The sequence below is a fragment of the Actinotalea alkalitolerans genome (genome assembly GCF_023369855.1).
GTDB lineage: Bacteria > Actinomycetota > Actinomycetes > Actinomycetales > Cellulomonadaceae > Actinotalea.
Genome location: NZ_JAMBPP010000015.1, coordinates 1 through 56006, shown reverse-complemented (window position 1 = coordinate 56006; position 56006 = coordinate 1). Strand labels below are relative to the sequence as shown.

Sequence of the window (56006 nt, the reverse complement as noted above, 5' to 3'; positions counted from 1 at the left end):
CGCGACGCAGCTCGAGCGTCTGGCGCACCACCAGTCCGACCCGGATCGCGGCCCGCACGGGCCACAGGTACCAGCCGTCGTACCGTCGGGAGAGGTAGAGGTACGCGCTCGCGTGGTGCGCCCGGATCATGGGTGCAGGGCGCTCGCGCCAGGACGTGCCCCCGACGTGGGTCACCACTGCGGACGGCACGTAGACGTTGGTCCACCCGGCACGGCTCAGCCGTTCGCCCAGGTCGAGGTCCTCGAAGAACATGAAGTAGGCCTCGTCGAAGCCGCCGACCTGCTCGAAGGCCGTGCGACGCACCAGCAGGCACGCCCCGGACAGCCACCCCGCGGCCCGCTGCTCGAGGGAGGTGTCCTCCTGCCGGCGCTGGTAGGCGATCGTCCACGGGTTGGTCGGCCACACCCGACCCAGCACGGCGTGCCCGACGCCCTGGGTCAGCGACGGCAGCGCGCGGGCCGAGGGGTAGCGGGTGCCGTCGACGTTGAGCAGCGCAGGTCCTGCCGCACCGACCGTGGGGTCAGCGGTGGCGACCTCCAGGAGACGGTCGAGCGCGCCGGTGTGCCACACGATGTCGGGGTTGGCGATGACGAGCCAGGGTTCGTCGCCCTCCGCGGCACCGACGTTGGCCGCGCGCCCGTAACCGAGGTTCCCGCCGGGGTCGCGGACCTGGGCGCCGTAGGTGGTCGCGACCTCGTCGACCACGCGGCGGTCCGAGCCGTTGTCCACCAGCACCAGGTGGGTGGGGGAGTCGGTCGCTCCCCGCAGGGAGCGCGCGAAGTCCGCGAGCTCGGGCCCTGGGTGGTAGGTCACGCAGACCACGCGGACGGCAGGACGGTCGGCAGCGGTCATGGAGGAACCCTAGGTCAGGGGCGATGACGGCGGTGCCGCCGATGGCAGCAGGGCACGCTCGCCGTCACGGGGCGGTCAGGCGCGGTAGCGGGGGTCGATGTCCTCGGGAGGGCGGGACAGCAGGTGCGCCACCTGCTCGACGAGCACGTCACGGATGAGGTCGACGAGGTCGGCCTCGTCGACCGCGCGGGTCTCGACCGGCCGTCGGTAGACGACGATCCGCGCGGGCATCCCGGCGTCCGCAGGGAAGTACCTGCCCAGGGGCACACCGCCCCGCTCCCAGGGAGCCGGGTGCGAGGGAGGGACCTCCTCGACCGCGAACTCGGTGCCCTCGAGCTCACGGCCCCAACGGCGCTCGAGGCGTTCGACGGCCGTGAGCACGTGGTCGTCGAACCGCTCGGCGCGCGTGTGGTGCGCGGGAAGGGCTGGTGGCAGCAGCGGCCCACGCAGACCGCGCCCGCGCCGGTCGCGCCGGCGGGCACCCAGCGCCCGGCCGCCCGGTTGACCGGTCTGCACGGCGTGGTCGGGGACGCGCCAGGAGCTCACGGTCCCACTCTAGGGCGGCGTGGTGCTCGCCCGCCCGGACCACGCGCGGGTAGTGTCGGGCGTTGTGAGATCAGGTCGGCAGTGTTCACGCAGCGCCTGCGGGCGGCCTGCCGTCGCGACGCTCACCTACGTCTACTCCGACTCGACCGCCGTGCTCGGCCCGCTGGCCCACCTCGCCGAACCGCACTCCTACGACCTGTGCAGCGAGCACGCCGAGCGGCTGACCGCGCCGCGTGGCTGGGAGGTCGTGCGGGTCACGCCGGAGTTCGTGCCCACGGGCCCCACCCCCGACGACCTCCTCGCGCTCGCGGACGCCGTGCGCGAGGCGGGCCGCCCGCGAGCGGTGGCACCCGTGCCGGAGCCCGTGGTCGCCGAGGTCGCCCGCCGCGGTCACCTGCGGGTCCTGAGGGGCGAAGGGCTCTGACGGTGGGCGCCGAGCCAGGGTCCACGTCGTCGGGTCGCAAGCGTGCGTCGCCGAGGTCCGCGCCGACGCCTGAGCCGGCAACCCCTGCGGCCCCACCGCCCCAGCAGTGCTCGAGCTGCAGGTCGCCCGACATGACCCGGCTCCCGATGGTGCTCACCGACGGCACCGCGGTCACCTTCGTCTCGTGCCACCGGTGCGAGCGGCGCGAGTGGCTCGTCCCGGCGTCGGACAGCACCTGGGAGCCGATGCCGATCGAGTCGGTGCTCGCCCGGTCGGCCCGCAAGGCTCGCTGAGCCTCACGACCACCCGGTCCGGGCGTCTAGGCTGCCGGGGTGACCTCCACGACTCCTCCCGCACCCGATCTCCGTGCCCTCATCAAGGCCTACGACGTCCGCGGTGTCGTCCCCGACCTGTTCAGCCCGGAGGTCGCCCGCGCGATCGGCGCCGCCTTCGCCGACGTGGTCGTCCTGCCGGCGGCGCAGCCCTCCGGGACCACGCCGCCCCGCGCGGTGATCGGGCAGGACATGCGCGACTCGGGTCCCGCCCTGGTCGCCGCCTTCGCCGAGGGGGCACGGGCGCGCGGGGTCGACGTCGTGCTGATCGGGCTGTGCTCGACCGACGGGCTCTACCACGCCTCCGGGTCGCTCGGGCTGCCCGGTGCGATGTTCACCGCGAGCCACAACCCCGCCGAGTACAACGGGATCAAGATGTGCCACGCGGGCGCCAGGCCGGTCGGCCAGGACTCGGGGCTCACCGCGATCCGCGACCTCGCCGAGCGCTACCTCGCCGACGGCGTGCCCCCGGACGCGGAGCGTCGTGGTGAGGTCAGCGACCGCGAGATGCTCGCCGAGTACGCCTCGTTCCTGAGGTCCCTGGTCGACCTGGGCGGTATCCGCCCGCTCAAGGTCGTCATCGACGCGGGCAACGGCATGGGTGGCCTGACCGTCCCTGCCGTGCTGGGCACCGGAGCAGGCCTGCCCGAGCTGCCGCTGGACATCGTGCCGCTGTACTTCGAGCTCGACGGCACCTTCCCCAACCACGAGGCGAACCCGCTGGAGCCCGAGAACCTGCGTGACCTCCAGGCGGCCGTCGTGCAGCACGGGGCCGACCTGGGCCTGGCCTTCGACGGCGACGCGGACCGGTGCTTCGTCATCGACGAGCGCGGTGAGCCGGTCAGCCCCTCGGCGATCACCGCGCTGGTCGGGCTGCGCGAGGTGGCCCGCGAGCGGGCGGCAGGGCGCACCCCGACGGTCATCCACAACCTCATCACCTCGCGTGTCGTCCCGGACCTGCTGCAGGCGGCCGGCGCGCGCACCGTGCGCACGCGGGTGGGCCACTCCTTCATCAAGGAGCAGATGGCGGCCAGCGACGCGGTCTTCGGTGGTGAGCACAGTGCGCACTACTACTTCCGGGACTTCTACTTCGCGGACACGGGCATGCTCGCGGCGATGCACGTGCTCGCGGCGCTCGGGCAGGCCCGGAGCGCTGACGGCTCACCCGTCGCCCTGTCCGACCTGTCCGAGGCCTACGAGCCGTACGTCGCCAGCGGAGAGGTCAACTCCCGCGTCGAGGACGTCGCGGCGGCCCGCGCCAGGGTCGTCGAGGCCTACGTGACGCAGCAGGGCGCCGGGCCCGTCGAGGTCGACGAGCTCGACGGCCTGACGGTCTCGCACTGGGAGGACCACCCGCGCTGGTGGTTCAACCTGCGTGCCTCCAACACCGAGCCGCTGCTGCGCCTGAACGTCGAGGCAGCCGACGAGGACATCATGGTCAAGGTGCGCGACGACGTCCTGGCGCTCGTGCGTGCGGGGCAGGGATGAGCGCGGACCCCGGGCAGCCCAGCGGCCCCGCGGCGATCGAGCCGTGGGTCCGCGAGATCCTGCGGTGCCCGGCCTGCGGTGGTGAGCTGCTCGACGGGACCCGGCCCGACGGCATGCCTGAGCTGACCTGCACCGGCGAGACCTGCGCGCTGGCGTACCCGGTACGTGACGGCATCCCGGTGCTGCTCGTGGACGAGGCCTACCCCGCGTCCGGCACGGTCTGAGACAGCACGACGCAGGGCCCCGTCCGGTGGACGGGGCCCTGCGTCGTGCTGCGCTGCCACCACGCGGTGGCAGCGACCGGGACGGGGTCTTTCAGACCTCGCCTGCGGCATCCTTGATGTCGTCGAAGAAGGTCGGGTTCTCGTCGAGCCACTGCGAGACGGAGACCTCGTTCTGCGTGCCACCGTTCTCGTTGAACATGATGTTCTCGAGGGAGAACAGCTGCTCGTCGGTCAGCGTGAACTCGGCCAGCCAGGCGGCGAACTGCGGGAAGTCGGCGGTGAAGCCGGTGCGTCCGACCATCTCGATGCGCTCCGCGTCACCCAGGGCACCCTCGGGGTCCTCGAGGTCACGGATCGGGAAGGCCTCGTAGGCCCAGTGCGGACGCCACAGGGTCACCGCGATGTTGCGCTCGGCCGCGACCGCGCCGGTCAGCTCGGCGAGCATCGCCGGGGTCGAGGACTCGATGAAGTCGATGCCCTCCAGGCCGTAGGTCGGGATGACCTCGTCCTTGGTGATGCGGGTCAGGCCGGCGCCGGACTCGATGCCCACCAGGCGACCGTCGAAGTCGTCAGCGGCCTCGGCCAGCTCGTCCAGCGAGGTGATCGGGGAGTCCTCGTTGACCGCGATGGTCAGCCGGGCGTCGTCGTACCAGGAGCCGAGCTGCTCCATGTCGTCGCCGAACTGCTCGAGGTAGTCCTCGTGGGTGATCGGCAGCCACATGTCGAAGTTCACGTCGAACTGGCCGCTCGCGATGCTCGTGTAGATCGGCCCGGGATCGGCCATCTCCATCTCCACGGTGTAGCCCTCCTGCTCGAGCAGGTTCTGCCACAGGTAGGAGACGGCGATGCCCTCGTCCCAGCCGTTGTGGATCGCGATGGTGACGTCCTGCTGGTCGCCCGTGGCGGTCTCTTCGGGGGCCTGCGCGGGCTCGTCGGTCGATCCGGCGCAGGCGGCGAGGCCCAGGCTCAGGGCCAGGCCGGTGGCCACGGCGGCCGTGGTACGGCGGGTGCGATGAGTCATTGCTTCCTTTCATGGCGGCGGGGTGCCGCCGGGGGTGGCCGGCCAGGGCAGGCCGGGGGTGGGTGGTCAGGCAGAGGTGGTGCGGAGGGCCTTCGCGACGGGTGAGCGGTCGGCGAGAGCCGAGGTGATGCGGTCCAGGTACATCGCCAGGATCACCACGGCCAGCCCCGCCTCGAAGCCCAGCGAGACGTTCACGCGGGAGAGGGCGGACACGACGTCCCGCCCGAGTCCCGCAGCCCCGACCAGGCCCGAGATCACGACCATCGACAGGGACAGCATGATCACCTGGTTGACGCCGGCCATGATGGTCGGCAGGGCGAGGGGGAGCTGGATCTGCCGCAGGATGCGTCGAGGTGTGGAGCCGAAGGCGTGACCCGCCTCGACCACCTCCTGGTCGACCTGTCGGATACCGAGCTCGGTGAACCGCACACCGGGCGCGAGGGCGAAGACGATCGTGGCGACCAGCCCGGGCACGGGGCCGACCGAGAAGATGATGACCACGGGGATCAGGTAGACGAAGGCGGGCATCGTCTGCATGAAGTCGAGCACCGGTCGGACGGCCGCCGAGACCCGGTCGCTGCTCGCGGCCCAGATCCCCATCGGGATCCCGATCGCCAGGGCGATGGCGCTCGCGACGAGCACCAGGGCCAGGCTCGCCATGGCGTTGCCCCACTGGTCGACCCCCTGGACCACGAGGAACCCGATCAGCGCCCCCAGGGCCAGCCGCCACCCCTTGGCGAGGTAGGCGAGGCCGGCCAGGACGAGGGCGACGATCCACATGGGAGGGGTGATCAGGACGGTCTCGACCGCCTCGAACCCTCCGATCAGGACGGTACGGATCAGGTCGAAGAGTCCGCCGAAGGTGGCGATCAGGCCGTCCACCCCGGCGTCGACCCAGTCCCCGAGGGGCAGCCGGAAGCCCGGGTCGGTCAGGACCGAGGTGATGCTCGTGACGCTCATGCCGAGACCTCCGTCGTGGTGCCGTCGAGGGCTGCGGGGTCGGCGTCCGCGCTGACGGTCGTGGGGTCGGCGAGGTTCCGGGACATCGCCTCGAGCAGGGTCACGCGGGGGATCACCCCGACCAGCCGGCCGCGGTCGTCGACCACCGGGACGGGCAGCGGGGTCTCGGCGGACGGCGCGAAGACATCCATCAGCAGGGTCTCGGTCGAGACCGCCGTCACCTCGTCACGGGTCAGGTCGACCAGCGAGTCCGAGCCGTCGCGCAGGGCCTGGACGACGTCGTCGTCCCGCAGCACGCCGCGCAGCGTCCGGTCGCGGTCCACGAGGTAGGCCGCCGAGGCCTGGGCCTCGCGCATCTCGCGCAGGGCGACCCGTGGCCCGGCGCCGGTGGTGACGACGGCGGCGGGCCGCACCATCACCGAGGCGGCGGTCAGCACCCGGGTCTTGTCGACGTCGGCCACGAACTGGGCCACGTAGTCGGTCGCAGGGTCGGACAGGATCTGCTCGGAGGTGCCGATCTGCACGATCCGGCCCTCCCGCATGACTGCGATGCGGTCGCCCAGGTGCATGGCCTCGTTGAGGTCGTGCGTGATGAAGACGATGGTCTTGCCAAGGGTCTGCTGGAGCTCGAGGAGCTGTTCCTGCATCTCCCGACGGATCAGCGGGTCCAGCGCGGAGAAGGCCTCGTCCATCAGCAGGATGTCGGTCCCGGCGGCGAGCGCCCGAGCCAGACCGACACGCTGGCGCATCCCACCCGAGAGCTGCGAGGGCAGGTGATCCTCCCAGCCGGCGAGCCCGACCATCTCGAGGGCCTCGCCCGCCCGCCGGCGCCGCTCGGTGCGGTCGACGTCCTGCAGGGCCAGCGGGTAGGCGGCGTTGTCGAGCACCGAGCGGTGGGGGAGCAGGGCGAAGTGCTGGAAGACCATGCTCACCCGTTGCTGGCGCAGCGCGCGCAGCTCCCGGCCGGAGATCCCCGAGATGTCGGTGTCGCCGATCATCACCCGCCCCGAGGTGGGTCGCCACAGACCGTTGAGCATCCTGATCAGGGTGGACTTGCCGGAGCCGGACAGGCCCATCACGACGAAGGTCTCGCCGTCGGCCACCTCGAAGCTCGCGTCGATCACGGCGGCGGTCCCGTGGGGCTTGACGTCCTCGACGCTCGCTCCGGCCTGCAGCCGGCGTACCGCCTCACCGGGTCGTCGTCCGAAGACCTTGTACACGCCCTCGGCGCGAAGTGCTGGCACTCGTTCCTCGTCTCGATGGTCGGGCGGCGCAGGTCGGCGGTCGGCGGAGCGGTGGTCGCTGGTCCTGCGGTACGGGCGCCAGGTCGGCGCCGGTCGATCTGTGGAGGACGGTCGTGGCCTGCTGACGCAGGGCGCCGTCACCGACCGGCGCCTGCGTCACGCGGCCGTGCCGATCGGGGTCCGACGGCTCGTGCAGCCCACGGGGGAGGGGCGCACCGACGGCGCGTGAGCACCGGTCAACCCGGTCGATGCACTGACCGGACGTCCCCCACCCTGTCCCCAATCGTCGGACGAGTAAAGCGAGGTACGGGTGGATCGGGGGGGTCAGAGCCGTGTCGAGCACTCGTCCGATGAGGTCTGACCTGCGCCTTTACCAAATCCTGAATCGTTACCTACCTGTAACACAGACGGGCCCTTCGCCAGCCTCTCGGTGGCCGACCGGGGCCGCCGAGGGCAGGGGCGCGGACGGCTGCCGTAGGATGGGACGGCTTGGCGCAGGCGACGCCATCGGCCCCGCGGGGCCGCGCCGGGCACGCATGGCGACGGCCCGTCGAGCTGCTCGGACCCGGACGCCGCGCCCACCCGTCCCGCCGCACCTGCGCAACCCGTGCCCACCCGAGAGGTGACCATGTCCACGTCCCCCCGCCCCCCGTCCGGCTTCGACGAGATCCCCGGCCGGTACAAGGTCCGTGACCTGGGCCTCGCCGAGTCAGGTCGTCACCAGATCCGCCTGGCCGAGCACGAGATGCCCGGGCTGATGTCGTTGCGCGCCGAGTACGGCCAGTCGCAGCCGCTCGCCGGTGCCCGGATCGCGGGTTCGCTGCACATGACCGTCCAGACCGCTGTGCTGATCGAGACCCTCACCGCGCTCGGCGCCGAGGTGCGGTGGGCCTCGTGCAACATCTTCTCGACCCAGGACGAGGCCGCCGCTGCCGTCGCCGTGGGGCCGAACGGCTCGCCCGAGGACCCTCAGGGCGTCCCGGTGTTCGCCTGGAAGGGCGAGAGCCTCACCGAGTACTGGGAGTGCACCGAGCAGATCCTGGTGTGGCCGGGGGGCCAGGGCCCCAACATGATCCTCGACGACGGTGGCGACGCGACGCTCCTGGTCCACCAGGGGCTCGAGCTCGAGGCCGTCGGCACCGTCCCGGCCGACACCATGCCGGGCGAGCCTGACCACTCCGAGGAGCACAACGTCGTCCTGGGGGTGCTGCGCCGCTCCCTCGAGAGCGACCCCCATCGCTGGACGACGATCGCCGGGCAGGTCCTCGGGGTGACCGAGGAGACGACCACCGGGGTGCACCGGCTCTACCAGCTCGCGGAGGTCGGACGCCTGCTCTTCCCGGCGATCAACGTCAACGACTCGGTCACCAAGTCGAAGTTCGACAACAAGTACGGGATCCGTCACTCCCTGCCCGACGGGATCAACCGGGCCACCGACGTGCTGATGGGCGGCAAGCTGGCCTTCGTGGCCGGCTACGGCGACGTCGGCAAGGGGGCCGCAGAGGCGTTCCGTGGCCAGGGTGCGCGGGTCGTGGTCTCCGAGGTCGACCCGATCTGCGCGCTGCAGGCCGCGATGGACGGCTACCAGGTCGTGCGGATCGAGGACGTCCTGGACCAGGCCGACTTCTTCATCACGACCACGGGGAACCGTGACGTGATCACCGCCGACCACATGGCCGGCATGAAGGACAAGGCCGTGGTCGGCAACATCGGGCACTTCGACAACGAGATCGACATCGTGGGGCTGGCTGCCGTGCCCGGGATCGTCCGGACGGAGATCAAGCCGCAGGTCCACGAGTGGGTCTTCGCCGAGGACGGCCGTCCCGGCCGTTCGATCATCGTGCTCTCCGAGGGTCGCCTGATGAACCTGGGCAACGCCACCGGCCACCCGTCCTTCGTGATGAGCAACTCCTTCTCCAACCAGGTGATCGCCCAGATCGAGCTCTTCACCAAGCGCGAGGAGTACCCCGTAGGCGTCTACCGGCTGCCCAAGGTCCTGGACGAGAAGGTCGCCCGGCTTCACCTGGACGCGTTGGGCGTCCGGCTCACCGAGCTGAGCAAGACCCAGGCCGAGTACCTCGGGATCGACGCCGCGGGCCCCTACAAGTCCGACCACTACCGCTACTGAGCCGTCGGGTCCGGCGGGTGACCGTCGGACCCGACTCCTCGGGGTGCGCCCGGCAGCCGCGCCGCCCGGTCCGTGCTCCTCAGTCGACCGGGTCGGGCACCGCGTGCGGGAGCCGGTGGACCAGCACGGCCTCGGCCCGTGCTCGCTGCGCGGCCCTCACGGCCTGGACGTACTCGCGGTCGCGACGCTCGGCCAGGACGGCTGCCAGGAACCGTTCGGGGTGGGTCCCCGGTGGCGGGCCCGGGGCGACGTACTGCTCGACCTCGCCGGCCAGCTCGAGCCCGAGCCGTTCACGGGACCCCGGGTGCAGGCCCGTCGCCCGCCCCAGGAACTGCCGTGACTGCAGCGCCAGCCCGTCTGGCAGCCGACGGATGTCAGCGCCGTGGGCCCAGCGGGAGAGCTCGTGGGGCATCACGACCGGCGGGAGGGCTCGCTGGCCACCCCTGACCCGCACCGCGTACGTGCCGGCGAGCAGGTCTCCCACCCGCTTGCCCTGACGGTTGACCAGCGAGCAGATCAGTGCGATCGACCCGATGCTCAGCCACAGCTCGCCCACGCCGGTCATCGCACGGATGAACGCGTGCCGGAAGCGGACCGGACCGCCGTCGTCGCGCACGATGCGCAGGCCCATCACGAGCTTGCCGAGCGATCGGCCGCGCGTGAGCGTCTCGACCGTCGTGGGGATGCCGACCATGACGGTCACCAGCAGCAGGATGACGATCGCTGCCCCCGCCGCGTCGTCGACCTCGGCGCCGATCGATGCCATCAGGACCAGCAGTGCCACCGCGACCACGGCCAGCACGGCCAGGTCGATCAGCGCGCCGACTGTCCTGGTCGCGAAGGAGGCCGGGCGGGCGTCGAGGACGACCCCCTCGCCGGTCAGGATCTCGTCCGACACGTACCCTCCTGCTGATCGTCGACGAGCAGCGCGGGGCCTGGTCAGCGGCTCCCGCGTCCGCTGTGGCAGGCTACCTCGCGTGGACCTCGACGCGTTCTCCGCCGTGCACGGAGCGACCTGGCAGCGGCTGGACGACCTGGCCCGCCGACGTCACCTGACCGGGGCCGAGGGCGACGAGCTCGTCCAGCTCTACCAGGAGGTCGCCACCCACCTGTCGACGGTGCGCTCCGCCGCACCGGACCCCGCGGTGGTCTCGCAGCTCTCGGACGTGCTGGGTCGCGCGCGGTCCGCGATCGCCGGGGCCCACGAGCCCGCGTGGCAGGACGTCACGTCCTTCCTCGTGCACGCACTGCCCGCAGCGCTCTACCGCATCCGTTGGTGGACGACGGCCGTGACGGTCGCCTTCTGCGCGATCGCGGTGGTCGCCGGCGTGTGGGTCTACACGACCCCCGAGGCGCAGGCAGCCATGGGGACCCCCAGCGAGCTCGAGCGGTACGCCGAGCAGGAGTTCGCGAACTACTACTCCAACTACCCCGGGCAGAGCTTCGCCGCACAGGTGTGGACCAACAACGCGTGGATCGCGGCACAGGCCATCGCGTTCGGCATCTCGGGGTTCTGGCCCGTGCTCGTGCTGGTGCAGAACGCCGTGGCCGTGGGGTCGGCGGGCGCGGTCATGGCCCTGCACGACGGGTTGGGGATCTTCTTCCAGCTGATCCTCCCGCACGGGCTGATGGAGCTCACCGCGATCTTCGTGGCGGGCGCCGCCGGGCTGCGGATCTTCTGGACCGTGGTCGACCCGGGCGGGCGGCCCCGTGCGCGTGCGCTGGCCGAGGAGGCCCGTTCGCTGTTCACGGTCGTGATCGGGCTCGCGATCGTCCTGGCGGTGTCGGGGCTCGTCGAGGGGTTCGTGACGCCCTCGGGCCTGCCGTGGTGGCTCAAGATCGCCATCGGAGCCCTCGTCCTGGCCGCGTTCTGGGCGTACGTCCTGGTGCTGGGTCGTCGGGCGGTGCGTGCGGGGGAGTCGGGGGACCTGCGGGCCGACCTCAGCTCCGACGTCGTGCCCGTGGCCGCCTGAGGACGGTCGGTCGCCCGAGGGCGGTCAGGCCAGCACACCCAGCAGGGGCAGGGTCACCAGCGAGACCATCGCCACGGCGACCACGATCGCGATCACCCGCGCCTGACGGCGGCGGCGCTCCAGGGCGGTGGGACGTCGGTTGCTCACCGATCCACGGTCTCACACCCAGGCCCGGTCCCGACAACCGTGCAGGAGCGCACGTGCGGGCGCATGCCGCCCGCGCACGTGCGTGCCGGGCGGTCGTGCGTCACAGACGCCCGGCGGCCTTGAGGGCGAGATAGGTGTCGGCCAGACGCGGTGCCAGGTCCTCGGGCAGCGCGTCGACCACCTCGACGCCGCGCTGGCGCAGCCGGACGGTGACCGCGGCACGCTCGAGCTCGGCCCGTTCGGCCGCAGCGGCGTCGTACACCTCCGAGGACGTCGCGCGACCGGCCCGCAGGGCGGCGACCTCGGGGTCGGCGACGGAGGCGAGCACCACCTGGTGGTCGCCGGCCAGAGGACCCACCACGGGCAGCACCCCCACCTCGACCGCGGCTGGTTCGAGAGTCGTCAGGAGCACCACGAGCGCTCGCTGCGAGAGTCGCTGCCTGACGGCCCCCACGACCCCTGGCCAGTCGGTCTCGACCAGCGCAGGCTCGATGGGGGCGAGGGCGTCGGCGAGCGTGGGCAGCAGGCGCGGCCCGCTGGCCCCGGCGACCTGGGCCCGCACCCGCCGGTCGAAGGCGATGACGTCCACCCGGTCACCGGCCTTGGCGGCCAGCGCGGCGAGCAGCAGCGTCGCCTCGATCGAGGCGTCGATGCGGGGCACGTCGCCGATGCGGCCGGCCGACAACCGAGCGGTGTCCAGCACGATCAGCACCCGCCGGTCGCGCTCGGGCCGCCAGGTGCGGACCACCACCTCCGAGCGGCGAGCGGTGGCCCGCCAGTCGATCGACCGGACGTCGTCGCCGATGACGTACTCGCGCAACGAGTCGAACTCGGTCCCGGCCCCGCGGACCTGCACCGCGGTGCGGCCGTCGAGCTCGCGCAGGCGGGCGAGCCGGCTGGGCAGGTGGCGGCGGGAGGCGAACTCGGGCAGCACCCTCAGCCGCCCGGGGACCTCGATCGAGGCCTGCCGTGCGGCCAGCCGCAGAGGACCCACCGACCGGATCGTCACCAGGTCCGCCCGCCGGTCACCACGCCGTGTCGGGAGCAGCCGGGTGACCAGTCGACGTGACTCCTGCGAGGGCAGGTCCACCGGGTGCCGGTTGGCGGTGGCACCGGCCGACGGCTGCCAGGCGTCGCGGACGACCGCCCGCAACCTGCGCGAGGAACGGTTGGTCACCGTCAGGGTCGAGGTCGTGGGCTCGGTGAGCCGCACCGTCCCGGGCACCGCCCGGGCCACCGCGACCTGCCGGGGCGAGGCCGCCAGTGCGATGTCCACCGCGCACAGCAGCACCACGAGCAGGGTCCAGGCCACCGCCACGGCGGTCGCCGGGACGAGCAGCACCGGGACCACACCGAACGCGGTGAGGGCCACCGCCCTCCAGGTGATCGCCATCGGCGGGGCCGGTCAGCGAGGGACCGCGACGGCGGCCAGCACGGTGTCCAGGACGCTCTCGGCGGTGACGCCCTCGAGCTCGGCCTCGGCGCGCAGCTGCACCCGGTGCCGCAGCGTCGGCTGCGCGAGCGCCTTGACGTCGTCGGGCGTGACGTATCCCCGGCCCGAGAGCCACGCCCATGCACGGGACGTGGCCAGCAGGGCCGTCGCCCCACGCGGGGACACGCCCAGCGACAAGGAGGGCGACTGCCGGGTCGCCCGGCACACGTCGACCGCGTAGCCGAGGATCTCCGGTGCCACGTGGACCCGGGCCACCTCGGCCCGCGCCCGGGCGAGCTGGTCGGCGTCGGTCACCGCACGCACGCCGGCTGCCGCCAGGTTGCGGGGGTCAAAGCCGCGAGCGTGCCGGGCGAGCACCTCGATCTCCTGGTCACGTTCGGGCAGCGGCAGGGTCAGCTTGAGCAGGAACCGGTCCAGCTGCGCCTCGGGCAGGGCGTAGGTGCCCTCGTACTCGACGGGGTTCTGCGTCGCGATCACCAGGAACGGGTCGGGCAGCGGGCGCGGCAGCCCGTCCACGGAGACCTGTCGTTCCTCCATCGCCTCGAGCAGCGAGGCCTGGGTCTTCGGGGGGGTCCGGTTGATCTCGTCGGCGAGCAGGAGGTTGGTGAAGACGGGCCCCTCTCGGAAGGAGAACTCGGCCGTGCGCGCGTCGTAGACCAGCGACCCCGTGACGTCGCCGGGCATCAGGTCCGGGGTGAACTGGACCCGCTTGGTGTCCAGTGCGAGGGCTGTGCTCAGGGTCCGGACCAGCAGGGTCTTGGCCACACCCGGCACCCCCTCGAGCAGCACGTGCCCTCGGCACAGCAGGGCGATGACCAGCCCGGTGACGGCGGCGTCCTGCCCGACGACCGCCTTGCCCACCTCGGTGCGCAACGTCCCGAGCGCCTGGCGGAGCTCGCCGGACGGCACGAACCCGTCCGGTCCGGCGCTCGTGTGCGCGGGCAGGGGTGTCGCGGGAGGTGGCGTCGGGATCTGCGGCGCGTGGTCGGGCGCCTGCTGGACGGTGTCCGGTGCCGGCGGGTGGGTCTGCCAGGTGGGTTCGGTCACGTGCGGTGAACCTCGCTCTCGAGCTCGTCCAGCAGCCGGGCGAGCTGGAGCAGCCCGGCGTCGTCGGTCGGTGGTGGTCCGTACAGCAGGTCGGCGACCTGCCCGGTCGTGCGCCCGGTCGCCCGGGCCAGCGCATCGATCACGGCGCCCGCATCGGCTGAGCGAGGCAGGCCGAGCCGGGCCGCGGTCCGGTGGGCGACCCCGGCTCGCAGCGCGGCCGCGGCGTGCCCGCGCGACCGGGACCGACGGTACAGGCGGCCCCGACCACGGGTCGCCTCGGCCGCGCGGACGACGACGGGCAGCGGCTCGCCGACCAGCCGACCCAGCGCGCGGCCACGCCACAGGGCGAGGGCCAGCGTCGCGGCGACCAGCTGGAGTGCGAGCGGTCCCGTCCACGGGGGCAGCAGCTCGCCGACCGACGGCTGCGGGTCCGCGCCGGTGTCGGTGAGGGACGGCAGGTACCAGGTCAGCCTGTCGTGCGCGCCGAGCGCACGCAGCATGAGCGCGGCGTTGCCGTCCTGCGCGAGCCGATCGTTGGTCAGCAGTCCAGAGTCGTTCACCACCACCACCCGGCGTGGTCCCTCGACGCTCGCGTAGGCACCGCCACCCTCGCCCGAGGGGAAGCACAGGGTCGCCGCGGGGGACAGGGCGATGAGGTCCTGGCCCTGGCTGCGCAGCCGCCCCGCCGCCTGCGCATCGGGGTCGGTGCAGGAGGCCTCACGCAGGGTCGAGGCGTCCGAGGTGAACCCCAGGTCGACCGCGTCGGTCAGCGCCGACAACCCGTTCCACTCAGGGGCGACCAGGACGAGGTCGGCACGGGTCGCTGCGAGCGCGTCGAGCTGGTCCGGCTCGAGCAGGAACGTGGTGACGACCAGCAGGGTCGTGCCCTCCTGGGCGAGGGCGGCCGCCTCGGCCGAGGTCTGCACGTAGCTCACCTCGACCCCCTGGCGCTCGAGGATCCGGGCCAGCGCACGGCCACCCTGGTCGGCGGGGTTGTCCGGCGCGAACGGCCGGGTCGAGGTGCGCGGCGTGAACAGGCTCGCCGCGAGCCCGAGCACGAGGACCGCCCCCAGCACGGCGAGTGGCCAGCGGGCCCGCACCCACCGGCTGCGGGCCCGGGATGCAGCGGTGGTCCCGTCGCCCACGACGGCAGGGCCGTGGGTCGTGATGACCGGCGCGGAGCTCATCGGACGGCGTCCGTGAGCAGCGGGGCGTCGTCGCCGGAGGCCGTGGCTGCCTGCGGACGGGTCTCGGTCACCCGTCGATCGAGCTCGCGCAGCCAGGCGTCGTCCTGCTCGGTGGCGGTCGCGTCCCCGTAGCAGACGTCGTCGAAGAGGGCCGCGGCCGCGCGCAGGTCGGTGCCGCACGAGGGCAGGCGCTCTGCGGCCTGCTCGGCACCCTCGTGCGCGGTCCGTCCGGGCCGGAGGTCCAGCAGCGCACGGTCCTCGAGGCTGCGCAGCACTGCCCGGAAGCGGTCGAGCACGGCCTCGCCCCACCGCCCCTGCGCGGCGAGCTCGTCGGCGCTGGACCGGAGCTCCTGCGCGGACCGGGTGTCGTCACCGAAGACCTCGGCCGAGCCGCTGCGTGCCCGCCGTGCACGGCGTACCGGGCCGGCGACGAGCAGGGCGACGGTCACCACGACACCCGCGACAACCAGCACGACGATCGCCGCGAGCCCGGCGTCCAGCGCACCCGCGGCGGCCTCGGCGTCGGCGATCCGGGCCATGACCCACTCGAGCAGGAGGTCGAGCAGGCTCGGCCGGTCGTCGTAGGCCGGGTTGGCGAGCTCGGCCTCGGCCCAGCGGCGTGCCGTCTCCGCGTCGGGCACGACCGGGACGTCGGTGCTGAGCCAGGACGGCACGCCCCCCCGGGCCATCACCGGCCCCACTACGACGGGGACCGCGGGGTCGTGCCCGAGGTCGCCTCGGCTGCTGCGGCCTCGGCGGCTCGGGTGAGCTCGACGTCGAGACCCTCGCGGCGGATCCGCAGGTCGATGTAGAGCAGGGCGACGACCGCAGCGGTGAAGACCGTCGTCAGCGTGTAGGCCAGCGCGTTGCCGATCGAGGTGAGCGCGATGCTCCAGAACCCGGTCATGAAGGGGTCCTGCAGCACGAACGAGGAGATCAGGGCGAAGGGTGTCACCACGATCTGCGCGACCAGGTACACGATGATCGAGGTGAGCAGGTAGATGCCCAGCAGACGCCAGAAGCTGCCACGGCTCAGCCGCCACCCGCGCTTGACGGCCTCCAGGAACGGCGCCCCCTCGAGCACGATCGTGGGCGGGACCAGCAGGACCCGGACGAAGAACCAGATCGAGGCGACGAACAGCCCGAGGCCACCGATGATGATCACCGCGGCCATGGCGCCCCACTGCTCGGCCGAGGCGAGCAGGACGACCGCCGCCACCAGCAGTCCCCAGGCGAGGGTGAACAGCAGCCCGGTGGCCAACGAGAACACCACCAGCAGCACTCCGCGCCGCCAGTACCGGGTCCAGAGGTCACCCACGGTGATGGTCTGGCCGATCACCGAGCGGCTCACGGACACGATCAGCAGACCGGTCAGGACCGTCGTCGCCAGGCTGATCAACGGAAGGGTCAGCATCTGGCCGATGACCGCGCCGAAGGACCCGGCGATCCCGAACTCGCCGGTCGGGTCGAGCTCGGACGTCGCACCGGTCATCGCCGCGGCGACCGACTCGGCGAGCACCCACATGACGACGGCCTGCACCAGGACGGTCGCGGAGATCACGATCGCGGTGAAGCCGAACATGACCCGGGGGTTGTCACGGATCGCCCGGAACGCGCCGTCGAAGATCTCTCCGAGCCCGAGCGGGCGCAGCGGCACGATCCCGCGCTGGACCGGTGGCGGGCGGTAGCCCGGTGCCGGTGCGCCGTACTGCTGCCCCTGGTACTGCCCGTACTGCTGCCCGTACTGCTGGCCGTACCCCTGTCCGGGAGGCGGAGGCTGGGGTGCGGCGCCGGGTGGAGCGGGCTGCTGGCCGTAGCCGCCGTAGCCAGGGGGCTGCCCGGGACCAGGGGGCTGCTGCCCGTAGCCCGTGGGGCTCGAGCCGTAGGCCGGACCCCAGCCGGTCGGCGGCGGGGGTGGGGGAGAGGGCGGCGTGTGGCCCGCAGGCGTGGCACCGGTCCCCTGAGGGGTTCCCGGCTCGCGGGTCGGCTCGGTCACTGCTGCTCCCTGCGTCGTCTGCCGTCGTTCGGTGCCTGCTCGGCGGTGCTCGCGATCGTGCCCTGCGGCACCGCTCATCGTGCCACGCCGAGGGGTGCCGGTGCGGCACGCAGCCCCAGGTGTCCGCGGGCAGGCCACCGGGATGACACCATGGGTGCATGAAGGGTCGAATCCTCGTGGTCGACGACGACGTCGCCCTGTCCGAGATGATCGGGATCGTGCTGCGCTCGGAGGGGTTCGAGCCGCTGTTCTGCGCCGACGGCGACGAGGCGCTCGGGGCGTTCAGGTCAGGTCAGCCCGACCTGGTCCTGCTGGACCTCATGCTGCCCGGCAAGGACGGCACCGAGATCTGCCGGCTGATCCGTGCCGAGTCGGGGGTCCCGATCGTGATGCTCACCGCCAAGAGCGACACGGTCGACGTCGTGCTGGGGCTCGAGTCCGGCGCCGACGACTACATCTCCAAGCCGTTCAAGCCCAAGGAGCTCATCGCCCGCGTGCGCGCCCGGCTGCGCCACAGCGACGAGCCGTCCCCCGAGCACCTGTCCATCGGTGACCTGGAGATCGACGTGACCGGCCACCGCGTGAGCCGCGGTGGCGATCTCATCCCGCTGACCCCGCTCGAGTTCGACCTGCTCGTGGCTCTCGCCCGCAAGCCGTGGCAGGTGTTCACCCGCGAGGTCCTGCTCGAACGCGTCTGGGGATACCGGCACGCCGCGGACACCCGCCTGGTGAACGTCCACGTGCAGCGTCTTCGTTCCAAGATCGAGCACGACCCGGAGCACCCGGAGATCGTGGTGACGGTGCGCGGCGTCGGCTACAAGGCGGGTTCCGGCCCGTCGTGAGCAGTCCGGACCGATGACCGAGCGGTGGCGGGCGCTGCTCCGCGCTCTGCTGCGGATCAGGGTGCGGTCGGTCTCACGTCTGCGTCATCTGGTCCGCGCGTGGCGCGGGTCGCTCCAGGTGCGCGTGGTCACCTCGACCCTGATCGGTGGGATCGTCGCCGTCGGGCTGGTGGGGATGTACCTGTCCGACCGGATCCGCGACGGGCTGTTCGAGGAGCGTCTGGCCCAGGTGCTCGAGGAGAGCGCCCGGTCCTCGGCCCAGGCCCAGGGGAACATCGATGCCGCCGTGGTCTCGACCGCACCCCAGGTCGACGAGCTCTTCGACGAGCTGGTCCGGGCTCTGGCGGTCGGCGGGTCCGGCGAGCGTGAGGTGATCCTGCGGCGCTCACCGGGCGAGACCGCGACGTTGCGCGTGAACGACGTCTCCTCCTCCAACGACCCGACGATCCGACGCCTGATCTCCGAGGAGCTGCGCGAGGCGGTGCGTACCGACGACGCCCAGCACTGGCAGTCCGTGGGGATCCCCGACGCCCAGGACGCAGGGCTGCGACCCGGTCTGATGATCGGTTCGCTGGTCACGGTGCCGGCCGCGGGCCAGTACGAGCTGTACTTCCTCTACGACCTCTCGGGCGAGCAGGCGACGCTCGCCTTCGTCCAGCGGGTGATGGGGCTGGCCGCGATCGGTCTGATCGCCCTGCTGGGGGGGATGACCTTCGTGGTCGCCCGGCAGACGGTGCACCCGGTCCGCAGTGCGGCGCGGGTCGCCGAGAGGCTCGCCGACGGTCACCTGGCCGAGCGGATGACCGTGCGCGGGGTCGACGAGATGGCCACCCTGGCGGCCTCGTTCAACGAGATGGCCGAGAGCCTCCAGGACCAGATCCAGCGGATGGAGGAGCTCTCGCACCTTCAGCGGCGCTTCGTCTCGGACGTCTCGCACGAGCTCCGCACCCCGCTCACCACGATCCGGATGGCGGCCGAGGTGATCCACGCCTCGCGTGACGGGCTCGACCCCGCCGCCGCACGCTCGGCCGAGCTGCTGACCACGCAGCTCGACCGGTTCGAGGAGCTCTTGGCCGACCTGCTCGAGATCAGCCGGTTCGACGCGGGCGCGGCGATGCTCGACGCCGAGAGCCTGGACGTGCGCGACGTCGTCACGGGTGCGGTCGAGCAGGCCGCGCTCCTGGCGCAACGGCGTCAGGTGTGGCTGCGCGTGGACCTTCCCGAGCAGGCGACGATCGCGGACATCGACCCCCGTCGGGTCGAGCGCGTGCTCCGCAACCTGCTGGTCAACGCGATCGAGCACGCCGAGGGCCGACCCGTCGAGGTGCGGCTCGGCGCCGACGAGCGGGCCGTGGCGATCACGGTGCGCGACCACGGGGTCGGCATGACGCCCGAGGAGGCCGTGCACGTCTTCGACCGCTTCTGGCGGGCCGACCCGGCCCGCGCCCGCACCACCGGGGGGACCGGGCTGGGCCTGGCGATCTCGGTCGAGGACGCCCACCTGCACGGCGGTCGCCTCGAGGCGTGGGGTCGACCGGCGGCCGGCGCCTGCTTCCGGCTGACCGTCCCGCGTCGGGCGGGCATCACCCTGGTCGGCTCGCCGCTGCCCCTCGAGCCCGAGCCCGAGGCCGACGAGCCGAGCGTCTCGTACTCCCCGCACCTGGGACGCCCGCACCTGGACCCCGCCGGTGTCCCCGAGCTCGAGCACTGGGAGGTCTGATGCGACCGTCCGCCCCCGGGGCGTCCTGGTCCGCCACGCTCCGTGCGGTGTGCGGCGTGATGCTGCTCGGTGTCATGACCGGGTGCGTGGGGATCCCCGTGGCCGGTCCCGTCGAGGTCGGGGAGGCGGTCGGCTCAGAACCCGGTCTGGCCTTCCCGGTGGCCGACGAGCCCTCGCTGGACGACGGCCCCCAGGAGATCGTCACCGGTTTCCTCAACGCGAGCACGGCCGGGCTCTACGACGAGTTCGTCGTCGCCCGCAAGTACCTGACCACGCAGGCTGCCGCGCAGTGGGACCCACGGGCGCGGGTCCTGGTGTACCCGGTCGACGGCGGTAGCCCCGAGATCGAGGCGCGCGAGGACGGCGTCGTGGTCGTGTCGGTACCCGTCGAGGCCACGGTCGACGCCGAGGGGCGCTACCTCGAGGCCGTGCCGAACGCCCGGACCGAGGTCGTCTTCGAGATGTTCGAGGACGCCGCGGGACAGTGGCGGGTCGCCGGGCTGGACAACGGCGTGATGATGGCGGCCCCGGCCTTCGCCAGGTCCTACCGGCAGACGGCGATCTACTTCGCGAGCCAGGACCGTACGCACCTCGTGCCCGAGACACGCTGGTTCCCCCGGGGCAACCTGGCGGTGGGCGCGGTCAGCGCCGTCCTCGCCGGACCGTCAACCTGGTTGCAGGACGCCGTCTCGACGGGCGTCCCCGAGGGGACCCGGCTGAGCAGCCTCACCGGGGTCACGGTCACCGACCGGGTCGCCCGCGTCGACCTGTCTCCCGACGCCCGGCGCGCGAGCGAGGAGGACCGCGGCCTGCTGCTGGCCCAGCTCGAGGCCGCCCTGACGCGCCTGCCGGGCACGGTGGTCTCGTCGGTCGAGATCTCGGTCGGGGGGGTCGCGTGGGTGCCGGGAGCCGTCCCCGAGCTCCTGCGTGAGGTTCCTACGGGCGCCGGGCCGTACGTGGTGGACGACGGGCGGCTCGCGGTGGTCGACGGCGGGAACGTCACACCCGTGGTCGGCGCTGCCCCGTTGTCGGACCTCGACGTCCGCAGGCTGGGCGTCAGCCTCGACGAACAGGTCGTGGTGGCACTGGTGGGTTCGGGTCGGCTCGTCGAGCTGCCCACTGACGGTGGTGAGCCGGTCGACCTGGTCACGGGGGCGAACCTGCTCGCGCCGTCCTTCGACCGGCAGGGATGGGTCTGGACCGGCGAACGTGCCTCCTCGGGCTCGTTGACCGCGGTCCGGCCGGGTGATGAGGCGGTGGTCGTCGGTGCGGAGTGGCTCGAGAGCCGCACCGTGCAGTCCGTGCGAGTGGCCCGTGACGGCGCGCGGGTCGTCGTCGCGCACTCGGGCCCCGGGGGGTCGGACCTCGTGATGGACCTTGCCGCAGTGGTGCGCGGGCAGGACGGCACCCCTCAGCTGCTCAGCGAGGAGCGGGTCAGGGTCGGCACGGTCCTCGAGGGCGTGACCGACATGGCGTGGGTCGACGAGGGGCGGGTCGCGGTCCTGGGACGCAGCGGCGACGTGAGCGTCCCGACGGTCCACCTCGTCACGCTGGGCGGGTCGGTCGAGGATCTGACGACGCCTGAAGGTGCGGTCTCCCTGGCGGCCCGGGGCGACCGTGCGCTCTTCGTCGTCGACGAGTCGGGCAGGTTGCACTCGTGGCAGAACGCCGCCTGGGTCGCGGTGGCGACCGGCGTCGAGGCACCGACCTTCCCGGGGTAGCCGACCGGTCGGTGCGGCGCTCCAGAACCACCTGTGCACGGCCGTCCGCCGGCTGGTGGACAGGGCAGGCTCGGAGCATGCCCGACCCGCCCGCCAGCCGCCCCATCTGGTGGCGAGCCCTGACCGAGGGCGTCCATGACCTGTCCCGGCTGGTCCTGCCGGTCGAGTGCCCGGGATGCGGGGAGTGGGACGTCCCGGTGTGCGACGCGTGCCGGGCTGTGCTCGACGGACCGCCGGTGCGCTGCGAGGAGGACGTGCCCCGTCTGGACCGCATGGACGGACTGGCACCGTTGCCCGTCTGGGCGCTCGCGAGCTACGCCGGCCCGGCGCGCGGGCTCGTCCTGGGGTGGAAGGACCGCGGACGGGTGGACCTGACCGGTCTGATGGTCGAGGCGGTGCACCGCGTGGGTGCCGAGGTCGCCCCGTCCCTCGTGGGGGCGGTGCTGGGTCCCGGTGGGGGGCGGCTGCTGGTCGTCCCGGTCCCCACCACGGCTGCTGCTCGCCGTCGCCGCGGCGCGGACCTGGTGCGCCGGCTCGCCGTCGGGCTCGTCGACGGGCTGTGCCAGGGTGGGCTCGACGCCGGGCTCGCCCCGGTGCTCGCCCGACGCAGGGCGCGCGACCAGGTCGGTCTGGGCGCGCGAGCGCGAGCCCGGAACTCGGCCGGGTCGGTGCGGGTGCGTGCCCCTGGGAACGGACCGGGGCGTCGGCTCCTACCCGCCGTCACGGGTGCCAGCTGCCTCCTGGTCGACGACGTCGTGACGACCGGCAGCACCCTCGCCGTGTGCGAGGACGCGTTGCGTCGTCAGGGCGCACTGGTCCTCGGCGCGATCGTGATCGCAGCGACACCCGCGCCGTCAAGAGCCGAGGGTCGGGTGTCCTCCGGGGCTGCGGGGGACTAACGTCAGTGCATGGAGCGGCACCCGCAGGAGCAGGGTGGGCCACGGGCCCCCCGGAGCGGTGCAGAGCGCGGACGGGGCGGGAGGTGGTGCCCCTCGACAGCCCCGTGAGGGCGTCCCCGCAGTTCATCGGGCGGCGCAGCCGCCCACGCAACCCCCCATCGGAGGTCAGCCATGGAGATCGTCGTCATCGGCCGTCAGGTCGAGGTGTCGGACAGGTTCCGTCGTCACGTCGAGGAGAAGCTCGCCAAGGTCGGTCAGCTCGCGCCCGAGGCGCAGCGGATCGACGTCGAGCTCACCCACGAGAGGAACCCGAGGCTCGCGGAGACGAGCGAGCGCGTCGAGCTGACCGTTCGGATCAAGGGGAGGGTCGTGCGCGCCGAGGCGTCGGCCGACGACGAGTACGCCGCACTGGACTCCTCGACCACGAAGCTGCTCGAACGGCTCCGCAGGGCCAGGGACCGGCGCAAGGACCACCACCGCGGCATGCCGCTCACACCGGTCGACGTCCGCCCGCTCGAGCCGACCCCCGAGCCGGTGGTCGAGCCGGTGGCGGCCCTCGGTGAGGCCGTCGAGAAGCCGTGGGGCGACGGCGACTCGCCGGTCGTCATCCGCGAGAAGCTGCACGAGGCGCACCCGATGACGCTCGACGACGCGCTGTACGAGATGGAGATGGTGGGGCACGACTTCTACCTGTTCATCGACGCCGAGACCGCGCTGCCCTCGGTCGCGTACCGCCGCCGCGGGTGGAGCTACGGCGTGATCCGGCTCGACGCCCCGGTGAACGCCACCGTCGACGCGCTCTAGCCGGATCCAGGTCGGCGCGTCCGCCGATGTCGGTGCGGGGCGCGAGGATGGGTGACATGCCCTCCTCGCGCCCCGTCGACCTGTCGATGTCGCAGGCCCGGCGGGTCGCCCTGCGGGCCCAGGGGCTGGACCGCCGTCGTCCGGTGATCGACGTGGTGACGATGCGCCAGCTCCAGCAGGTGATCGACCGGGTCGGGCTGCTGCAGATCGACTCGGTCAACGTCCTGGCCCGGGCCCACCTGGTGCCGACGTTCTCCCGGGTGGGGCCCTACGACACCGCTCTGCTGGACCGGGCCGCCGGGAGCCCGCCCCGTCGGCTCGTCGAGTGCTCGGCGCACGAGGCGACCTACGTCCCGCCCAGCACCTACCGCCTGCAGGGCTGGCGGCAGCGGGCGTACCTCGACCACGCGTGGGGCACCGTCCGTGAGGTCCCGCTGCGGTACTCGGAGGTCGTGGAGGACGTCCGTGCGCTGGTGAGGGAGCGAGGGCCGGTCACCGGACGAGAGGTGCACGCCGTCTTCGAGGCCGAGCACCCGCGCGAGCGGACCGGTTGGGGATGGAACTGGACCGTGGCCAAGAGGGTGCTCGAGTTCCTGTTCTTCACCGGTGAGATCACCTCGGCACGACGCAACGCCGCCTTCGAACGCTGCTACGACCTCACCGAGCGGGTGCTGCCCGCCGCGGTGCTCGCCTCGCCCGAACCCGCTGAGCCCGACGCGGTACGGGCCCTGATCGAGATCGGTGCGCGTGCACAGGGGGTGGGGACGGTCGGCTGCTTCGCCGACTACTTCCGGCTGGGGTCGGGTCGAGCACGCCGCGCGGTCGAGGAGCTGGTCGAGGACGGTGTGCTGAGCCCCGTGCGGGTGCGCGGATGGGACCGCCCGACGTACCTGCACCGTGACGCGACGCTCCCACGCCGGGCCCTGGGCAGCGCGCTGCTCAGTCCGTTCGACCCGCTCGTCTTCACCAGGCCCCGGCTCGAGGAGCTGTTCGGGACGCGCTACCGCATCGAGATCTACGTCCCGGCGGCGCAGCGGGTGCACGGCTACTACGTGCTGCCGTTCCTGCTCGGCGAACGGATCGCCGCCCGCGTGGACCTCAAGGCCGAGCGGGCCGGCGCCGTGCTCAAGGTCCAGGCTGCGCACCTCGAGCACGTGAGCGACCCGGCACGTCGGCCGACGGGCGAGGTCGCGTCCGAGCTCGCAGCAGAGCTCGGCCTGATGGCCTCGTGGCTCGGGCTCGAGCAGGTGCGGCTCGCCGACGACGCCCACGGCGACCTGGTGGCGAGCCTCGCGGCAGCGCTGGGACCGGGCTCGGTGCCCGTCGCGGCTCCTGGGTCCGTGCCGTGACGGCCGGTGCCGACGCCCGACCGCGGCGAGCCGACTTCGGGCTCGTCGTCCTCGGTGCGGTGCTGTGGGGGACCGGTGGTGTCATCGGCGCGGTGCTGGCCGAGCTCGGCGCCCTGCCTGCGCTGGCCGTGGCCTCGCTGCGACTGACCGGGGGTGGTCTGGTGATGCTCGGGGTGCTCGCGGTGCTCGGCCGGCTGCGGATGGCGGCCACCCGCGACGTCGTGGTGCGGGTCGGGCTGGTCGCGGTGCTCGCGGCGCTCTACCAGGGCAGCTACTTCGCCGCGGTCGAACGCGGGTCGGTGAGCGTCGCGACACTCGTCGCCCTGGGTGCGGCGCCCGTCATGGTGGCGGGTTGGACCGTGGTGCGTGAGCGTCGCCGCCCCCCGGGCCGGATCGTCGGAGCCCTGGCCCTCGCGCTGGCCGGTCTGGGGGCACTGACCTGGCCCTTGGGAGCGGGCGGAGCACCGGGCGGGTCGGCGATGGTGCTGGCCCTCGTGGCGGCCGGTGCGTTCGCGACCCTGACCGTGGTCAGCCGGCGTCAGGTCCCCGGGCTGGGTCCGCTCGTGACCACCGGCGTGGCGTTCACCCTGGCCGGCCTCCTGCTCGCCCCTGCGCTGCTGCGGGGCGGAGGCGCGCTCGTCGCCCAGCCCGCGGGTGTGTGGCTGCTCGTGGGACTGCTCGGTGTGGTGCCGACGGCGGCCGCGTACGGCGCCTACTTCAGCGGGCTGCGCACCGTGCCGGCGACGACCGCGACCCTGGTCGCGCTCCTCGAGCCGCTCACGGCAGCCTGCCTCGCGGCACTCGTCCTGGGTGACCGGCTCGGGCCGCTGGGGACGGCTGGTGGGGTCGCTCTCGCGGTCGCCGTGATCGTGGTGCGGCCACGGGCCAGCCGCGGCGGTGACCGGTCCGTGGCGCGCGGTCGGCGCCCGGGTGGACCGGCGGCGGGGCGTGAGCCGGAAGTGGGCTCGCACTCGCCTACGATGGATGGTGGTCTGCGCTGACCGCACGGCACACGCCCGTGCGCCTCGGTGCACCGACAACGTCCCGCCGCCGTCCGACGGCGGGTGCCCACGAGTCTGGAGCGTTTCGTGCCCTCGATCCTCGACAAGGTCCTGCGCATCGGCGAGGGCCGGATCGTCAAGAAGCTCGCCGGCATGGCGGACCAGGTCGCAGCCCTCGAGGACAGCTTCACCTCGCTGACCGATGAGGAGCTGCGCGAGGAGTCCGACCGCTTCAAGGCCCGGATCGCCGACGGCGAGAGCCTCGACGACCTCCTGCCCGAGGCGTTCGCGGCGGTGCGCGAGGCCGCCCGGCGGACCCTGGGCCAACGCCACTTCGACGTCCAGATGATGGGTGGTGCGGCGCTGCACCTCGGGAACATCGCCGAGATGAAGACCGGTGAGGGCAAGACCCTGGTGGCGACCGCTCCGGCCTACCTCAACGCCCTGACTGGCAAGGGCGTGCACGTGGTCACGGTCAACGACTACCTGGCCCGCTACCAGAGCGAGCTGATGGGGCGCGTCTTCCGCTTCCTGGGGCTGACCACCGGGTGCATCCTGTCGGGGCAGCGTCCCGAGGAACGGCGTGAGCAGTACGCGGCGGACGTCACCTACGGCACCAACAACGAGTTCGGCTTCGACTACCTGCGCGACAACATGGCGTGGACCCCCGAAGAGCTCGTCCAGCGCGGCCACCACTTCGCGATCGTCGACGAGGTCGACTCGATCCTCATCGACGAGGCCCGCACCCCGCTGATCATCTCCGGCCCTGCCTCGGGAGACGCGAACAAGTGGTACGGGGAGTTCGCGAAGGTCGCGCGACGGCTCACCGTCGAGGTCGACTACGAGGTCGACGAGAAGAAGCGCACGGTCGGTGTCCTGGAGCCCGGGATCGAGAAGGTCGAGGACTACCTCGGCATCGAGAACCTGTACGAGTCGTTGAACACCCCGCTGATCGGGTTCCTCAACAACGCGATCAAGGCCAAGGAGCTCTTCAAGCGCGACAAGGACTACGTCGTGATGAACGGCGAGGTGCTCATCGTCGACGAGCACACGGGCCGGATGCTCGCCGGGCGACGTTACAACGAGGGGATGCACCAGGCGATCGAGGCCAAGGAAGGCGTGGTGATCAAGGCCGAGAACCAGACCCTGGCGACCATCACCCTGCAGAACTACTTCCGCCTCTACGAGAAGCTGTCCGGGATGACCGGGACCGCGGCGACCGAGGCGGCCGAGTTCCAGAGCACCTACAAGCTCGGCGTGGTGCCCATCCCGACCAACCGCACGATGCTCCGCATCGACCAGCCCGACCTCGTCTACAAGAACGAGGAGGGCAAGTTCGCCGCGGTCGTCGAGGACATCGTCGAGCGCCATGCGGCGGGCCAGCCCGTGCTGGTCGGCACCACCAGCGTGGAGAAGAGCGAGCTGCTCTCGCGCATGCTGCGCAAGCAGGGCGTCCCGCACGAGGTCCTCAACGCCAAGCAGCACGCGCGAGAGGCATCCATCGTCGCCATGGCCGGGCGCAAGGGTGCGGTCACCGTGGCCACGAACATGGCCGGTCGAGGGACCGACATCATGCTCGGTGGCAACGCCGAGTTCATGGCAGTCGCCGAGCTCGAGGCACGCGGCCTGACCGCGTCGGACCAGCCGGAGGAGTACGAGGCCGCCTGGCCCGAGGCCCTCGAGAAGGCGACGGCCGCGGTCGCCTCCGAGCACGAGGAGGTCGTGGCGCTGGGTGGTCTGTACGTGCTGGGTACCGAGCGCCACGAGTCACGGCGCATCGACAACCAGCTGCGTGGACGGTCCGGCCGGCAGGGCGACCCGGGTGAGTCGAGGTTCTACCTGTCGATGGCCGACGACCTCATGCGGCTGTTCAACTCCCAGGTCGCCGAGTCGATGATGGCCCGGGCGGGCTTCCCCGACGACCTGCCCCTGGAGTCCAAGATGGTGACGCGCGGGATCCAGAGCGCGCAGGCCCAGGTCGAGTCGCGCAACCTGGAGATCCGCAAGAACGTCCTCAAGTACGACGACGTGATGTCCCGCCAGCGGACCGTCATCTACGCCGAACGGCGCAGGGTCCTGCAGGGCGAGGACATGGCCGACCAGATCCAGCACTTCCTGACCGACGTGATCACCGCGTACGTCGACGGGGCCACGGGAGAGGGTTCGCCCGAGCTGTGGGACCTCGAGGCGCTCTGGACGGCGGTCCGGGCGATCTACCCCGTCTCGATCACCCCCGAGGAGGTCGTCGAGGAGGCAGGTGGAGCGGACCGGCTCGGTCGCGCCCTGCTGCTCGAGGAGCTGCTCTCCGATGCCCGGCACGCCTACGCCGAGCGTGAGGAGAAGATCGGCGAGGAGAACATGCGCCAGCTCGAGCGCCGCGTCGTGCTCTCGGTGCTGGACCGCAAGTGGCGTGAGCACCTCTACGAGATGGACTACCTCAAGGAGGGCATCGGCCTGCGCGCGATGGCCCAGCGTGACCCGCTGGTCGAGTACCAGCGTGAGGGCTTCCAGCTCTTCGGCGCGATGACCGAGGCCATCAAGGAGGAGTCGGTGGCCTTCCTGTTCAACCTGGAGGTCAAGGTCGCCGAACCCGGTGCCGACACCCCGGACGAGACGGTGGCTGCGCCGGACGGCTCGGCCACCGACAGCCAGGACGTCGCCGCCGAGCCGCAGCCCGGTGCCGTCGCACCGGTCGCGGCCGCGGGCGGGGCGCCCCGCGCACCGCGTGCACGGGCTGCCACGCCGACGTTGATCGCCAAGGGGCTCGACGGGCCGGATCGCCGTGCGCCGTTGCAGTACTCGGCGCCGAGCATCGACGGTGACGCGACACCGGCTCCTGCGGCAGCCGCCGCTGCCGTCTCCGCCGACAAGGACGGGCAGACCTTCCCCGGCACGCCGCGCAACAGCCAGTGCCCGTGCGGCTCGGGCAAGAAGTACAAGGTGTGCCACGGCAAGAACGAGGAGTGAGGCCGGCGGCGGTCCTGCTCGGTCATCCGATCTGCAGGACCGTCGCTCGCCAGCTCCCGCGGTGAGCCTCGACGCGGATCGCCGCCGCTCGGGCCCGTGACCCGTCGTGCACCACGACACCGGCCTCCGCGACCCGGGGCGAGACCCGGCACAGGTGGGCCGGGCGGACGGTGGCGCGTCGCAGCGTGCGGCCCTGGCGCGTGCCCGTCGAGCGGATCTGCTCGGCCAGCGCCTCGTAGACCTGCGGGCTCACCCAACGGGTGAGCTGGGCGAGCGGACGGGTGCCGTTGAGGGCCTCGACCGCCGCCAGGACGACCGCGGAGCACAGGTCGTCAGGGTCGGGGAGCTCGGTGGGTGCAGGTTCCAGACGAAGCTGACCGTGGCCCCAGGCGCGCAGCACCGGCTCGTCGGGGGGCGAGAGGTGTGGCGGCGGCACGAGGGCGGCCAGGGCACGTTCGGCGGCGAGCTCGCGTGACTCCGCCAGGGGAGCCAGCAGCAGCCGCGGAGGCCCCGGTGCCGGGACGTCTCGTGCGACCGGGCTGTGGGATCTGTCCGCCCCGCCGCGGGCGGTCCTGGACGTGCGCGGCCCTCGATCGGGGACGGCTCGCAGGGCAGGACGACGCTGTGCCGCCGCAGGTGGTCCGGGCGTGGGCATGACGGCGCTCATGGTGCTCCTGAGGGGTCGGTGATCGGGGTGTGCGGGCTGTGCTGACCTGGGCTCCGGGCGTAGCTGCCCAGCGCCTCACGGGGCCGTGTCAGGCGGGACGAGACGTTGACCGGGGCGGATGAGATCCGGGTCCTCGCCGATGACCCCACGGTTTGCGGCGTACCAGCCGGGCCAGTGCTGGGCCACCTCGCGGGCACCGGACCCGGCGGGGAGGTGGGCCGCGGCGATCGACCAGAGCGTGTCGCCCTCCTGGATGACGACCTCCTGGGTCGATGTCGACGGCGCAGGGTCGGGTGCGCTCTCGGCCGCCGGCGAGATCTCGGTCGGCTGTGCTGGTGTCGCGGCCGGTGCAGGACCGCGCGCGGTCGGAGCGCCGCGACCGGTGCCCGCGCCTCCCGAGGGGACGAGGTCCGTCGTCGGTACCGCGACGATCGACGCCGCCTCCCTGGACGTCGTGTCCGCCGCACCCCAGCCCAGGTCGAGCTCGCTCGCCGTCGCTGCCCCGGTGGTCGCGGCGAGTCCTATGCCGGTCGAGACGGTGACCGCGACCACGCGGCGCAGGACCGCGGGGGTCAGGCGGGCGGCGAGCCGGTCGAGCGCCGAGGCTGACCGGCCGAGGACGCGGGACACCGCGCTCAGGGTGAGGAGTGCGCACCCGACGGTCAGGATCAGCCCCGCGCCGGTCCCGGTCATCAGCGCGAGGGTGCCGACGAGGGCGTCAGGAGGGCTGTGCGGTGCGAGGGCGGCGGGGACCGAGGCAGCGGCCTGCAGCCCCAGGGCGGTGGTGGCCGTGGCGAGCAGAGCGGTCGCGGTCGCGGCGCGGACCAGGCCGGGTGGTCGAGCTGACATGAGGTTCCCCCTGCGGTGACACAGAGCGCGGCAGAGCGCCCGTGGACACGTTTGATGTCGTTTGATGCTGTTTGACGTGGATAGGTCTACGCCATCACGTGTCTTGCTGTCCATCCCCCGGACGTGAGCTGTGCAGGAGCGAGAGCGCAGCGGATCGCTACGGTGGACCGATGCGGTGGGATGCGCTGTTCACGGACATGGAGCTCCAGCTCGAGTCGGCTGCGGCGCAGGAGCTCGCGGCCGAGGTCGCGGACCGGACGCGCACCGAGCGGGCGACCGTGCTGCTCGCCGATCGCCTGCGGGCGTGCCTCGGGGACGAGCTGTCGGTGGTGGTCAGGAGCGGCGCGACCGTCCTCGGGGAGGTCCGCGACGTGTCGCCGTCCTGGGTGGTCCTGACCCGCGCGCAGCGAGAGCACCTGGTGCCGTTGAGCGCGGTGGCATCGATCTCGGGGCTACGGTCGTCCTCGGCGCCACCTGCCGACGCCGTGCTCCGCCGCCTCGGTCTGGGTCATGCGCTGCGCGCGGTGGCCAGGGACCGGTCGGTCGTGCGGGTGGTGGCAGGGGGTGCCCTGCACCAGGGCAGGGTCGAGGTCGTGGGGGCGGATCATCTCGAGCTGGCGGTGACCTTCGACGACACCGCACGGCCCACCGGTGTCAGCGTCGTCCTGACGTTCGAGGGGCTAGAGGTCCTCAGCACGTCCTGATCCGAGGGACGGGGAGTCGTCCTGCGGACGGTCGACCTCGGCCCGGGCGCGGGACTGGGCGTACATCCGCTGGATGTACGTCTCGAGCTCGCTCGCCTCGACCCGCCAGATCCCGCGGCCGCCGATCTGGATGGCGGGGAGCTCGCCGCTGCGCACGAGCGCGTAGGCCTGAGGGGAGGAGATGTTCAGGATCTCCGTCACGTCGGCCAACGTCAGGAAGCGAGGGGGCATGAGAAAAGTCTGTCACGCGCGTCCGCGCGGCCCCCGGTCTCCACAGGCGGCCGTACGGTCCCCGCGGCGATCCTGGGTCGGGTAGGTTCGCAGACCGGTACAAGCTTCGCGAAACACCCGTCGACCACCTGGCAGGGGCAGATGCACAGCTCGCAGCAGCACTCTCCACCGAGCCCACCAGCGGTGCGCCTGCGCCGGCCGAGCTGGCGCGACCCGAGGTTGCTGGTCGGGATGGTGCTCGTCGGCGTGTCGGTCGCGGTCGGGTCCTGGGCGGTCGCGGCCGCCGGGAGCACCACGGCAGTGCATGTCGCCGCCGGTCCGCTGATCCCCGGTGCACCGCTGACCGCCGAGGACCTCGACGTGCGACACGTCCGGCTGGCCGAGGGTGCCCCGTACCTCGAGGCGACCTCGGAGCTCCCTGCCGGGCTGGTGGTCGTCCGAGGGGTCGGTGCCGGCGAGCTCGTCCCGCTGTCGGCCCTGGCCGAGGGACAGGACCTGGGTCTGCGACCGGTGGCGATCACGCCCTCGGGCGACCTGTCCAGCGACCTGGTGGCGGGCGCCGCCGTCGACCTGTGGTTCGTGCCCGACCGCCCGCTGCTGGGCGGCGTCGCCCCCGCGTCGGCAGGCGACTCCACGGCAGCCACGAACGCCCCCCACCAGCTCGCGAGCGCGCTGACGGTGGCCGAGGTCTCCGCTCCCCAGGGTGCGTTCGCCGTCGGTGCGCGGTCGACGGTGCACGTCCTGGTCCCCGTCGAGGACCTTGCGGACGTGCTGGCCGCGATGGCCTCGGCCGGGTCGGTCGCCGTGGTGCCGGTGCCGGCGGGGGTTGCCGGCTCGTGAGGGTCCCGGTCCTGAGCGGTGTCCGTGGCGCGACGGAGGCCACGATCGTCACGTCCCTGGGCGAGCCCCCCGGCCGCTTCGAGGTGGTCCGACGCTGCGCGGACCTGGCCGAGCTGCTCGCCGCTGCGGCGGCGGGACTGGGTACCGTGGCGGTCGTCTCGGCTGATCTGCCTGCCCTGGACCGGGAGGCCGTCAACCACCTGCACGGCTCGGGCTGCTGGGTGGTGGCCCTGGCCGATCCGCGAGCGCCGTGGCAGGCCGAGCGGCTGCGTGCACTGGGCGCCGACCGGGTGATCGACGACGCCCGCCCCGAGCAGACGGTCGCCGCCGTCGTCACGGGTCTGCTCGACGAGGTGGACCGCACCGGAGCCGTTCCTGGCCGCAGGGTCGCCGAGCCTGGCTCGGGTGGCGCCGCGAGGCGTGCACCGGACTCGTCGTCGTCCGGTACGCATGGCCCGGAGGCGGGGGAGGGCATCGCTCTGGAGGTACCCCCGGATGCGCGACAGGGTGCCACCTCGACCGACGCCGCTCCCGGTGGTGACGCCCCGAGCACGGTGATCGCCGTGTGGGGGCCGACGGGGGGCCCGGGGCGCACGACCATCGCCGTGAACCTCGCGGCGGAGCTCACGGCGCTGGTCGGGGCCGGGGTGCTGCTGGTGGATGCCGACACCTACGGTGGAACGGTCGCCCAGCAGCTCGGCCTGCTCGACGAGGCCCCGGGGCTCGCTGCTGCCGCCCGGCTGGCCGCTACCGGGACCCTCGACGAGCGCGGGCTGGCGGCGCTGACCCCGGTGCTCCAGGACGGCACCCGCGTCCTGACCGGCATCAGCCGCGCGGAACGCTGGCCCGAGCTGCCCGCCTCGAGCCTGGAGATCGTCTGGCAGGTCGCACGACGGCTCGCCACCTGGACGGTGATCGACTGCGGCTTCAACCTCGAGCAGGACGAGGTGCTCAGCTATGACACCCGTGCCCCACGCCGCAACGCCGCGACGCTCTCCGCGCTGTCCGAGGCCGACGTCGTCGTGGTGGTGGGCAGCGGTGACCCGATCGGGCTCCAGCGGCTGGTCCGGGCCCTGCGGGACCTGCAGGACGCAGTGGCCCCGGGTGCCGCCCGGCACGTCGTGGTGAACCGGGTGCGGGCCTCGGCCAGCGGACCTCGACCCGGAGCCGCGATCACCGACGCCCTGCTCCGCTACGCGGGCGTCGACGACCCTCACCTGGTGCCCGAGGACAGGGCGTGCGACGGCGCCGTGCTCACGGCCCGCACCCTGGCCGAGCACGCACCGTCCTCAGCGGCGCGCACCAGCATCGCGGCGCTCGCTGCGAGGCTCGGCGCGAGCAGCACGCAGGCGGCGACCCCGGTGCCGGTCGAGGTGCCATTGGCCTCGCGGTGACCCGCAGGGGCACACTGACCCCGTGCGCATCTATCTGCCGTCGACCCTGCCCGAGCTCCTCGAGGACGACCTGGCCCCTCGGGTCGTCCACGCGGTGACGCCTGCGTTGCGGGCAGCCCTGCCCGACGAGGACGACGAGGGCCTGGAGTACGCAGCGCAGCTGCTCGCGGCCGACGACAGTCTCGACCTCCTGGGTGGGTCACCCGGCATCCCGCGCCGCCGCCTGGTCGTCGCGGCGGACGTCCCCGACGAGGCCGTGGAGGCAGTCAGCCCCGATGAGGAGCACGCGCCGAGCCTGGTACGGCTGACCGCGCGCGTCGCCTGGTCGGAGGTCGCCTGCGGCCACGTGGACGAGCCGGGGGCCGAGCAGGACGTCCGCGCAGCCCTGCGCGGAGACCAGGCGGCCGTGGAGCGCCTGGTCGAGCGTGACCTGCTCTGGTACGACGTCAGCGAGCTGGCCTCCCTCGCAGGGCGCCGCTGAGTCAGGTCCTGGGGTCCGGGCCCGCCAACCGGACCCGGAGGGCCCCTCGCCGGTCCCTCAGCGACCCTCGAGCGGGTCGAGGACGGCGAGCACCTCGTCGTGCAGGGTGCCGTTGGTGACCAGGGCCGACCCGCCGAAGGGGCCGGGTACGCCACGCACCGAGGTGAAGCGCCCTCCCGCCTCGGTGACGATGGGGACCAGGGCGGCCATGTCGTGCAGCGCGAGCTCGGGCTCGACCGCGATGTCCACCGCACCGTCGGCCACCAGCATGTACGACCAGAAGTCGCCGTAGGCGCGGGAGCGCCACACCGAGCGGGTCAGGTCCAGGAAGCTCTCGAGCCGGTCCTGCTCCTCCCAGCCGGACAGGCTCGAGTACGACAGCGACGCGTCCTGGAGCCGGCTGACCCCCGAGACCTGCAGGCGGCTCGCTGCGGCGAGAGACCGGCCCGTCCAGGCACCCGAACCCAGCGCAGCCCACCAGCGGCGGTGCAGGGCCGGTGCGCTGACCACGCCCAGCACCACCTCACCCTGATCGATCAGGGCGATCAGGGTCGCCCAGACCGGTACCCCGCGGACGAAGTTCTTGGTCCCGTCGATCGGGTCCACGACCCACTGCCGGGGCCCGTGGCCGGTGTCGGGGTACTCCTCACCCATCACCGCGTCGCGCGGTCTGACCCGCGCGAGCTGGGTCCGGACGATCTCCTCGGCATGGCGGTCGGCATCGGTCACCGGCGTGGTGTCCGGCTTGGTCTCGACGCGCAGGTCCTGGGCACGGAACCGGGACATCGTCAGGTCGTCGACCTGGTCGGCGATGACATGGGCCAGTCGGAGGTCGTCGTCGTAGCGGGGGCGCTCAGTCATGGCTGCACGCTATCGGGCCGACGCCCCGCGTCCTCGGACGGCGAGGCCCCTGTCTCCGCGCCCGTCCGTGAGGCGATCAGACGCCGCAACGAGTCGACCCGTGCTGCACGTGCGGCCCGGAGGTCGTCGGGTGCCTCGGCCACCCAGTCGTCCAGCGCGCAGTCGGGGGCGTCCGCCGTGTGGGTGCACCCACGCGGGCAGCGTGCGGTGCTCACCTCGGCGAGGTCGCCGAAGGCACCGAGCAGGTGGTCCACGTCGACGTGCGCGAGCCCGAAGGAGCGGACACCCGGGGTGTCGATCACCCAGCCGGCTCGCCGACCCGCGGTGGTGGGCGTGTCCGCCGGGTGGGGCAGGCCCAGGGCCACCGCGGAGGACGACGTGTGCCGCCCGCGCCCGGTGACGTCGTTGACGACACCGGTGGCCCGCAGCGCGAGCGGCACGAGGGCGTTGACCAGGGTCGACTTGCCGACGCCCGAGTGCCCCACCAGGACCGACATCCGACCGGTCAGACGTTCGCGGACCTCGTCGAGCCCGCGGATCGTCGGGCGGCTCGCGTCCTGGTCGATCGAGGTGACCACCACCTCCACGCCGATCGGCGCGTACATGCCGACCAGCTCCGCCGGGTCCGCCAGGTCGGCCTTGGTCAGGCAGAGGAGCACGTCCATGCCGGCGTCGTACCCCGCGACCACGCACCGGTCGATCATCCGGGTTCGTGGCTCCGGGTCGGCCAGGGCCGTGACGATCACGAGCTGGTCCGCGTTGGCGACGATCACCCGCTCGATCGCGTCGGTGTCGTCGGCGCTACGACGCAGGGCCGTACGCCGCTCGCCGATCCGCACGATCCGTGCCAGCGAGCCGGGGTCGCCGCTCGTGTCACCGACGACGTGGACCAGGTCACCGCACACGACCCGTTCACGGCCCAGCTCGCGGGCCTTCATCGCGATCGCGATCCGCTCGTCCTGCGTGTCCGGATCGACCAGCAGGGTGTACCGGCCGCGGTCGACTCCGGTGACCAGCGCGGTCCGGGCGTCGTCGTGATCGGGTCGTTGCTTGGTCCTGGGACGGGATCCGCGGGGGTTGGGGCGGGTCCGCGCGTCGCTCTCGTCGTACCCCGAGCTGCGCCGGGTCACGTCGTGACCGTCATCGGCTCGTCACTCCCGTGGTCACCGAGCGGCCCCGCCGAGCATGGTCGACCACAGGGACACGAAGTCGGGGATGGTCTTGGCGGTCGTCCCGACGTCGACGACCCCGATCTCGGGCACGCGGAGACCGATGAGGGCACCAGCGGTCGCCATCCGGTGGTCGTGGTACGTCTCGACGACCCCACCGTGCAAGGGCTGGGGTGTGATCACCAGGCCGTCGGAGGTCTGCTCGACCCGACCTCCGAGCCGGGTGATCTCGGTCGCCAGGGCCGCGAGGCGGTCGGTCTCATGGCCCCTGAGGTGACCGATTCCGCGCAACCGCGACGGGGAGGACGCCAGGGCGGCCAGGGCCGCGATCGTGGGGGCGAGCTCGCCGGCCTCCTTCAGGTCGACGTCCAGGCCGTGGATCTGGCCCGTGCCCCGCACGGTCATCAGGTCACCCTCGAGGCTCGCCTGCCCTCCCATCCGGGTGAGCAGGTCAGGGACCATCGCCCCGGGCTGGGAGGTGCGTGTCGGCCAACCCGGGACGCTCACGCTGCCCCCGCAGACGAGGGCGGCGGCCAGGAACGGTGCTGCGTTGGACAGGTCGGGCTCGACCCGGACGTCGCGGGCCGTGATCGCGCCTGGGGCGACCCGCCAGATCTCAGGGCGAGAGTCGTCGACCTCGACACCCGCAGCCCGCAGCACCTCGACCGTCATCTCGATGTGGGGCAGGCTGGGAAGGGTCCGGCCGGTGTGTCGCACGACCAGGCCACGCTCGAACCGCGGTGCGGTGAGCAGCAGCGCCGAGACGAACTGGGACGAGGCCGACGCGTCGACGTCGACCTGCCCGCCCCGGACCCGGCCCCCGCCGGTCACGGTGAACGGCAGGGTCCCGCGGCCGTCGTCGAGCACCGTCGCTCCCAGGGCGCGCAGGGCGGTGAGCACGGGTCCCATCGGGCGTACGCGGGCCTGGTCATCACCGTCGAAGCGCACGGGTCGGCCGAGGAGCGCAGCGACCGGGGGCAGGAAGCGCATGACCGTCCCGGCGAGGCCGCACCGGATGTCCGCAGCCCGCGTGGGGTCGTCGACACCGCCGATGTCGATCGGGTCGACGATCCAGTCGACTCCTTGCGGGGTGATGCGGGCACCGAGCTCCTCGAGCGCGGCGGCCATCAGGAGCGTGTCCCGTGAGCGCAGTGCACCGCGCAGGCGGCCGGGTCCGTCGGCGAGCGCCGCGAGCACCAGGTACCGGTTGGTCAGCGACTTGGAGCCGGGAATCTCCACGACGGCCTCGAGGGGGCCGGCCGCTCGCAGCGCCGACCACGGGTCGGTCTCGAGGCCGGCCGGAGCTCCCGCAGGGACGGGGCTCGGCGACGCGGAGGGTGTCAGGGGCATGGGGCGAGGTTACCGGTGCGCCGGACGCCCGGGATGGTCCGGTCCACCTCCGGGGGACGGTGCACCCGGCCCTGGTGCGTGGAGCGGGTGCTCGCGGCGGGACCGGTCCGTGGCGCCACGGATCAGTGCGCGAGACCGCGGGCGGTGCGTGCGGCCGCCTGCGCCTGCTTGCCGGCCAGTGCGAGGGCACCCTTGGCCTCGCGCGCGACCGCGCGGTCGACCCGTGCGTGACCGACACGCCAGGCGATCCCCGGCCGAGCCTCGGTGTCGATGCCGGCGAGGAGCGCACCGCCCAGCATCGTCAGGTTGCGCAGCCAGCGCTCGCGCTGCTCGGCGCGGTCCACCCCGGGGGTGTCCTCGGTGCCGACAGCCCGCACCGAACGCGTCGAGACGCCACCGGTGGCCCCGATGGGACGGGAGAACCGGCTGCGGACCGTGGTCCCGCCCTCGACCGACCGGCGACGCAGCACGGGCCCGAACGGTTGGTTGACCACCACGAGCGGGACCGTCAGCGCGGCCAGGGTGAGCGCCGCGGTCCGCGGCTTGCGGCCGATCGCGAGCATCACCGCGGCCTTGAGCATGATCGCTCCGTGCAGCCTGACCAGGAGGGTCAGACGCGACCGGTCGGTGAGCGCGTGCGGCAGCTCGAGCACCGTCCCGAGGTCGCGCAGCACCGGCTCGGTCCGCTCGACGTGCGGCCGTGGTCGACGCAGGGCGTCGATGCCCTCGGCCACGAACCAGGCGGCGAAGAGGGGGCGGGCGATCCGTCGGACCAGCATGGGGATGTCCTTTCCTCGGTACTGCGATGGGACGGCTCCTCGAGTGCGCCGCTGTGCGCCTACAGGGCGCCTCCTGCGGCCGCGGGTGCGTCGGCCGACTCCCCGCCGTCGCCGATCTGCTCGCGGGCGACGTAGTTCTCGAGGTCGAAGAGGTTGGTGCCGGCTCGTTCAGCAACCGTCAGCAGCGTCGTGGCGGAGGCGACCTCCTCGACCTGCTCCTTGAGGAACCACAGCAGGAACTGCTCACCGAGGGCGTCACCCTCGGTACGAGCGGCTGCGAACAGCGCCTCGATCTGCTCGGTGACCACTCGTTCCTGGGCCAGGGCCAGGGAGATGGGGTCGGTCACGGTGACGAAGTCGTTGCGCACGGGCCGGCCACCGGGGATCTCGATCGAGAGGTCCCGGTCGAGCATGTACTGGACGATCATCATCGCGTGGTTGCGTTCCTCGACGGCCTGCCGGTAGTAGTGCCTCGCCAGCTGGGGGAGGTCCTGGCCGTCGAACCAGACAGCGATCGCGATGTACTGCTGGTGGGCGTCGAACTCGTGGCCGACCTGCTCGCGGAGAAGCGTGAGGAATCTGGACATACGGCCACGCTAGTGCGTCGTAGGCCTGCGGGCACCCTCTCGTCGAGCACGCTCCGGGACTGGCCCACGTGCACCGCCGTTCCGGCACGGGAATGGTTGGTGCCCGCGTGGGCGTTGGCCCGGGTATGACTCTTCTGGTCGAGAACGCCCAGGGCAGGGGCCCGGCGACCCGAGGCATCCGTGGGCTGCGGCGACGGCCGGTCTCGCGGCCAGGCAGCCGCGGCCCGTCCCGGAGGCTAGGCTCGTGGGCGATGACTGAGGACACCCACCGTGCGCCCGAGGCAGAGAGCACTGCCGAGCGCGCTGCCCGGTTCGAGACAGAGGCACTGGTCTACGTCGACCAGCTCTACTCCGCCGCCCTGCGCATGACGCGCAACCCCGCCGATGCCGAGGACCTGGTCCAGGAGACGGTCGCCAAGGCCTTCGCCGCGTTCCACCAGTACCGCCCGGGGACCAATCTCAAGGCGTGGCTGTACCGCATCCTGACGAACACGTTCATCAACACCTACCGCAAGAAGCAGCGTGAGCCGTTGCAGTCGGCGGCTGAGGACATCGAGGACTGGCAGATCGCCCGGGCGGCCTCCCACACCTCGGCCGGCCTGCGCTCGGCCGAGGCCGAGGCCCTGGACGGCCTCCCCGACTCCGACGTCAAGGACGCGCTGGCCTCGATCGGTGAGGAGTTCCGGATCGCGGTCTACCTCGCCGACGTCGAGGGGTTCGCCTACAAGGAGATCGCCGAGATCATGGGCACGCCGATCGGCACGGTGATGTCGCGGCTGCACCGTGGTCGTCGACAGCTGCGTGAGCTGCTGACCGACTACGCGAGGGAGCGTGGCCTGGTCCCTGCCGCAGCGGACGAGAGGGGTACACCGTGAACGACGCGACCGGCAGCGCTCCTGAGAGCGCACCGTCCAGGGCCCACGCGGCCGACTGCGGCGAGGCGCTGGACCGGCTCTTCGAGTTCCTCGACTCGGAGTGCTCCGAGGTCGACGGCGACCGTATCCGTGAGCACCTGGCCGACTGCGAGCCCTGCCTGGCCGAGTACGACATCGAGGACCACCTCAAGAAGCTGGTTCGCCGCTCGTGCCACGAGGCGGCGCCGATGGCCCTGCACCTGCGTATCCGCGAGCAGCTCGTGATCCTGCGCGGCGAGTACCCCGGGAGCTGACACAGCAGGAGGGGGGGGGGGCCCCCGGGGGGGCCCCCCCCCCCTCCTGCCGTGCGTCCTACGACCTCAGGCGTTGGGGCGCTTGCCGTGGTTGGCTGCGCTGCCCTTGCGGGCACGGCGCTTGCGACCGCGCTTGCTCATGGTGACTCCTCAGCAGTAGCTCTGACGGACCGGCCGTCAGCCGATTCGCAGCGCTCATCGTCCCACACCTCGCCGGGTCCGGTGTGCACGGTACGGCCGCCGAGGGCGCTGCCCGTGCAGCTGGGGCGTCCGAGGGTTCAAGTCCGGGCCTCGGACATCCGATCATCTCAGGGTGACCGATCAGCCGCAGTCCATCGTCCCGCTCCTGCATGCCCTGGTGGGCTCCTCCGGGTCCGACCTGCACTGCAAGGTGGGCTCGGCTCCGCGCGTCCGGGTCGACGGCAGGTTGCGTCGGCTCCAGGTGCCCGACCTGAGCCCGGCCGACACCCGTCACATGGTCGACGAGGTGATCCCCGAGCGGCTCAAGGAGTCCTTCCTGGAGCAGCACGAGGCGGACTTCGCGTACTCGGTGCCAGGGCTGGGGCGCTTCCGGGTGAACGCCTACCAGGCGCGAGGTACCTACGGGCTGGTCTGCCGGCGGGTCGCGATGGGGGCGCAGAGCCTCGAGGAGCTCGGGCTGCCCGAGGTCGTGGGCGAGCTGGCCCTCGAGCCGCGTGGTCTGGTGCTGGTGACCGGGCCGACCGGGAGCGGCAAGACGACCACGCTGGCCTCGATGGTCGACCTGGTCAACGCCTACCGCGAGGTCAACATCGTCACGATCGAGGACCCGATCGAGGTGCTCCACACCGACAAGAAGGCCATCATCAGCCAGCGTGAGGTGGGGCAGGACACCGACAACTTCGACGTGGCGCTCCGGGCCGCGATGCGGCAGGACCCTGACGTGATCCTGGTCGGGGAGATGCGAGACGTCGAGACGGTCCGTGCGGCGCTCTCCGCGGCGGAGACCGGACACCTGGTGATGTCCACGCTGCACACCATCGATGCGCAGGAGACGATCAACCGCATCGTCGACTTCTTCCCTCCGCACGAGCAGAAGCAGGTCCGCTCCGCCCTCGCCCAGGCCCTGCGCGGGATCGTGTCGCAGCGGCTGATCCGCAAGCAGGACGGCACCGGCCGGGCCGCCGTGATCGAGGTGCTGGTCAACACCGGTCGGACCGCCGAGGCGATCGTCGACCCGATGAACGCCCCGCCGCTGCAGGACCTCATCGCCGACGGCGAGTACTACAAGATGCAGACCTTCGACCAGCACCTCTTCCGCCTGATCCGTGAGGAGATCGTCTCCTACGAGGACGCCTGCACCGTGGCCTCCAACCCCCAGGACCTCACCGTCGAGCTGCGCGGGGCGGGCATCCTGCACTGATCGGGCGGGTCAGCCCAGGTCGGAGGGCAGTCCGAGCCACTGGTGCCAGCCGGTGTGCAGCACCAGCCAGGCGATCAGCCCGTAACCGGCCTGGCTGGGCAGGTGTCCGTCGCCCGCGGCGAGGTCGGCCTGCCACTGCTCGTGACCGACGAGCGGTGCGTAGGTCTCGACGAACGGGACCGCGCGGCGCTGGGCCACGTCGGCGAAGGCCGAGGAGAGCTCGGCCTGGCGGTCGGGGTCGTGGTGGGCGCCGGGGGGAGGGCCGACGACGAAGGTGCGCAACCTGCGCGACTCGGCGACGTCGAGGATGTTGGCCAGGTTGAGCCGGCTCCGCGCGAGGGAGATGCCTGCCGAGAGGTCCGCACGCCCGAGGGCGACGACGAGGTGGTTGGTCTCCTCACCGGCCGACCCGTCGAAACGGGGTGCGGTCTCGGTGTCCCACCGTGCGCTGAGCGCCGTCGTGGTCTCCTCGGGGACTGCCAGGGTCATGACCAGCGGCGGTCGGTCCAGGTGGGTGCGCGCCACGACCCGTCCGACCCATCCGAGGGCCTTGGGGTCTCCCGCGCCGGCGGCGATCTCGTCGCCGATCACGCAGATGCGCCGTGCGCGGTCTGCCACCGATCCTCCTGCTGCTCGTCCGTGGTGCCAGTGTGGCCGACGGCGGCAGGCAGAGCGGTGACCGACGCGCGGCGCGCGGCCTCGCCTGGGTCAGCGGGTCACCACGGGGTCGAGAGGTGCTCGTCCCATGCCGGGTGGGACCGGGGAGCGGGGCGTTGCCCGTAGCCGTCGTGCCGTACCGCACGGGCGACCGCGACCACCGAGAGGAGGATCAGGACGGCGAGGGTGAGGACGAGGAGTGTGCTCATGGCAGAAAGTCTGCGCGCGTCGATGGGCAGCCACCAGTGGCTGATCTGCCGCCGTCCATCGACTTTCTGCCAACGGTGTGCGACCGTAGCCTCATGCTCCGTTCCGTCGCCGCGATCGTCCTGGACGGGATCGCCCCCTTCGAGCTGGGCGTGGTCTGCGAGGTCTTCGGCATCGATCGCAGCGACACCGGTGGGCCCTCGTTCGAGTTCACGGCCTGCACGCCTCGACCCGGTGTGCCGATCCGCACCAAGCTCGGCATGGAGCTGATGATCCACGACGGCCTCGAGACCACCGGCTCGGCGGACCTGGTCGTGCTGCCGGCCTACGGCGACGACAGGGACCTGCCCGTGGAGGTGCTCGAGGCGCTGCAGCGTGCGCACGCACGGGGCGCCTGGATCCTCAGCGTGTGCAGCGGTGCATTCGGCCTGGGCCGCGCCGGTCTGCTGGACGGGCGACGGTGCACCACCCACTGGATGTACGCGGACCGGCTGGCCGCAGCCTTCCCACGGGCCGAGGTCGACCCCGCCGTCCTCTACGTCGAGGACGGCGGCGTCGTGACCAGCGCGGGCACCGCAGCCGGCATCGACGCGTGCCTGCACCTGGTCCGCCGCGAGCTCGGAGCGGTGGCAGCGGCCGCGGTCGCCCGTCGGATGGTCGTCCCCCCGCACCGCGACGGGGGGCAGGCGCAGTACATCGACTACCCCGTGCCGCCGGGGGACGGTGGTGAGCTCGCGCCCGTCCTGGCCTGGATCGAGGACAACCTCGACGCGGAGATCACGGTGCCGTCTCTCGCGCGCCGGGCGAGGATGTCAGAGCGCACCTTCGCGCGGCGCTTCCGTGCCGAGACCGGGACGACGCCTGCAGGATGGACGGCCCGCCAGCGTCTGCTCCGCGCGCAGGAGCTGCTCGAACGCACCGAGCTGCCGGTCGAGGAGATCGCCCGCAGAGCGGGGTTCGGTGGTGCCCCGGCGCTGCGGCACCACTTCGCGCGCACCCTGGGGACCAGCCCGTTGGCCTACCGACGCACCTTCGCCTTCCTGCCCTGACGGTCCGTACTCCGTCAGGGCAGCGGCGGCAGCAACGGTCCCTCCCGGGGCTGCCGTCACCGTGCGAAGGCGGTCTCCACCAGATCGGCCTGCTCCGCGGCATGCACCTTGGACGACCCGGAGGCCGGCGAGGCCGCGGCGGTCCGTGACACCACGCGCAGCTCGCGGCCGAGCGCAGGCTCGAGGTGCATCTTGATGAAGCTCCAGCCGCCCTGGTTCGCCGGCTCCTCCTGGACCCACACCGGCTCTGCCGAGCCGAAGGGCTCCAGCGCCTGCGCGACCGCGTCGGTCTCGAGAGGGTAGAGCTGCTCGAGACGGACGATCGCGGTCCGCTCGTCGGTCAGCTTGGCCCGGTGCGCGAGCAGGTCGTAGTAGACCTTGCCCGAGCACAGCAGCACCCGGTCGACCGCGGTCGGGTCGGGCAGGTGGGACTCGGGGATGACCGGTCGGAAGGTTCCGCTGGTGAAGTCCTCGATCGGTGAGGCCGCCGCCTTGAGGCGCAGCATCGACTTGGGTGTCGCGACCACCAGCGGGCGGCGCGGCCGGTCGTAGGCCTGGCGGCGCAGCAGGTGGAAGTACGACGCGGCGCTGCTCGGTGCGGCGACCGTCATGTTGTCCTCGGCGCACATCTGCAGGAAGCGCTCGACCCGGGCCGAGGAGTGGTCCGGGCCCTGGCCCTCGAAGCCGTGCGGCAGGAGCAGCACGACCGACGAGCGCTGACCCCACTTCTGCTCGGCCGAGGAGATGAACTCGTCGATGATCGTCTGCGCGCCGTTGACGAAGTCGCCGAACTGGGCCTCCCACAGCACCAGGGCGTCGGGTCGCTCGACCGAGTACCCGTACTCGAACCCCATCGCGGCGAACTCCGACAGCGAGGAGTCGTAGACCCAGAACTTCGCCTGGTCGCTCGACAGGTACAGCAGCGGCGTCCACTCGGCGCCCGTGTTGCGGTCGTGCAGCACCGCGTGACGCTGCACGAAGGTCCCGCGCCGGGAGTCCTGACCTGCCAGACGCACCGGGGTGCCCTCCATCAGCAGCGAGCCGAACGCCATCACCTCGCCGTAGCCCCAGTCGACGCCGCCCTCACGGGACATCTGCTCGCGCTTGCTGAGCAGCTGCTCGAGCTTGGGGTGCACGGTGAACCCCGCCGGCGGACGCACGTGGGCCCGCCCGATCCGGTGCAGCACCTCGGGGTCGACGGCGGTCTTCCAGCCGACCATGATGCCGGCGTCCTCGAGCTGGGCCTCGGGCCGCTCCAGCCCGGCGATCGGCTCGCTCGACGGTGGTGGGGTGTAGCCGCCCTCGCGGGTCTCGGTGAAGACCTGCTCGATCCGCTTCTGGTAGTCCTGCAGCACCTGCGAGGCCTCGTCGACCGTGATGTCCCCGCGGCTGACCAGGGCCTCGGTGTAGAGCTTGCGTGCCGAGCGCTTGGCCTCGATGAGGTTGTACATGAGCGGCTGGGTCATCGAGGGGTCGTCGCCCTCGTTGTGACCCCGACGGCGGTAGCAGATCATGTCGATGATCACGTCACGGTCGAACTGCTCGCGGAACTCGAAGGCGAGCTCGGCCACGCGGACGCAGGCCTCGGGGTCGTCCCCGTTGACGTGGAAGATCGGGATCTGCAGGCCCTTGGACACGTCGGTGCAGTAGTGCGTCGAGCGCGACGAGGAGGGGCCCGTGGTGAAGCCGACCTGGTTGTTGACGATGACGTGCACCGTGCCGCCGGTGCGGTAGCCGCGCAGCTGGGCCAGGTTGAGGGTCTCCACCACGACCCCCTGGCCGGCGAAGGCGGCGTCGCCGTGGATGAGGATCGGCAGCACCGAGAAGCCGTCGCCGCCGAGGTCGATCCTGTCCTGCTTGGCGCGGACGATGCCCTCGAGCACAGGGTCGACGGCCTCGAGGTGCGAGGGGTTGGCGGCCAGGTAGACCTGGGTCGTGGCCCCGGACTCGGCGGTGAAGGTGCCCTCGGTGCCCAGGTGGTACTTCACGTCGCCCGAGCCCTGGACGCTCTTGGGGTCCTGGTTGCCCTCGAACTCCGCGAAGATCTGCGCGTAGCTCTTGCCCGCGAGGTTGGCCAGCACGTTGAGCCGTCCCCGGTGGGACATGCCGATGCAGACCTCGTCGAGCCCGTTCTCCGCGGCCTTGGACAGCACCGCGTCGAGCAGCGGGATCAGCGACTCGCCGCCCTCGAGGGAGAAGCGCTTCTGCCCGACGAACTTGGTCTGCAGGAAGGTCTCGAACGCCTCGGCCGCGTTCAGGCGTCGCAGGATACGCAGCTGGTCCTCGCGCGGGGTGCGGGCGTAGCCCGACTCGAGTCGTTCCTGGAGCCACCGGCGCTGGCGGGGGTCCTGCAGGTGCATGTACTCCACGCCGATCGTGCGGCAGTAGGAGTCGCGCAGCAGGCCGAGGATCTCGCGCAGCTTGGCCTTCGGCTTCCCGGTGAAGCCCGCGGTGGGGAAGACGCGGTCCAGGTCCCACAGCGTCAGTCCGTGGTTCTGGATGTCCAGGTCCGGGTGCTTGCGCTGGCGGTAGGCCAGCGGGTCGGTCTCGGCCATCAGGTGGCCGCGCGACCGGTAGGAGTGGATGAGCTCGGCGATGCGTGCGGGCTTGGCGAGCTCGGTGTCCTGGTCGACGGTGTTGTCCCGGACCCAGCGCACCGGCTCGTACGGGATGCGCATCGCGGTGAAGACGCGGTCGTAGAAGCCGCCCTCGCCCAGCAGCTTGGCGGCGACGATCCGCAGGAAGTCGCCGGACTGCGCGCCCTGGATGATGCGATGGTCGTAGGTCGAGGTGATCGTGAGCACCTTGGACACGCCCAGGCGCGCGAGCTGCTCGTCGGAGGCCCCCTGGAACTCTGCGGGGTAGTCCATCGCCCCGACGCCGACGATCGTGCCCTGCCCGGCCATCAGGCGCGGTACCGAGTGCACGGTGCCGATGGTGCCGGGGTTGGTCAGGGTGATCGTGGTCCCGGCGAAGTCGTCGGCACCCAGCTTGTTGTTGCGGGCGCGCCGCACCACGTCCTCGTAGGCCGAGACGAACTGACCGAAGTCCATCCGGTCGGCTCCCTTGATGCAGGGGACCAGCAGCTGACGGGTGCCGTCAGGCTTAGCCAGGTCGATGGCCAGCCCGAAGTTCACCCCGGCGGGCTTGACCACCGAGGGCTTGCCGTCGGTGAGCGCGTACCCGTTGTTCATCGCGGGCATGTCCGCGAGGGCCTCGACCACGGCGAAGCCGATCAGGTGGGTGAAGGAGACCTTGCCGCCCCGGCTGCGCACCAGGTGGTTGTTGATCACGATGCGGTTGTCGACCATGAGCTTGGCCGGGACGGCGCGCACCGAGGTCGCGGTGGGGACCTCGAGGCTGGCCTCCATGTTGGTGACCACTCGGGCCGCCGGGCCTCGCAGCCGCTCGATCGTGGGCTCGGCCGGCCCGGACTGGGGGGCCTTCCTGGTCGCGGCGATCTCTGCGTAGGGGGCCGTGGACGGCTGCGCCGAGGCGACCGGCGGGGTGGCGGTCGCCTCGCCCGCCGCGCCGTCGCCGGTCTGCGGCTCGCGCGGGGTGCGCGAGGTGGCCTGGGCCGGTGCCCGCTGAGCCTGGGGGGCCGGCGCTGGGCGGTCCTGCGGGCTGCTGGGCGGGGCGGACGGTCCGTCGGCCTGGGGCACCGGCTGCTGGCCGGTGGCTGCCGCACCGGTCGACCGTGCACCCGCGGTGGACGAGGGCCCGGAGGCTCCCGACGGTTCGGGCGCGCTCGCGGCGGTGGTCGACGCCGACGTCGGGGCGCTGCTCGAAGCCTGGGTCCGTGAGGGCTCGGACCCGGACGCGGGACGTCGGGCACCGTCCTCAGGGGAGCCGTTGCGCTGGTCCGTGCGTGGACGGTAGTCCTCGAAGAAGTCCCACCACGCGGGGTCGACCGCGTCCTTGTCGGTCAGATACTGCTCGTAGAGCTCGTCGACGAGCCATTCGTTGGCGCCGAAGACGGCACGCACCGAGCCTTGTTCTGCGTTCTGGGACACGCGAAGATCGCCCTCTTCCACCACGGACTTTCGACCGTTGCGACAGGTCTGCTGATGTGTCCAACCCTAGGCCACTTCGCCGTGCGCTACGTCCCCTGCGCAGCTGCTGGGGCCATGTCGGCGCGTCGTGGCACGGGCCGGTCGCGAGGCGGCAATGCCCGCGCAAACGGGCTGCCCCGCGACACCCAAGAACACCATGGTTGAGTGTCGATCAGGTTTCGTGCTCCGGCCGACGTGCCGTGCAGTCTCAGGTGACGTCCTTGCGGAGCGTCGTCAGGCGTCCCACGAGCGCCAGGACCAGACCGTACGCGATCAGCACCAGCAGGCCCTGCCACCACACCAGCAGGTCACCCAGCCCGGTCGCGCTGTAGAAGCTCACGCCGGTCACGGCCTCCCCGGCCGCCCCGGGCATGAACTTGGCGATCTCCATCGCGTCGACCACGCCCAGCACCATCCGGACGATCGGCTCGACGAACTGGGTGAAGGCGAGCAGGACCACCACTGCGGCCACCTGGTTCGGCAGGGCCGCGCCGAAGCCGACACCGACCGTGGTCCACACCGTGAGCACGAGGACGCACAAGCCGATCGAGCGCAGCACCTGGGGGTCGGTGAGCATCGGGTCCTCGCCCAGCAGGGCCAGGACGGGGGCACCTCCGGCCACCGTCGCGAGCGTGCCGACCAGACCGAAGAGCACCCCGAGCGGGATGCTGGCCAGCAGCTTGGCACCCAGGACGACGCTGCGCCGGGGCTCGGCCAGGAACGTCGGGGTCACCGTCATGTGCCGGAACTCGCCGGTCACGGCCAACGCCCCCACGATCACCGGGAAGACGTACCCGAAACTCGTCGAGAGCGTGTAGACCGTCTGCGCGACCGCGGCCGGGTCCAGTGCCGCGGCGGCGCCCGGGTCCCCCATCCCGCCCGAGAGCGAGGCGCCGGCGTCGTCACTGCCGAAGACGAAGCCCATCATCGCGCCCAGGAAGGCCATGTAGACCCCCATGACCAGCAGGAGGGCCCACCACAGCCGGGTGGTGACGAGCTTGCGGTACTCCGTGACCAGGGCGGCTCTCATGCGGCACCCACCTCGGTCGTCGCGACGGGTTGCTCACCGGTCAGCCGGAGGAAGACGTCCTCGAGCCCGACCTGCTGCGTGGCGAGCTCGTGCAGCTCGAGCCCTGCGCGGTGCGCGGCTGCGCCGACCGTCGCGGCGTCCAGGTCGCGCAGCAGCAGGCTGCCGGTGGCGGGTCCGTCCTGCGGGGCGACGGTGAGCAGGCGGTCCCCCCAGCCGTTCTCGACGACCACACGGTCCAGTCCTGCGCGATCGGGCGAGGCGACCCGCACGCTCGTGGAGGTCAGTCGGGCGAGTCCGGCGAGCGGCGAGGCGTGGACCAGGCGGCCGCGCGCGATGATCACGACGTCGTCCACGGTCTGCTGGACCTCGGACAGGACGTGGCTCGAGACCAGCACGGTCCTGCCCTCACCGGCGAGGTGCCGCAGGAAGCGACGCAACCAGGCGATCCCTTCGGGGTCGAGCCCGTTGGCGGGCTCGTCGAGCACCAGGACGCGCGGGTCGGCCAGCAGGGTCGTGGCCAGGCCGAGGCGCTGCCGCATGCCGAGCGAGAAGCCGCCCGTACGGCGACCGGCGACGTCGGCGAGCCCGACCAGCTCGAGCACCTCGTCGCACCGGGTGTCGGGAACCCCGGCCTGCGGTGCGTACACGCGCAGGTGGTCGCGGGCCGTCCGGCCGGGATGGAAGCTCGCGGCCTCGAGCGCGGCCCCGACCATCCGCTGCGGGTTGCGCAGCTCGGCGTAGTGGTGCCCGCCCACGGTCGCGGTGCCGGAGGTCGGGCGGACCAGCCCGAGGAGCATCCGCAGGGTGGTCGTCTTGCCCGCACCGTTGGGCCCCAGGAAGCCGGTGACGCGACCGGGCTCGACCCGGAAGGACAGCTCGTCGACAGCACGGACCGGCCCGAAGGACTTCGAGAGGTGGTCCACCACGATCACCCCCTCGTCCGAGGGCGGGGTGCGACGGGTCGGATCGGACGGGACAAGGGGCGAGGTCGGTTCACTCACCCGTTCACGGTATCGACTCCCGGGCCCGGCCGGGTGCGTTCGGCTGGGAGCGTCAGCCGCATCACGCAGCCGGTCGGGGAGTCCGCGACACGGATCGTCCCCCCGTGCAGCTCGACGGCCCACCGCACGATGGCCAGGCCCAGCCCCGTCCCCCCGGTGCTCACCTGGCCGGTCTGGGCGGGTGCGTTGCCCCGCTGGAAACGCTCGAACACCTGCGTCCGGTGGGCGGGCGGGATCCCCGGGCCCTCGTCCACGACGTCCAGGACGACCACCGCTCCGGCCCGTCGGGCCTCGAGCCGTACCTCGCCCCCGGGAGGGGAGTGGCGGGCGGCGTTGTGCAGCAGGTTCGCGACCACCTGGTGCAACCGCTCGGCGTCGGCAGGCACGTGCAGGTCGGCGGGCTCGACGGTGACGACCACCGACAGGTGCTTCTCGCCCGCCACCATCGCGGCGGAGTCCGCGGCGTCCTGCAGGAAGTCCTGCAGCGCGACGTCCGCGATGTCCAGACCCACCGCCCCCGCCTCGACGCGGGAGAGGTCCAGGAGGTAGGTCACCAGGCGCCCCAGGCGCTCGGTCTGGGCCAGCGCCGCCTGCATCGTCGCAGGGTCGGGCTCGCTGACCCCGTCGACGATGTTCTCGAGCTGGGCCTGGAGGGCCGCGACGGGTGTGCGCAGCTCGTGCGAGACGTTGGCCACCATCTCGCGGCGCACGCCGTCGGCGTGCTCGAGGTCCTGGGCCATCGTGTTGAAGGCCTCGGCGAGCTGACCCACCTCGTCCCGGCTGCTCGCACGGACACGCTGGGAGTAGTCGCCGTCGGCCATCGCGCGGGCGGCTGCCGTCATCTCCCGCAGCGGTGAGGTCATCCCGCGGGCCAGGACCTGCACCGCGAGCACCGAGACCGCGATCGCCAGCGGCAGCGTCCGCGTGGGGCCCAGGGCGTTGTACAGGCCCACCCAGGTGATGAAGGCGGCGAGCGTGACGGTCGCGGTCACCAGCACGCCGAGCTTGATCTTGATCGTGGAGAACCGGTCGAGCGGACGGACGTCCGGGAGACGGGCACCCACGGCGTGCCGAGGGGTGATCATCGGTCTAGCCCTCGGCGGGCTCGAAGGCGTAGCCCACACCGTGGACCGTCCGGATGAGGTCGGCGCCGAGCTTGCGGCGCAGCGCCTTGACGTGCGAGTCGACCGTGCGGGTGCCGCTCGCGTCGACCCAGTCCCACACCTCGGCGAGGAGGCGTTCGCGGGTCAGCACCGTGCGTGGGGTCGAGGCAAGGGTCACCAGGAGGTCGAACTCGGTGGGGGTGAGGTGGACCTCGGTGCCGGCCCGGGAGACGCGCCGCTGACGCCGGTCGATCGTCACGTCCCCGGCCGTCAGGGCGGGGTCTGCGGGCGTCTCGACCACGCGGGCGGACCGCTCGACCCGGCGCAGCAGCGCCTTGGTGCGGGCCACCAGCTCGCGCATCGAGAAGGGCTTGGTCATGTAGTCGTCGGCGCCGACGCCCAGCCCCACGAGCATGTCGGTCTCGTCGTCGCGCGCCGTGAGCATGATCACCGGCACGGGGCGGTCGGCCTGGATGCGACGGCACACCTCGAGGCCGTCGATCCCGGGGAGCATGACGTCCAGCACGACGACGTCGGGCTGGATCCGCGCTGCCGCCTCCACCCCGGCCAGCCCGTCGGAGGCGATCTCCACCTTCCAGCCCTCGGCGACCATGCGGCGCGCGATGGCGGTGGCGATCGCCGGCTCGTCCTCGACGACCAGGACGACGGCCGAGGGAGGCTCGGGCACTGCACCCCCCTGGCCGGCGGGGGTTCCGGTGGGGGAGTCGACCCTCGGGGCAGGCATGCCCCCAGCGTCGCACATGCGCTCGGATATGATCCCTCCACGATGACCAGCTCAAGTCCGTGCCGGTGCTGGCCCACCAGCACCGGCACAACCCCGAACCAGCTCCCGCACCCTCGCCCGCGCACCAGTCCGTGCGTGGGCGCCGCGCCGTGCTGACCGAGTGGCTGCTGGTCCTCCTCGGTGTGGGCCTGACCGTGGGGACCGCGGTCTTCGTCGCCGCCGAGTTCGCCCTGGTGACGCTGGACCCGGGGCTCGTCGAGCAGCAGGTGGGCCAGCGACCCGACCGCCGCTCGACCCAGGTGCTCAAGGCTCTCCGGCAGCTCTCCACCCAGCTGTCCGGCGCCCAGGTGGGCATCACCGTCACCACGATCCTGCTCGGCTACACGACCCAGCCGGCGCTCGCGACGCTCCTCGGGGGTGTCCTCGAGGGCACGGCGCTGTCCCGGGCCGCGGTGGCAGCGGTCTCCGGCGGCGTCGCGCTGCTGCTCGTCAACGTGTTCTCGATGCTCTTCGGAGAGCTCGTCCCGAAGAACCTCGCGCTGAGCAGGCCGATGGCCACCGCCCGCGCCGTCGCGCCTCTGCAGCGGGGGTTCACCACGGCCCTGGCCCCGGTCATCCGCACCCTGAACGACAGCGCCAACTCGCTGCTGCGCCGGGTCGGTGTCGAGCCCCGCGAAGAGCTCTCCGGGGGGCGCTCGCCGCAGGAGCTCGCCGCGCTGGTCCGTCGTTCGGCCGAGATCGGCACGCTGGACGTCGGGATCGCGACCCGGCTGACGAACTCGATCGACCTCGAACGGCTCACCGCGGTCGACGTGATGACCGACCGCACCCGGCTCGAGGTGCTCCGGCGTGAGGACTCGGCGGCGGACGTGGTCGAACGAGCACGCACCACGGGCCACTCCCGGTTCCCGGTGATCGGGGAGTCGCACGACGACATCATCGGTCTGGTCCACCTGCGGCGAGCCATCGCCGTGCCGTTCGAGCGTCGAGGTGACGTCCCGGCGGCGGCACTCATGGACGAGGCTCCTCGGGTCCCCGAGACCGTCCGGCTCGGACCGCTGCTGGTGGACCTGCGCGGTCAGGGCCTGCAGATGGCGGTGGTCGTCGACGAGTACGGCGGGACGTCCGGCGTGGTCACCCTCGAGGACGTCGTCGAGGAGCTCGTCGGAGACGTCGCCGACGAGCACGACCCTCGGCGGGCCGGGGTCCACCGGGTGACCGACGGCGCATGGAGCGTCCCGGGGCTGCTGCGCCCGGACGAGCTCACCGAGCAGACCGGCCTGGTGGTCCCTGACGACGGCGCGTACGAGACGCTCGGCGGCCTGGTGATGGCGGGCCTGGGTCGGGTCCCCAGGGTCGGTGACGTGGTGGTCACCTCCGCGGTGGTCCTCAAGGTCGAGCAGATGGACGGGCGCCGTGTCGACCGGGTGCACGTCGGGCGCGAGGGTGCCACGAGCACCGGCGCGCCCGGTGCAGGCACGAGCGGCTCGTCGGCTGGCGGTGCGCGGTGAGCTCAGGGGCGGCGATCCTGCTGGGCGTCGTGCTGCTGGCGGCCAACGCCTTCTTCGTCGGAGCCGAGTTCGCCATCATCTCCGCCCGGCGCAGCGCGATCGAGCCGCTCGCGGCCGCCGGCTCGCGCCGCGCCAGGACGGTGCTCTGGGCGATGGAGAACGTCTCCCTCATGCTGGCCTGCGCACAGCTCGGCATCACCGTGTGCTCGACCTCCCTCGGGGTCGTCGCCGAGCCGGCCCTCGCACGGGTGATCGAGGGTCCGCTGACCGAGGTCGGGCTCCCGGCTGCCGCGGTGCACCCGGTGGCCTTCGTGATGGCGTTGTCGATCGTGGTGTACCTGCACGTCGTGCTCGGCGAGATGGTGCCCAAGAACCTCGCGGTGTCGGGGCCCGACCGTGCGGTCCTCTGGTTCGGACCGCCGCTGGTGCTCATCGGCCGCGCGGTCAGCCCGGTGATCCGGCTCCTGAACTGGATGGCCAACCACATCCTGCGTGGTGCGGGGGTCGAGCCCAAGGACGAGGTGGCGTCGGCGTTCACCGCCCGCGAGGTGCAGTCGATCGTCGAGCGCTCGCGTGCCGAGGGGCTGCTCGTCGACGACCAGGGTCTGCTCACCGGGGCGATCGAGTTCTCGGACCGGACCGCCGGTGAGGTCATGGTGCCCGTCGGGGACCTCGTGGACCTTTCGCAGGGCTGCACACCCGACGCGGTCGAGCGTCTGGTCGCCAGGACGGGCTTCAGCCGGTTCCCGGTGAGCGACGAGAACGCCGTCCCGATGGGGTACCTGCACGTCAAGGACGTCCTGTACGCCACCCCGGACCAGCGCGGCGAGCCCGTGCCGGCATGGCGGGTGCGCGGTCTGGCCCTGGTACGCCCGCAGGACGAGGTCGAGGTGGCGCTGGCCGCGATGCAGCAGACCGGTGCCCACCTGGCCCGTGTCGTCGACGAGGACGGCGAGGTGGTCGGGGTCGTGTTCCTCGAGGACATCCTCGAGGAGCTCGTCGGTGAGGTGCGCGACGCGATGCAGCGGCGCCAGGGAGAGCGCCCCCGCAGCGAGCCTCCCGTCGACCTGACGGTGCCGCAGGTCCGGAGAGGTGGCGTCGCCGCCCGCCCGACGGACGGGTCGTGACCACCCAGGACCAAAGGGCGCTTGGATCCGCGGCGCTGAGCCGTTACTGTTTCGTAACCGCCGCGTCGGCACCGGGCCCCCCCTGTGTCCCGGAGCTGTGCTCCGGAGTGTCGAGGGCGGTCTCGCGATCCGTGCATCGCGCGAGCGTGTCCAAGTCGTCCTGCACCAGCTGCAGCAGTCGGAGGTGTCGTGCAGTCTCAGCAGTCCGGGTCCCCGGTGAGCACGCGGACCTCCCGACGCGAGATGCGTACGACGCAGCAGCAGGTACCGGCCCGGCGCCGTTCACCTCTCGGTCTGCACCTCCTGCCACGAGCGGTGCTCCTGGGGGCTCTCGCCTCTGCCACGATCGTCGTGCCGGTGGTCAGCGCGGGCTCAGCCCAGGACGCGTCGCAGGGTGCGGGGGTGGAGATGGCGCAGGCCGGCGTGCCGACCACCTACGAGGTCCTTGCCAGCACCGAGCAGCAGACGACGCCCACCTCGCTGCTCGCCGCCGTCCCGGGTGCGACCCGGGTCTCGGACACGGTGAGCCGATCGGTCGAGCGGGACCCGCTCCCCGGGTGCGACGGCGAGCCTCGCAGCACCGGGAGCAACGGGCAGATCCCGTCCTCCGACCTGTGTCAGCTGTGGGACCCCGCGCACAGCCTGCGCGGGGACGCCGCCGTAGCCATCTCCGAGCTCAACCTCGGGTACCGCGCCGCCTTCGGTCGTGACCTGTGCCTGACCGACTCGTACCGCACCCTGGCGTCGCAGCGACGCCTGGCCAGCACCAAGCCGGGACTCGCGGCGACGCCGGGCCGGAGCAACCACGGCTGGGGGCTCGCAGTCGACCTCTGCGGGTCCGAGCACCGTACGACTGCGACCTGGAACTGGCTCAACGAGAACGCACCCGTCTACGGCTGGGACAACCCGAACTGGGCCCGCCGCGGGGGCTCCGGCCCGTACGAGCCGTGGCACTGGGAGTACGTGCCGGGCACGACGGCGATGGACACCAACTGGGACGACTGAGCCCTCCACGGTGCGCAGCAGCACCGTGGCCCGGCTCCGCGCGAGGGCTCAGATGAGCGTCGCGCCCCAGGTCACCTCATGGCTCGCCCCTGGGGCGAGCCTCACCAGCCTGTCGCCCGTCCGGAAGGCGTCGGCGATGCAGCTCATCGGCTCGGCCGCGAGTCCGGTCCGGCGGTAGTCGACCGCGTCGAGGTGGTCACCCGAGCACACCTGCCAGGTGTCCATGGACTCGTCCATCCACACCGCGGCTGTCCGGCCGTCCACCCCGGTCAGGCGGATCCATGACAGACCCCGCTCGTCGCGCAGCACGTCCACGTACGCGTCGTCGAGGTCGAGGCCGCGCATCGGTCGCGGTGCACGCAGGTCGTACACGCCGTCGACCGGAATCGTCCCGGTCGGGAGCAGGCGCTCGTCGACGGTGACGCGGGTCGAGGCGTCGAGCCTGACGGCGCAGTCGTCGAGCGATCCCTCACCTGGTGAGAGCCAGGGGTGGAAGCCGACTCCGTAGGGCGCGGTCGAGCTCCCGAGGTTGGTCGCCACGGTCCGGACGTGCAGACCGTCGACCGTGAGCCGGTAGGTGACCCGGACCAGCAGGTCGAAGGGGTAGCCGCCGCTCGGGGCGAGGCGCAGCTCGAGGGTGGTCGCGCGCCCCTGCGTGTGCGCAGCGTCCAGGGCCGACCCCTCGGTCACGACGTGCCACCGCTGCCACATCGCCAGCCCGTGCAGCGCCGTGCCTCGTTGCGGCTCGGTGATGTCGAGCTGTCGTTCGACACCGTCGAAGACGTACCGGCCGTCCCGGATCCGGTTCGGCCACGGCACCAGGACACCGCCGTGACCGGCGGGCGCGGGCTCGTCCTGGTCGAACGGGGTGAAGACCTCCCGGTCGCCCACGCTGTAGGAGCGGACCTTGGCCCCCACGTCGGTGACGACGGCGCTCTGGTCGCCCAGGGCGAGGCGGATCTGGTGCCCGGAGAGAGGCGCAGGAGTGGTGGAGGAGAAGGGTGCTGTACTCACCCGCACCACGCTAGTGGGCCGGTGCGGACTGCCGCAGGCGACTCCCCGGTGGGGGGCGGGCGATCGGTCAGGTGGCGTCGTCCAAGCGGTCAGAGAGGCGCTGCACCTGGTTCGCGAGCTCGTCCAGAGCGGTCCGCAGGCCCCCCTGGGCGTCGGCGGCGGCGTCGTTGATGCGGGTCGTGGCATCGTCCAGCGCCCGGCGGGCGTCGGCGACGGCCGCCTCGGTCTCGGGGCCGACGGTCGAGGAGGTCTCGTCCAGCGCGGCCCGTGCCTGCTCGACGGCGGCCGCGGCGGCGGCCGTGGCCGCCTCGACCTTCGCCCGTGCGTCTGCGTCCAGCCCCGAGGTCTCCGAGAGCGACTCACGTACCTGGTCGACCCTCGCCCGTGCGTCCTGCGCGCTCGAGCGGACCTGCTCGCCGAGGCGGTCGAGGTCAGGGGTCCGGCTGTCGGCGCCGCAGCCGACCAGCAGCAGGGCGAGAGCGGTGAGGAGGGAGATCGGGAGGGTCCTGCGCATCGGTGTGCTCCACGGGGCTCGGGGACCTCCAGTGTGCACGGTGGGCGGCACCGTCCGCGCCGGTGATCGGTGCTCCCCGATGCCAGAAGGGCGGCCCCCCCCCCCCCGGGGGGGGCCCCCCGGGCCCGGGGGGGGGGCGCCCCGGGCGCCGGGGGTGCCCGCGCCGCCGCCCCCGGGGGGCCC

General features: G+C 72.5%; 56 protein-coding genes (1 of these 56 running past the window's edge). 26 read left to right on the top strand and 30 right to left on the bottom strand.

The window, feature by feature from the left end; translation table 11 throughout:
- Together M1R94_RS16905 and M1R94_RS16900 are read right to left on the bottom strand one after the other, a co-directional pair.
- Window positions 1-853 carry the 5' portion of a glycosyltransferase family 2 protein gene (locus M1R94_RS16905; RefSeq protein WP_249382893.1) on the bottom strand. It extends 8 nt beyond the left edge of the window, so the window shows 853 of its 861 coding nt (coding positions 1-853); it begins with the start codon at window positions 851-853; its stop codon lies off the left edge, out of view.
- 75 nt (window positions 854-928) lie between these two features.
- Window positions 929-1399, bottom strand: a complete 471-nt coding sequence (locus M1R94_RS16900) for a metallopeptidase family protein (RefSeq protein WP_374109489.1) — start codon at window positions 1397-1399, stop codon at window positions 929-931.
- Between the two features lie 64 nt (window positions 1400-1463).
- Between M1R94_RS16900 and M1R94_RS16895 the strand changes: the two genes are divergently transcribed.
- The 4 genes from M1R94_RS16895 to M1R94_RS16880 all read left to right on the top strand — a co-directional run bounded on the left by M1R94_RS16895 (window position 1464) and on the right by M1R94_RS16880 (window position 3867).
- A complete protein-coding gene (locus tag M1R94_RS16895) occupies window positions 1464-1823 on the top strand; it encodes a DUF3499 domain-containing protein (RefSeq protein ID WP_249382892.1) in 360 nt (119 codons plus the stop codon).
- A gap of 131 nt (window positions 1824-1954) precedes the next feature.
- The gene (locus M1R94_RS16890) at window positions 1955-2116 is read left to right on the top strand and encodes a hypothetical protein (RefSeq protein ID WP_249382891.1); all 162 of its coding nucleotides are present in this window, start codon (window positions 1955-1957) and stop codon (window positions 2114-2116) included.
- A 39-nt stretch (window positions 2117-2155) separates the two neighbouring features.
- Window positions 2156-3643: a phosphomannomutase/phosphoglucomutase gene (locus M1R94_RS16885; protein WP_249382890.1), complete on the top strand. Its 1488-nt coding sequence runs from the start codon at window positions 2156-2158 to the stop codon at window positions 3641-3643.
- Window positions 3640-3867 carry a Trm112 family protein gene (locus tag M1R94_RS16880; protein WP_249382889.1) on the top strand — a complete coding sequence of 76 codons (228 nt, stop codon included), beginning with the start codon at window positions 3640-3642 and terminating at the stop codon, window positions 3865-3867. The genes M1R94_RS16885 and M1R94_RS16880 overlap by 4 nt, the downstream gene beginning before the upstream one ends.
- A gap of 91 nt (window positions 3868-3958) precedes the next feature.
- On the opposite strand, the gene M1R94_RS16875 is transcribed toward M1R94_RS16880, so the two are convergent.
- From M1R94_RS16875 to M1R94_RS16865, 3 genes are all read right to left on the bottom strand, one after another.
- A complete protein-coding gene (locus M1R94_RS16875; protein ID WP_249382888.1) occupies window positions 3959-4888 on the bottom strand; it encodes a glycine betaine ABC transporter substrate-binding protein in 930 nt (309 codons plus the stop codon).
- Window positions 4889-4954: 66 nt separating this feature from the next.
- On the bottom strand, window positions 4955-5848 hold the full coding sequence (locus M1R94_RS16870; protein WP_249382887.1) for an ABC transporter permease: 894 nt from the start codon (window positions 5846-5848) through the stop codon (window positions 4955-4957).
- Window positions 5845-7092 (bottom strand): quaternary amine ABC transporter ATP-binding protein, encoded by a 1248-nt coding sequence (locus M1R94_RS16865; RefSeq protein WP_249382886.1) that lies wholly within the window; start codon window positions 7090-7092, stop codon window positions 5845-5847. The genes M1R94_RS16870 and M1R94_RS16865 overlap by 4 nt, the downstream gene beginning before the upstream one ends.
- 100 nt (window positions 7093-7192) lie before the next feature.
- Here M1R94_RS16865 and M1R94_RS20535 point away from each other — a divergent pair, with 100 nt between their 5' ends.
- Together M1R94_RS20535 and ahcY are read left to right on the top strand one after the other, a co-directional pair.
- A complete protein-coding gene (locus tag M1R94_RS20535) occupies window positions 7193-7321 on the top strand; it encodes a hypothetical protein (protein ID WP_283253562.1) in 129 nt (42 codons plus the stop codon).
- 399 nt (window positions 7322-7720) lie between these two features.
- Window positions 7721-9220, top strand: a complete 1500-nt coding sequence (gene ahcY / locus M1R94_RS16860; RefSeq protein ID WP_283253561.1) for an adenosylhomocysteinase — start codon at window positions 7721-7723, stop codon at window positions 9218-9220.
- 79 nt (window positions 9221-9299) lie between these two features.
- On the opposite strand, the gene M1R94_RS16855 is transcribed toward ahcY, so the two are convergent.
- The gene (locus M1R94_RS16855; RefSeq protein ID WP_249382885.1) at window positions 9300-10118 is read right to left on the bottom strand and encodes an RDD family protein; all 819 of its coding nucleotides are present in this window, start codon (window positions 10116-10118) and stop codon (window positions 9300-9302) included.
- 79 nt (window positions 10119-10197) lie between these two features.
- Between M1R94_RS16855 and M1R94_RS16850 the strand changes: the two genes are divergently transcribed.
- Window positions 10198-11193: a stage II sporulation protein M gene (locus tag M1R94_RS16850; protein WP_249382884.1), complete on the top strand. Its 996-nt coding sequence runs from the start codon at window positions 10198-10200 to the stop codon at window positions 11191-11193.
- A gap of 24 nt (window positions 11194-11217) precedes the next feature.
- Here M1R94_RS16850 and M1R94_RS20530 read toward each other — a convergent pair whose 3' ends face one another.
- The 6 genes from M1R94_RS20530 to M1R94_RS16825 all read right to left on the bottom strand — a co-directional run bounded on the left by M1R94_RS20530 (window position 11218) and on the right by M1R94_RS16825 (window position 17023).
- A complete protein-coding gene (locus tag M1R94_RS20530; RefSeq protein ID WP_283253560.1) occupies window positions 11218-11340 on the bottom strand; it encodes a hypothetical protein in 123 nt (40 codons plus the stop codon).
- 100 nt (window positions 11341-11440) lie between these two features.
- Complete coding sequence (locus M1R94_RS16845) at window positions 11441-12733, bottom strand: DUF58 domain-containing protein (protein WP_249382883.1); 1293 nt, start codon at window positions 12731-12733, stop codon at window positions 11441-11443.
- Between the two features lie 12 nt (window positions 12734-12745).
- A complete protein-coding gene (locus tag M1R94_RS16840; RefSeq protein ID WP_465245967.1) occupies window positions 12746-13840 on the bottom strand; it encodes an AAA family ATPase in 1095 nt (364 codons plus the stop codon).
- Window positions 13837-15027, bottom strand: coding sequence for a DUF4350 domain-containing protein (locus tag M1R94_RS16835; protein ID WP_249382882.1), 1191 nt, complete (start codon window positions 15025-15027; stop codon window positions 13837-13839). The genes M1R94_RS16840 and M1R94_RS16835 overlap by 4 nt, the downstream gene beginning before the upstream one ends.
- Window positions 15024-15716 carry a DUF4129 domain-containing protein gene (locus tag M1R94_RS16830; protein WP_249382881.1) on the bottom strand — a complete coding sequence of 231 codons (693 nt, stop codon included), beginning with the start codon at window positions 15714-15716 and terminating at the stop codon, window positions 15024-15026. Before M1R94_RS16830 ends, M1R94_RS16835 begins: the two co-directional genes overlap by 4 nt.
- Before the next feature lie 11 nt (window positions 15717-15727).
- A complete protein-coding gene (locus tag M1R94_RS16825) occupies window positions 15728-17023 on the bottom strand; it encodes a DUF7847 domain-containing protein (RefSeq protein ID WP_249382880.1) in 1296 nt (431 codons plus the stop codon).
- 158 nt (window positions 17024-17181) lie between these two features.
- Between M1R94_RS16825 and mtrA the strand changes: the two genes are divergently transcribed.
- The 8 genes from mtrA to secA all read left to right on the top strand — a co-directional run bounded on the left by mtrA (window position 17182) and on the right by secA (window position 28326).
- On the top strand, window positions 17182-17865 hold the full coding sequence (gene mtrA, locus M1R94_RS16820; protein ID WP_249382879.1) for an MtrAB system response regulator MtrA: 684 nt from the start codon (window positions 17182-17184) through the stop codon (window positions 17863-17865).
- Between the two features lie 13 nt (window positions 17866-17878).
- Window positions 17879-19585, top strand: a complete 1707-nt coding sequence (gene mtrB, locus M1R94_RS16815) for an MtrAB system histidine kinase MtrB (RefSeq protein ID WP_249382878.1) — start codon at window positions 17879-17881, stop codon at window positions 19583-19585.
- On the top strand, window positions 19585-21306 hold the full coding sequence (locus M1R94_RS16810; protein WP_249382877.1) for an LpqB family beta-propeller domain-containing protein: 1722 nt from the start codon (window positions 19585-19587) through the stop codon (window positions 21304-21306). Before mtrB ends, M1R94_RS16810 begins: the two co-directional genes overlap by 1 nt.
- A gap of 77 nt (window positions 21307-21383) precedes the next feature.
- Entirely contained in the window at window positions 21384-22205 is an 822-nt protein-coding gene (locus M1R94_RS16805) for a ComF family protein (protein WP_249382876.1), read from the top strand.
- 171 nt (window positions 22206-22376) lie between these two features.
- Window positions 22377-23009: a ribosome hibernation-promoting factor, HPF/YfiA family gene (gene hpf / locus M1R94_RS16800; RefSeq protein WP_249382875.1), complete on the top strand. Its 633-nt coding sequence runs from the start codon at window positions 22377-22379 to the stop codon at window positions 23007-23009.
- Between the two features lie 56 nt (window positions 23010-23065).
- Entirely contained in the window at window positions 23066-24358 is a 1293-nt protein-coding gene (locus M1R94_RS16795) for a winged helix-turn-helix domain-containing protein (RefSeq protein ID WP_249382874.1), read from the top strand.
- A complete protein-coding gene (locus M1R94_RS20840; RefSeq protein WP_249382873.1) occupies window positions 24355-25359 on the top strand; it encodes a DMT family transporter in 1005 nt (334 codons plus the stop codon). The genes M1R94_RS16795 and M1R94_RS20840 overlap by 4 nt, the downstream gene beginning before the upstream one ends.
- Before the next feature lie 87 nt (window positions 25360-25446).
- Entirely contained in the window at window positions 25447-28326 is a 2880-nt protein-coding gene (gene secA / locus M1R94_RS16785) for a preprotein translocase subunit SecA (protein WP_308199927.1), read from the top strand.
- Between the two features lie 22 nt (window positions 28327-28348).
- Here secA and M1R94_RS16780 read toward each other — a convergent pair whose 3' ends face one another.
- Both M1R94_RS16780 and M1R94_RS16775 read right to left on the bottom strand, forming a co-directional pair.
- Window positions 28349-28993 carry an Rv3235 family protein gene (locus tag M1R94_RS16780; protein ID WP_249382872.1) on the bottom strand — a complete coding sequence of 215 codons (645 nt, stop codon included), beginning with the start codon at window positions 28991-28993 and terminating at the stop codon, window positions 28349-28351.
- Window positions 28994-29068: 75 nt separating this feature from the next.
- The gene (locus M1R94_RS16775; protein ID WP_249382871.1) at window positions 29069-29842 is read right to left on the bottom strand and encodes a LysM peptidoglycan-binding domain-containing protein; all 774 of its coding nucleotides are present in this window, start codon (window positions 29840-29842) and stop codon (window positions 29069-29071) included.
- A 170-nt stretch (window positions 29843-30012) separates the two neighbouring features.
- On the opposite strand from M1R94_RS16775, the gene M1R94_RS16770 reads away from it, so the two are divergent.
- Entirely contained in the window at window positions 30013-30546 is a 534-nt protein-coding gene (locus M1R94_RS16770; RefSeq protein WP_249382870.1) for a hypothetical protein, read from the top strand.
- Here M1R94_RS16770 and M1R94_RS16765 read toward each other — a convergent pair.
- A complete protein-coding gene (locus M1R94_RS16765; RefSeq protein WP_249382869.1) occupies window positions 30523-30777 on the bottom strand; it encodes a helix-turn-helix domain-containing protein in 255 nt (84 codons plus the stop codon). The two genes, M1R94_RS16770 and M1R94_RS16765, sit on opposite strands and share 24 nt — an antisense overlap.
- 183 nt (window positions 30778-30960) lie before the next feature.
- Between M1R94_RS16765 and M1R94_RS16760 the strand changes: the two genes are divergently transcribed.
- Genes M1R94_RS16760 through M1R94_RS16750 form a run of 3 tightly spaced genes read left to right on the top strand, consistent with a single transcriptional unit; the run spans window position 30961 to window position 33492 of the window.
- Entirely contained in the window at window positions 30961-31617 is a 657-nt protein-coding gene (locus tag M1R94_RS16760) for a hypothetical protein (RefSeq protein ID WP_249382868.1), read from the top strand.
- Complete coding sequence (locus M1R94_RS16755; protein WP_249382867.1) at window positions 31614-33011, top strand: AAA family ATPase; 1398 nt, start codon at window positions 31614-31616, stop codon at window positions 33009-33011. Before M1R94_RS16760 ends, M1R94_RS16755 begins: the two co-directional genes overlap by 4 nt.
- A gap of 22 nt (window positions 33012-33033) precedes the next feature.
- Window positions 33034-33492 (top strand): DUF6912 family protein, encoded by a 459-nt coding sequence (locus M1R94_RS16750; RefSeq protein ID WP_249382866.1) that lies wholly within the window; start codon window positions 33034-33036, stop codon window positions 33490-33492.
- 57 nt (window positions 33493-33549) lie between these two features.
- Here the strand turns inward: M1R94_RS16750 and hisN are convergent, their stop codons facing one another.
- The 5 genes from hisN to M1R94_RS16725 form a co-directional block, all read right to left on the bottom strand.
- On the bottom strand, window positions 33550-34353 hold the full coding sequence (hisN, locus tag M1R94_RS16745; protein ID WP_249382865.1) for a histidinol-phosphatase: 804 nt from the start codon (window positions 34351-34353) through the stop codon (window positions 33550-33552).
- Entirely contained in the window at window positions 34350-35483 is a 1134-nt protein-coding gene (gene rsgA / locus M1R94_RS16740) for a ribosome small subunit-dependent GTPase A (protein ID WP_249382864.1), read from the bottom strand. The genes hisN and rsgA overlap by 4 nt, the downstream gene beginning before the upstream one ends.
- A gap of 33 nt (window positions 35484-35516) precedes the next feature.
- A complete protein-coding gene (gene aroA, locus M1R94_RS16735) occupies window positions 35517-36872 on the bottom strand; it encodes a 3-phosphoshikimate 1-carboxyvinyltransferase (RefSeq protein WP_374109488.1) in 1356 nt (451 codons plus the stop codon).
- A gap of 122 nt (window positions 36873-36994) precedes the next feature.
- Complete coding sequence (locus M1R94_RS16730; RefSeq protein ID WP_249382863.1) at window positions 36995-37651, bottom strand: DoxX family membrane protein; 657 nt, start codon at window positions 37649-37651, stop codon at window positions 36995-36997.
- A 59-nt stretch (window positions 37652-37710) separates the two neighbouring features.
- Window positions 37711-38238 (bottom strand): ferritin, encoded by a 528-nt coding sequence (locus M1R94_RS16725; protein ID WP_249382862.1) that lies wholly within the window; start codon window positions 38236-38238, stop codon window positions 37711-37713.
- A gap of 92 nt (window positions 38239-38330) precedes the next feature.
- Between M1R94_RS16725 and M1R94_RS16720 the strand changes: the two genes are divergently transcribed.
- On the top strand, window positions 38331-39113 hold the full coding sequence (locus M1R94_RS16720; protein ID WP_374109487.1) for a sigma-70 family RNA polymerase sigma factor: 783 nt from the start codon (window positions 38331-38333) through the stop codon (window positions 39111-39113).
- Window positions 39110-39406: a mycothiol system anti-sigma-R factor gene (gene rsrA, locus M1R94_RS16715; RefSeq protein WP_249382860.1), complete on the top strand. Its 297-nt coding sequence runs from the start codon at window positions 39110-39112 to the stop codon at window positions 39404-39406. The genes M1R94_RS16720 and rsrA overlap by 4 nt, the downstream gene beginning before the upstream one ends.
- 66 nt (window positions 39407-39472) lie before the next feature.
- Here the strand turns inward: rsrA and M1R94_RS20950 are convergent, their stop codons facing one another.
- Window positions 39473-39547, bottom strand: a complete 75-nt coding sequence (locus M1R94_RS20950; RefSeq protein WP_374109490.1) for a 50S ribosomal protein bL37 — start codon at window positions 39545-39547, stop codon at window positions 39473-39475.
- 172 nt (window positions 39548-39719) lie between these two features.
- On the opposite strand from M1R94_RS20950, the gene M1R94_RS16710 reads away from it, so the two are divergent.
- Window positions 39720-40808 (top strand): type IV pilus twitching motility protein PilT, encoded by a 1089-nt coding sequence (locus M1R94_RS16710; RefSeq protein ID WP_249382859.1) that lies wholly within the window; start codon window positions 39720-39722, stop codon window positions 40806-40808.
- A gap of 9 nt (window positions 40809-40817) precedes the next feature.
- Here the strand turns inward: M1R94_RS16710 and M1R94_RS16705 are convergent, their stop codons facing one another.
- Together M1R94_RS16705 and M1R94_RS16700 are read right to left on the bottom strand one after the other, a co-directional pair.
- Window positions 40818-41426, bottom strand: a complete 609-nt coding sequence (locus M1R94_RS16705; RefSeq protein ID WP_249382858.1) for a GDSL-type esterase/lipase family protein — start codon at window positions 41424-41426, stop codon at window positions 40818-40820.
- A 98-nt stretch (window positions 41427-41524) separates the two neighbouring features.
- Complete coding sequence (locus M1R94_RS16700) at window positions 41525-41674, bottom strand: hypothetical protein (RefSeq protein ID WP_249382857.1); 150 nt, start codon at window positions 41672-41674, stop codon at window positions 41525-41527.
- Between the two features lie 93 nt (window positions 41675-41767).
- On the opposite strand from M1R94_RS16700, the gene M1R94_RS16695 reads away from it, so the two are divergent.
- Complete coding sequence (locus M1R94_RS16695) at window positions 41768-42721, top strand: GlxA family transcriptional regulator (protein ID WP_249382856.1); 954 nt, start codon at window positions 41768-41770, stop codon at window positions 42719-42721.
- 56 nt (window positions 42722-42777) lie between these two features.
- On the opposite strand, the gene M1R94_RS16690 is transcribed toward M1R94_RS16695, so the two are convergent.
- The 5 genes from M1R94_RS16690 to M1R94_RS16670 all read right to left on the bottom strand — a co-directional run bounded on the left by M1R94_RS16690 (window position 42778) and on the right by M1R94_RS16670 (window position 50652).
- Window positions 42778-46734 (bottom strand): multifunctional oxoglutarate decarboxylase/oxoglutarate dehydrogenase thiamine pyrophosphate-binding subunit/dihydrolipoyllysine-residue succinyltransferase subunit, encoded by a 3957-nt coding sequence (locus M1R94_RS16690; protein ID WP_249382855.1) that lies wholly within the window; start codon window positions 46732-46734, stop codon window positions 42778-42780.
- A gap of 247 nt (window positions 46735-46981) precedes the next feature.
- A complete protein-coding gene (locus M1R94_RS16685) occupies window positions 46982-47803 on the bottom strand; it encodes an ABC transporter permease (protein ID WP_249382854.1) in 822 nt (273 codons plus the stop codon).
- A complete protein-coding gene (locus M1R94_RS16680; RefSeq protein WP_308199926.1) occupies window positions 47800-48804 on the bottom strand; it encodes an ABC transporter ATP-binding protein in 1005 nt (334 codons plus the stop codon). Before M1R94_RS16680 ends, M1R94_RS16685 begins: the two co-directional genes overlap by 4 nt.
- On the bottom strand, window positions 48801-49889 hold the full coding sequence (locus M1R94_RS16675; protein ID WP_249382853.1) for a sensor histidine kinase: 1089 nt from the start codon (window positions 49887-49889) through the stop codon (window positions 48801-48803). The genes M1R94_RS16680 and M1R94_RS16675 overlap by 4 nt, the downstream gene beginning before the upstream one ends.
- A 4-nt stretch (window positions 49890-49893) precedes the next feature.
- Complete coding sequence (locus tag M1R94_RS16670) at window positions 49894-50652, bottom strand: response regulator transcription factor (protein ID WP_249382852.1); 759 nt, start codon at window positions 50650-50652, stop codon at window positions 49894-49896.
- A gap of 149 nt (window positions 50653-50801) precedes the next feature.
- On the opposite strand from M1R94_RS16670, the gene M1R94_RS16665 reads away from it, so the two are divergent.
- The 3 genes from M1R94_RS16665 to M1R94_RS16655 all read left to right on the top strand — a co-directional run bounded on the left by M1R94_RS16665 (window position 50802) and on the right by M1R94_RS16655 (window position 54295).
- Entirely contained in the window at window positions 50802-52163 is a 1362-nt protein-coding gene (locus M1R94_RS16665) for a hemolysin family protein (RefSeq protein ID WP_249382921.1), read from the top strand.
- A complete protein-coding gene (locus tag M1R94_RS16660; protein ID WP_249382851.1) occupies window positions 52160-53290 on the top strand; it encodes a hemolysin family protein in 1131 nt (376 codons plus the stop codon). Before M1R94_RS16665 ends, M1R94_RS16660 begins: the two co-directional genes overlap by 4 nt.
- Window positions 53291-53533: 243 nt before the next feature.
- Window positions 53534-54295, top strand: coding sequence for a M15 family metallopeptidase (locus M1R94_RS16655; protein ID WP_249382850.1), 762 nt, complete (start codon window positions 53534-53536; stop codon window positions 54293-54295).
- A 48-nt stretch (window positions 54296-54343) separates the two neighbouring features.
- Here M1R94_RS16655 and M1R94_RS16650 read toward each other — a convergent pair whose 3' ends face one another.
- Window positions 54344-55309, bottom strand: coding sequence for an aldose 1-epimerase family protein (locus M1R94_RS16650; protein ID WP_249382849.1), 966 nt, complete (start codon window positions 55307-55309; stop codon window positions 54344-54346).
- Between the two features lie 67 nt (window positions 55310-55376).
- The gene (locus tag M1R94_RS16645; protein WP_249382848.1) at window positions 55377-55823 is read right to left on the bottom strand and encodes a hypothetical protein; all 447 of its coding nucleotides are present in this window, start codon (window positions 55821-55823) and stop codon (window positions 55377-55379) included.
- Window positions 55824-56006 lie beyond the last annotated feature (183 nt).

What these genes read in the sequence shown, in the direction of transcription:
- M1R94_RS16890 (WP_249382891.1), top strand. Translation starts at nt 1,955, where the DNA reads ATGACCCGGCTCCCGATGGTGCTCACCGACGGCACCGCGGTCACCTTC.
- M1R94_RS16880 (WP_249382889.1), top strand. Translation starts at nt 3,640, where the DNA reads ATGAGCGCGGACCCCGGGCAGCCCAGCGGCCCCGCGGCGATCGAGCCG.
- M1R94_RS16875 (WP_249382888.1), bottom strand. Translation starts at nt 4,888, where the DNA reads ATGACTCATCGCACCCGCCGTACCACGGCCGCCGTGGCCACCGGCCTG.
- M1R94_RS16870 (WP_249382887.1), bottom strand. Translation starts at nt 5,848, where the DNA reads ATGAGCGTCACGAGCATCACCTCGGTCCTGACCGACCCGGGCTTCCGG.
- ahcY (WP_283253561.1), top strand. Translation starts at nt 7,721, where the DNA reads ATGTCCACGTCCCCCCGCCCCCCGTCCGGCTTCGACGAGATCCCCGGC.
- M1R94_RS16845 (WP_249382883.1), bottom strand. Translation starts at nt 12,733, where the DNA reads ATGGCGATCACCTGGAGGGCGGTGGCCCTCACCGCGTTCGGTGTGGTC.
- M1R94_RS16835 (WP_249382882.1), bottom strand. Translation starts at nt 15,027, where the DNA reads ATGAGCTCCGCGCCGGTCATCACGACCCACGGCCCTGCCGTCGTGGGC.
- M1R94_RS16830 (WP_249382881.1), bottom strand. Translation starts at nt 15,716, where the DNA reads ATGGCCCGGGGGGGCGTGCCGTCCTGGCTCAGCACCGACGTCCCGGTC.
- mtrA (WP_249382879.1), top strand. Translation starts at nt 17,182, where the DNA reads ATGAAGGGTCGAATCCTCGTGGTCGACGACGACGTCGCCCTGTCCGAG.
- mtrB (WP_249382878.1), top strand. Translation starts at nt 17,879, where the DNA reads ATGACCGAGCGGTGGCGGGCGCTGCTCCGCGCTCTGCTGCGGATCAGG.
- M1R94_RS16810 (WP_249382877.1), top strand. Translation starts at nt 19,585, where the DNA reads ATGCGACCGTCCGCCCCCGGGGCGTCCTGGTCCGCCACGCTCCGTGCG.
- M1R94_RS16805 (WP_249382876.1), top strand. Translation starts at nt 21,384, where the DNA reads ATGCCCGACCCGCCCGCCAGCCGCCCCATCTGGTGGCGAGCCCTGACC.
- hpf (WP_249382875.1), top strand. Translation starts at nt 22,377, where the DNA reads ATGGAGATCGTCGTCATCGGCCGTCAGGTCGAGGTGTCGGACAGGTTC.
- M1R94_RS16795 (WP_249382874.1), top strand. Translation starts at nt 23,066, where the DNA reads ATGCCCTCCTCGCGCCCCGTCGACCTGTCGATGTCGCAGGCCCGGCGG.
- M1R94_RS16780 (WP_249382872.1), bottom strand. Translation starts at nt 28,993, where the DNA reads ATGAGCGCCGTCATGCCCACGCCCGGACCACCTGCGGCGGCACAGCGT.
- M1R94_RS16775 (WP_249382871.1), bottom strand. Translation starts at nt 29,842, where the DNA reads ATGTCAGCTCGACCACCCGGCCTGGTCCGCGCCGCGACCGCGACCGCT.
- M1R94_RS16770 (WP_249382870.1), top strand. Translation starts at nt 30,013, where the DNA reads ATGCGGTGGGATGCGCTGTTCACGGACATGGAGCTCCAGCTCGAGTCG.
- M1R94_RS16765 (WP_249382869.1), bottom strand. Translation starts at nt 30,777, where the DNA reads ATGCCCCCTCGCTTCCTGACGTTGGCCGACGTGACGGAGATCCTGAAC.
- hisN (WP_249382865.1), bottom strand. Translation starts at nt 34,353, where the DNA reads ATGACTGAGCGCCCCCGCTACGACGACGACCTCCGACTGGCCCATGTC.
- aroA (WP_374109488.1), bottom strand. Translation starts at nt 36,872, where the DNA reads ATGCCCCTGACACCCTCCGCGTCGCCGAGCCCCGTCCCTGCGGGAGCT.
- M1R94_RS16730 (WP_249382863.1), bottom strand. Translation starts at nt 37,651, where the DNA reads ATGCTGGTCCGACGGATCGCCCGCCCCCTCTTCGCCGCCTGGTTCGTG.
- M1R94_RS16725 (WP_249382862.1), bottom strand. Translation starts at nt 38,238, where the DNA reads ATGTCCAGATTCCTCACGCTTCTCCGCGAGCAGGTCGGCCACGAGTTC.
- M1R94_RS16720 (WP_374109487.1), top strand. Translation starts at nt 38,331, where the DNA reads ATGGTTGGTGCCCGCGTGGGCGTTGGCCCGGGTATGACTCTTCTGGTC.
- M1R94_RS16700 (WP_249382857.1), bottom strand. Translation starts at nt 41,674, where the DNA reads ATGAGCACACTCCTCGTCCTCACCCTCGCCGTCCTGATCCTCCTCTCG.
- M1R94_RS16695 (WP_249382856.1), top strand. Translation starts at nt 41,768, where the DNA reads ATGCTCCGTTCCGTCGCCGCGATCGTCCTGGACGGGATCGCCCCCTTC.
- M1R94_RS16685 (WP_249382854.1), bottom strand. Translation starts at nt 47,803, where the DNA reads ATGAGAGCCGCCCTGGTCACGGAGTACCGCAAGCTCGTCACCACCCGG.
- M1R94_RS16675 (WP_249382853.1), bottom strand. Translation starts at nt 49,889, where the DNA reads ATGATCACCCCTCGGCACGCCGTGGGTGCCCGTCTCCCGGACGTCCGT.
- M1R94_RS16670 (WP_249382852.1), bottom strand. Translation starts at nt 50,652, where the DNA reads ATGCCTGCCCCGAGGGTCGACTCCCCCACCGGAACCCCCGCCGGCCAG.
- M1R94_RS16655 (WP_249382850.1), top strand. Translation starts at nt 53,534, where the DNA reads ATGCGTACGACGCAGCAGCAGGTACCGGCCCGGCGCCGTTCACCTCTC.
- M1R94_RS16645 (WP_249382848.1), bottom strand. Translation starts at nt 55,823, where the DNA reads ATGCGCAGGACCCTCCCGATCTCCCTCCTCACCGCTCTCGCCCTGCTG.